The sequence below is a fragment of the Armatimonadota bacterium genome (genome assembly GCA_020354555.1).
GTDB lineage: Bacteria > Armatimonadota > Hebobacteria.
Window position 1 is genome coordinate 706096 of sequence record CP070648.1, and the last position, 57671, is coordinate 763766.

The 57671-nt window shown below is 67.3% G+C and carries 50 protein-coding genes and 1 pseudogene (1 of these 51 running past the window's edge); 31 read left to right on the forward strand and 20 right to left on the reverse strand.

Going from position 1 to position 57671, the window contains the following annotated elements; genetic code table 11:
* The 7 genes from JSV65_02870 to JSV65_02900 all read right to left on the reverse strand — a co-directional run.
* Positions 1–1094 (reverse strand): ABC transporter permease (locus JSV65_02870; protein UCH35311.1); only part of this gene is annotated, 1094 nt, incomplete at its 3' end.
* Positions 1091–2545, reverse strand: a complete 1455-nt coding sequence (locus tag JSV65_02875; protein UCH35312.1) for an efflux RND transporter periplasmic adaptor subunit — start codon at positions 2543–2545, stop codon at positions 1091–1093. The genes JSV65_02870 and JSV65_02875, both read right to left, overlap by 4 nt.
* Positions 2545–4041, reverse strand: a complete 1497-nt coding sequence (locus JSV65_02880) for a hypothetical protein (protein ID UCH35313.1) — start codon at positions 4039–4041, stop codon at positions 2545–2547. Before JSV65_02880 ends, JSV65_02875 begins: the two co-directional genes overlap by 1 nt.
* Entirely contained in the window at positions 4038–4775 is a 738-nt protein-coding gene (locus JSV65_02885; GenBank protein UCH35314.1) for an ABC transporter ATP-binding protein, read from the reverse strand. Before JSV65_02885 ends, JSV65_02880 begins: the two co-directional genes overlap by 4 nt.
* The gene (locus JSV65_02890; protein UCH35315.1) at positions 4772–6199 is read right to left on the reverse strand and encodes an efflux RND transporter periplasmic adaptor subunit; all 1428 of its coding nucleotides are present in this window, start codon (positions 6197–6199) and stop codon (positions 4772–4774) included. The genes JSV65_02885 and JSV65_02890 overlap by 4 nt, the downstream gene beginning before the upstream one ends.
* A 109-nt stretch (positions 6200–6308) precedes the next feature.
* On the reverse strand, positions 6309–7817 hold the full coding sequence (locus JSV65_02895; protein ID UCH35316.1) for a TolC family protein: 1509 nt from the start codon (positions 7815–7817) through the stop codon (positions 6309–6311).
* A gap of 129 nt (positions 7818–7946) precedes the next feature.
* Positions 7947–8396: a MarR family transcriptional regulator gene (locus JSV65_02900; protein ID UCH35317.1), complete on the reverse strand. Its 450-nt coding sequence runs from the start codon at positions 8394–8396 to the stop codon at positions 7947–7949.
* Positions 8397–8848: 452 nt separating this feature from the next.
* Here JSV65_02900 and JSV65_02905 point away from each other — a divergent pair, with 452 nt between their 5' ends.
* From JSV65_02905 to JSV65_02925, 5 genes are all read left to right on the forward strand, one after another.
* Complete coding sequence (locus JSV65_02905; protein UCH36682.1) at positions 8849–9331, forward strand: fasciclin domain-containing protein; 483 nt, start codon at positions 8849–8851, stop codon at positions 9329–9331.
* A gap of 89 nt (positions 9332–9420) precedes the next feature.
* Positions 9421–9828, forward strand: coding sequence for a fasciclin domain-containing protein (locus JSV65_02910; protein UCH35318.1), 408 nt, complete (start codon positions 9421–9423; stop codon positions 9826–9828).
* A gap of 100 nt (positions 9829–9928) precedes the next feature.
* Positions 9929–11593 carry a cryptochrome/photolyase family protein gene (locus JSV65_02915; protein UCH35319.1) on the forward strand — a complete coding sequence of 555 codons (1665 nt, stop codon included), beginning with the start codon at positions 9929–9931 and terminating at the stop codon, positions 11591–11593.
* A gap of 149 nt (positions 11594–11742) precedes the next feature.
* Positions 11743–12210 (forward strand): thioredoxin-dependent thiol peroxidase, encoded by a 468-nt coding sequence (gene bcp / locus JSV65_02920; GenBank protein UCH35320.1) that lies wholly within the window; start codon positions 11743–11745, stop codon positions 12208–12210.
* Positions 12211–12364: 154 nt separating this feature from the next.
* Positions 12365–12814, forward strand: coding sequence for a pyridoxamine 5'-phosphate oxidase family protein (locus JSV65_02925; protein UCH35321.1), 450 nt, complete (start codon positions 12365–12367; stop codon positions 12812–12814).
* 36 nt (positions 12815–12850) lie between these two features.
* On the opposite strand, the gene JSV65_02930 is transcribed toward JSV65_02925, so the two are convergent.
* From JSV65_02930 to JSV65_02940, 3 genes are read right to left on the reverse strand one after another with little or no spacing between them, the layout of a single operon-like run.
* Positions 12851–13606 carry an ABC transporter ATP-binding protein gene (locus tag JSV65_02930; protein UCH36683.1) on the reverse strand — a complete coding sequence of 252 codons (756 nt, stop codon included), beginning with the start codon at positions 13604–13606 and terminating at the stop codon, positions 12851–12853.
* Positions 13607–13616: 10 nt separating this feature from the next.
* Entirely contained in the window at positions 13617–14870 is a 1254-nt protein-coding gene (locus tag JSV65_02935) for an ABC transporter permease (protein UCH35322.1), read from the reverse strand.
* On the reverse strand, positions 14867–16321 hold the full coding sequence (locus JSV65_02940) for an efflux RND transporter periplasmic adaptor subunit (GenBank protein UCH35323.1): 1455 nt from the start codon (positions 16319–16321) through the stop codon (positions 14867–14869). The genes JSV65_02935 and JSV65_02940 overlap by 4 nt, the downstream gene beginning before the upstream one ends.
* A gap of 436 nt (positions 16322–16757) precedes the next feature.
* Here JSV65_02940 and JSV65_02945 point away from each other — a divergent pair.
* A pseudogene (locus tag JSV65_02945) lies at positions 16758–16952 on the forward strand (prepilin-type N-terminal cleavage/methylation domain-containing protein).
* An 843-nt stretch (positions 16953–17795) separates the two neighbouring features.
* On the opposite strand, the gene JSV65_02950 reads toward JSV65_02945, so the two are convergent.
* Positions 17796–19412 (reverse strand): cellulase family glycosylhydrolase, encoded by a 1617-nt coding sequence (locus JSV65_02950; GenBank protein ID UCH35324.1) that lies wholly within the window; start codon positions 19410–19412, stop codon positions 17796–17798.
* Between the two features lie 226 nt (positions 19413–19638).
* On the opposite strand from JSV65_02950, the gene JSV65_02955 reads away from it, so the two are divergent.
* Complete coding sequence (locus JSV65_02955) at positions 19639–20718, forward strand: metallophosphoesterase (protein ID UCH35325.1); 1080 nt, start codon at positions 19639–19641, stop codon at positions 20716–20718.
* Between the two features lie 161 nt (positions 20719–20879).
* On the opposite strand, the gene JSV65_02960 is transcribed toward JSV65_02955, so the two are convergent.
* Positions 20880–22076, reverse strand: a complete 1197-nt coding sequence (locus JSV65_02960; GenBank protein UCH35326.1) for an MFS transporter — start codon at positions 22074–22076, stop codon at positions 20880–20882.
* 84 nt (positions 22077–22160) lie between these two features.
* Positions 22161–23138 carry an exo-alpha-sialidase gene (locus JSV65_02965; protein UCH35327.1) on the reverse strand — a complete coding sequence of 326 codons (978 nt, stop codon included), beginning with the start codon at positions 23136–23138 and terminating at the stop codon, positions 22161–22163.
* A gap of 670 nt (positions 23139–23808) precedes the next feature.
* Between JSV65_02965 and JSV65_02970 the strand changes: the two genes are divergently transcribed.
* The 4 genes from JSV65_02970 (at position 23809) to JSV65_02985 (ending at position 28533) form a co-directional block, all read left to right on the forward strand.
* Positions 23809–24375: a hypothetical protein gene (locus JSV65_02970; protein UCH35328.1), complete on the forward strand. Its 567-nt coding sequence runs from the start codon at positions 23809–23811 to the stop codon at positions 24373–24375.
* Positions 24376–24402: 27 nt separating this feature from the next.
* Positions 24403–25380 (forward strand): hypothetical protein, encoded by a 978-nt coding sequence (locus JSV65_02975; protein ID UCH35329.1) that lies wholly within the window; start codon positions 24403–24405, stop codon positions 25378–25380.
* A 585-nt stretch (positions 25381–25965) separates the two neighbouring features.
* Positions 25966–27342, forward strand: a complete 1377-nt coding sequence (locus JSV65_02980) for a S41 family peptidase (GenBank protein ID UCH35330.1) — start codon at positions 25966–25968, stop codon at positions 27340–27342.
* Between the two features lie 255 nt (positions 27343–27597).
* Positions 27598–28533, forward strand: a complete 936-nt coding sequence (locus tag JSV65_02985; GenBank protein ID UCH35331.1) for a divergent polysaccharide deacetylase family protein — start codon at positions 27598–27600, stop codon at positions 28531–28533.
* Here the strand turns inward: JSV65_02985 and JSV65_02990 are convergent.
* Positions 28509–29735: a hypothetical protein gene (locus JSV65_02990; GenBank protein UCH35332.1), complete on the reverse strand. Its 1227-nt coding sequence runs from the start codon at positions 29733–29735 to the stop codon at positions 28509–28511. The genes JSV65_02985 and JSV65_02990 overlap by 25 nt on opposite strands.
* A 250-nt stretch (positions 29736–29985) precedes the next feature.
* Here JSV65_02990 and kdsB point away from each other — a divergent pair, with 250 nt between their 5' ends.
* From kdsB to JSV65_03005, 3 genes are all read left to right on the forward strand, one after another.
* Entirely contained in the window at positions 29986–30723 is a 738-nt protein-coding gene (kdsB, locus tag JSV65_02995; GenBank protein ID UCH35333.1) for a 3-deoxy-manno-octulosonate cytidylyltransferase, read from the forward strand.
* A gap of 433 nt (positions 30724–31156) precedes the next feature.
* Complete coding sequence (locus tag JSV65_03000; GenBank protein ID UCH35334.1) at positions 31157–32830, forward strand: hypothetical protein; 1674 nt, start codon at positions 31157–31159, stop codon at positions 32828–32830.
* Between the two features lie 281 nt (positions 32831–33111).
* Complete coding sequence (locus JSV65_03005; GenBank protein UCH35335.1) at positions 33112–34740, forward strand: hypothetical protein; 1629 nt, start codon at positions 33112–33114, stop codon at positions 34738–34740.
* A 27-nt stretch (positions 34741–34767) separates the two neighbouring features.
* Here JSV65_03005 and JSV65_03010 read toward each other — a convergent pair whose 3' ends face one another.
* From JSV65_03010 to JSV65_03025, 4 genes are all read right to left on the reverse strand, one after another.
* On the reverse strand, positions 34768–35385 hold the full coding sequence (locus JSV65_03010; GenBank protein ID UCH35336.1) for a histidine phosphatase family protein: 618 nt from the start codon (positions 35383–35385) through the stop codon (positions 34768–34770).
* 125 nt (positions 35386–35510) lie between these two features.
* Positions 35511–37109, reverse strand: a complete 1599-nt coding sequence (locus JSV65_03015) for a radical SAM protein (GenBank protein UCH35337.1) — start codon at positions 37107–37109, stop codon at positions 35511–35513.
* Positions 37110–37279: 170 nt separating this feature from the next.
* Positions 37280–38671, reverse strand: coding sequence for an FAD-dependent oxidoreductase (locus tag JSV65_03020; protein ID UCH35338.1), 1392 nt, complete (start codon positions 38669–38671; stop codon positions 37280–37282).
* Between the two features lie 133 nt (positions 38672–38804).
* Positions 38805–39791 carry an alpha-L-fucosidase gene (locus tag JSV65_03025; GenBank protein ID UCH35339.1) on the reverse strand — a complete coding sequence of 329 codons (987 nt, stop codon included), beginning with the start codon at positions 39789–39791 and terminating at the stop codon, positions 38805–38807.
* Positions 39792–40081: 290 nt separating this feature from the next.
* Here JSV65_03025 and JSV65_03030 point away from each other — a divergent pair, with 290 nt between their 5' ends.
* From JSV65_03030 to JSV65_03055, 6 genes are all read left to right on the forward strand, one after another.
* Entirely contained in the window at positions 40082–41329 is a 1248-nt protein-coding gene (locus JSV65_03030; protein ID UCH35340.1) for an MFS transporter, read from the forward strand.
* Between the two features lie 214 nt (positions 41330–41543).
* Positions 41544–42815, forward strand: a complete 1272-nt coding sequence (locus JSV65_03035) for a TIGR00375 family protein (GenBank protein UCH35341.1) — start codon at positions 41544–41546, stop codon at positions 42813–42815.
* Between the two features lie 27 nt (positions 42816–42842).
* Positions 42843–43466 carry a dTMP kinase gene (locus tag JSV65_03040; protein UCH36684.1) on the forward strand — a complete coding sequence of 208 codons (624 nt, stop codon included), beginning with the start codon at positions 42843–42845 and terminating at the stop codon, positions 43464–43466.
* Between the two features lie 71 nt (positions 43467–43537).
* Positions 43538–43867, forward strand: coding sequence for a cyclic-di-AMP receptor (locus JSV65_03045; protein UCH35342.1), 330 nt, complete (start codon positions 43538–43540; stop codon positions 43865–43867).
* A 96-nt stretch (positions 43868–43963) separates the two neighbouring features.
* Positions 43964–45214: a hypothetical protein gene (locus JSV65_03050; protein UCH35343.1), complete on the forward strand. Its 1251-nt coding sequence runs from the start codon at positions 43964–43966 to the stop codon at positions 45212–45214.
* 531 nt (positions 45215–45745) lie between these two features.
* A complete protein-coding gene (locus tag JSV65_03055) occupies positions 45746–46618 on the forward strand; it encodes a DUF348 domain-containing protein (protein UCH35344.1) in 873 nt (290 codons plus the stop codon).
* A 65-nt stretch (positions 46619–46683) separates the two neighbouring features.
* On the opposite strand, the gene JSV65_03060 is transcribed toward JSV65_03055, so the two are convergent.
* Together JSV65_03060 and mutM are read right to left on the reverse strand one after the other, a co-directional pair.
* On the reverse strand, positions 46684–47466 hold the full coding sequence (locus JSV65_03060; protein UCH35345.1) for a DUF72 domain-containing protein: 783 nt from the start codon (positions 47464–47466) through the stop codon (positions 46684–46686).
* Positions 47467–47533: 67 nt separating this feature from the next.
* Positions 47534–48394: a bifunctional DNA-formamidopyrimidine glycosylase/DNA-(apurinic or apyrimidinic site) lyase gene (mutM, locus tag JSV65_03065; protein ID UCH35346.1), complete on the reverse strand. Its 861-nt coding sequence runs from the start codon at positions 48392–48394 to the stop codon at positions 47534–47536.
* Between the two features lie 333 nt (positions 48395–48727).
* Here mutM and JSV65_03070 point away from each other — a divergent pair, with 333 nt between their 5' ends.
* The 11 genes from JSV65_03070 to ileS all read left to right on the forward strand — a co-directional run.
* Positions 48728–49438 carry a YggS family pyridoxal phosphate-dependent enzyme gene (locus tag JSV65_03070; protein UCH36685.1) on the forward strand — a complete coding sequence of 237 codons (711 nt, stop codon included), beginning with the start codon at positions 48728–48730 and terminating at the stop codon, positions 49436–49438.
* Between the two features lie 202 nt (positions 49439–49640).
* On the forward strand, positions 49641–50042 hold the full coding sequence (locus tag JSV65_03075) for a cell division protein SepF (protein UCH35347.1): 402 nt from the start codon (positions 49641–49643) through the stop codon (positions 50040–50042).
* 134 nt (positions 50043–50176) lie between these two features.
* Positions 50177–50998, forward strand: a complete 822-nt coding sequence (gene proC / locus JSV65_03080; protein UCH35348.1) for a pyrroline-5-carboxylate reductase — start codon at positions 50177–50179, stop codon at positions 50996–50998.
* A complete protein-coding gene (locus JSV65_03085; protein ID UCH35349.1) occupies positions 50995–51279 on the forward strand; it encodes a YggT family protein in 285 nt (94 codons plus the stop codon). Before proC ends, JSV65_03085 begins: the two co-directional genes overlap by 4 nt.
* Entirely contained in the window at positions 51279–51755 is a 477-nt protein-coding gene (locus JSV65_03090) for a DivIVA domain-containing protein (protein UCH35350.1), read from the forward strand. Before JSV65_03085 ends, JSV65_03090 begins: the two co-directional genes overlap by 1 nt.
* A gap of 108 nt (positions 51756–51863) precedes the next feature.
* On the forward strand, positions 51864–53282 hold the full coding sequence (locus JSV65_03095) for a CPBP family intramembrane metalloprotease (GenBank protein ID UCH35351.1): 1419 nt from the start codon (positions 51864–51866) through the stop codon (positions 53280–53282).
* Between the two features lie 197 nt (positions 53283–53479).
* The gene (locus JSV65_03100; protein ID UCH35352.1) at positions 53480–53776 is read left to right on the forward strand and encodes a DUF167 domain-containing protein; all 297 of its coding nucleotides are present in this window, start codon (positions 53480–53482) and stop codon (positions 53774–53776) included.
* Positions 53777–53896: 120 nt separating this feature from the next.
* Complete coding sequence (locus JSV65_03105) at positions 53897–54991, forward strand: glucose-1-phosphate thymidylyltransferase (protein ID UCH35353.1); 1095 nt, start codon at positions 53897–53899, stop codon at positions 54989–54991.
* Positions 54992–55012: 21 nt separating this feature from the next.
* Positions 55013–55867, forward strand: coding sequence for a glycosyltransferase family 2 protein (locus tag JSV65_03110; GenBank protein UCH35354.1), 855 nt, complete (start codon positions 55013–55015; stop codon positions 55865–55867).
* 4 nt (positions 55868–55871) lie between these two features.
* A complete protein-coding gene (gene rfbD / locus JSV65_03115) occupies positions 55872–56762 on the forward strand; it encodes a dTDP-4-dehydrorhamnose reductase (protein ID UCH35355.1) in 891 nt (296 codons plus the stop codon).
* A 151-nt stretch (positions 56763–56913) separates the two neighbouring features.
* Positions 56914–57671, forward strand: the 5' portion of a protein-coding gene (ileS, locus tag JSV65_03120) for an isoleucine--tRNA ligase (GenBank protein ID UCH35356.1). The gene runs 2044 nt beyond the window's last position; the window shows 758 of its 2802 coding nt (coding positions 1–758); the start codon lies at positions 56914–56916; its stop codon lies off the right edge, out of view.

Genomic DNA, 57671 nt, shown 5'->3' on the forward strand with positions numbered 1-57671 from the left:
AGGAACTGGCGCACGATGTCGCCGCGGGTGGCACCGATGCAGCGGCGGACGCCGATCTCCCGGGCGCGCTGGGTGACGGTGGCGAGCATGATATTCATGATGCCGATGCCGCCGACGAGCAGCGAGATGCCGGCGATGGCGCCCATGACGACGTTGAAGATGCGTTGAGTCTGCTGGCGCTGGCGGAGCAGTTCGAGCGGGATGATAATCTCGAAGTCGGGCATGTTCTGGTGGCGGCGGCTGATGATCTGCTTCACCACCTGCGCGGCGGGCACCGTCTTGTCCGAATCCTTGACCTCCACGGCGATCTCGCTGATCGGCCGGCGGTTGAGCGGCGGCCGCTCCATCATCTCCCACATCAACCCCATCAACGCCTCGGGATTGACCGGGATGGCCTTCTCAACATAGATCTGGAAATCCTCCATCGCGACCGTGATCGGGACGTAGATGTCCTGGTTCAAGTCGCGCAGGGCGAAGGTCGTCTCCGAGGTCTCGAGCACGCGCTCCTGCATGACACCGATGACGCGGAAGTTGCTCATGCCGATCTTGATGAACTTGCCGACCGGATTCTCGAACGCGAAGGCGTCGCGCTTGACCTCGGCGCCCAGGACGCAGACGTGAGAGCGCCGCTTGATATCCTCATCGTCAATGAACCGGCCGTAGGTCGTGTCCAGATGCGCGGTGTACACGTACCCGGGAGCGGTGCCGAACACCCGTGCCTCGACGGCTTTGCCGCCGACCGTCACCTCGCCGAAAACGCGGCACGACGGTACCACGCGCTTGGCGAAATCGGACAGGTCGCGCAGCGCCAACGCATCGCCGTAGTTCAGGCCGAAGGGCGATTTCTTGGCCGCTTCGTCCTGCAGCTCGCCGGCAAGCGCGACCCGCCGCACGTGGAGCACATCTATGCCGAGCAGGCGGATTTGCTCCAGGGACTCCTGGCGCGCGCCCTCGCCGATGGAGACCATGGCGATGACGGCGGCGACGCCGAAGATGATGCCAAGCATGGTGAGCAGCGAGCGCAACTTGTGGCTCCACAGCTCACGGAAGCCGGTCTTGACGGGGGCGGTGAAGGGAGCGAGATTCAGCCTCATCGCGGCCGATCCTGCGCGGGAGCGGAGGCCACAGCCGATGTCCCGAGGTCGTTGAGGGCGACGCCGTCGCCCTCCTTGAGGCCCTGAACGATCGCGGTGTAGTCGCCGCTTGATTCACCGATCTTGACGGTCACCTCGCGATATCGTCCGTCGCGTTCGACGTAGACGACGAATCGCCCGTCGCGCTCGAACACGCATTCCGTCGGAATCGTGATCACATCCTCGATGCGCTTCATGACGATCCGAACGTTGGCGCGCATCCCCGGGCGCATCTTGGTCTCCTCGACCCGAGGCAGCTCGATCGTCACCGGGAAGGTCTGTTCCGACGACATCCCCCACCAGCCCTCGAGCGGCGGGCGCCGCGCGGTCTGGCCGATCTCGACCACCTTGCCTCCGAAGCTCTCCCCGGGCAGTGCATCAATCTCGACGATCGCCTCCTGCCCCACTTTGACGCCGCTGATGCGCGCCTGATCCAACTCCAGCTTGACTTGCATGTGCTTCGTGTCCACGATCTGTGCCAACTGGCGCCCCGCCCATATGCGGTCCCCCGCCCGCGGCACGTCGCCGCCGCCGTGCCGCCGATGCTGCGGATTCAACACCACCAGGCCGCTCGTCGGCGCGGTGATGGCGGTCTTGCGCAGTTCCTCTTTCTCTCGATCCAGCCTGAGCTTGAGGTTCTCCACCTGATTCTGCGCCATGCGGACGTCGCGCTCAGCCCTGCGCCGGGCAACGCCAAGGTCGTGCTCGATATCATCAGCGCGCTTGCGCCGGTCAAAGATATCCGACTCCGCCTGCGATTTCTTCAGTTCGTAGTCGGTGCGGTCGCGCTGGAGCCCGAACTCGGCGGCCCTGAGCCCAGCCTCTTCCCGTTCGACTTCGGTGCCCGCGATGAGGCCAGCGCCCGCGAGCCGCCGCTTGACGTCGAGCTGCTCGCGCCGGCGCTCGATCTCATTTTCCTGGAAGGTAATGTTGTCGCGCAGATCGCGCAGTATGGCCTGCTGCTGGCGCTCGAACACAGCCGCCTCGTCGCGAGCGCGTTGCACCTTGATTCCCATCTCGGCCAAGTTGGATTCGCCCCGCTTCTTCGCTTGCTCGAGCTTGCGGAGCGTTTCGGCGTATTCGCGCGTCAACTGCTTGACCTGCTCCTCGCCCTCGGTCGGATCCAGCATCGCGATGAGGTCGCCCGCGGAGGCCATCACGCCGTTTTCGGTCACCGACACCAGCCGCCCCGACACTTCGGGCATGACGGGCATGGAGTCGAGCGCGCTGAGGGAGCCGGTCTGATCCACGGTGATGAGCAGATCCTGCCGGTTCGCGACCGCGCGCACCACCATTTCCACGCTGTCGGCGGCAGGCGCGGCGCCCCTGGGAATGACACGCCACGCGCCCCACGCGGCCGCACCGAGCAGCACCACGACCACCACGCCTGCAATTGCCCTGCGCGCGCGCATCAGCTTGCCTCCCCACGGGCGACGATCTGTCCCGCCGGCGGGCGCACCAGCGCCACGCGGTCGCCCGGCCGCACGCCGCTGCGGACTTGAATCAGCAGGTCGCCGCGCGTTCCCGTGGTCACGTGCACGGCCTCGAAGCCGTCGCCGCGCCGGCGATACACGAAGCTGCGGCCTTTCTCATCGAACACGGCGCGGATGGGCACGGTCACGACATCCCTAAGATCCTGCAAGATGATTTCCAGGTCGACAGTCATGCCGGGGCGAAGATGAACGGGGTCGCTCTCGGTCAGGCGCACCAGGGCGCCAAAGACCCGCTTGCCGGGCGTCCCGCCTTCCCAGATATTCGCATCACGCGCCAGTTCCTCCACCGCCACGACCTCGCCGGGGTAGCGCTCACCGGGCGCGCCGCCAGCGGCCCAAGCCCCGACTTCCGGCTCGACCGCGATGACCTCCGCCGCGTAGCGCCGTCCCGGCTCGACCGGCGATAGCACAAAGGCCTTCTGGCCGTTGCGCACGCGCGAGATGTCCATCTCCCCGATCTGGCATCGCACCTGCATCTTCTCAACGTTGTATATGGTTACCGGCGCGTGGCGCTGTCCGACCTCATCGCCGATCCGGTAGGGGCGGCGTTCGGGCCAGTTTTCGGTATTCATATCTATGACGGCCAGGCCCGATGTCGGCGCCACCACCCGGGATTGCTCGATCTTTTGCTCGACCTCAGCGAGCTTCGCCTGGGTATCCGCGACGGCGATGGAGGCGTCGTCAACGGACAACTCGCGGTCCTCCTCGGCGGTGGCAAAATTGTGGCGGGCGAGTTCCAGCGCGCTCTCTGCCTGCCTGATGTCCTCAGCGGTTTGTCTCGTGATGTCCGCCTGTTCCAGACGGCGCTGTTGCAGCGCGAATTCGGTCCGGCGATAGGCTTTTTCGGTCTCTTGCAGCTTGGTGCCGGCTATGTATTTCATCTCCTCGAGGCGCCGGTCACGAGCGAGTTCGCGCTCCGCGCGGGTCAGTTCCCCCTCGGCAAACGCGACCTGGGCGGCAATCTTCTCGCGCTGGGCCACAGCCTTGGCTTTCGCCAGGTCGAGTGCCTCGCGCGATTTCGCCACCTCGCCCTCGGCCTGGCTCACCGCCACCTCGCCGTCAGCTTCGGCTTTGTTGAGCGCTTCCCCGGTGTCCGCCAGCTTCTGGTTCAGCTCATCGCGTTGGTCTATGAGGTACTTGGTGTCGAGCGCGACCATCAGGTCGCCCGGTTCAACCGGCGCGTTGTTCTCGCAGAGCTCGATGATCGTCCCCCCGACCTCGGCGAAAACCGGGGTCTCCTCCGACGATTCGAGAATGCCGTTGACCGGCAAGGTCACCCTGAGTGGCCCGACCTCTACCTCGGCGGTCGGAGCGATTGCCTTGACTGATTTGAGGCCGGCGAGACGACCGTGCGTCCACCAAGCGCCCAGCGCCACTGCCGCAATCACCAGAGCTAGGTACAGCACGCGCTTCATGACGTAGGCTCAGCCTCCAGGGGCATCTGCGCCAGCACCGCACGGGCATCCAGCGGCTGCGGTACCGGCATATCACTCTCGATCCGCCCATCGCGCAGCCTGACGATGCGCCGGGCATGTTCTGCGATCTGCTCTTCGTGAGTCACGAGCAGGATAGTGATCCCATCGCGGTTCAGATCCTGAAACAAGCCGAGCACCTCCTCACCGATGCGAGTATCGAGGTTGCCGGTGGGCTCGTCGGCGAGGATGAGCGACGGGCCGTTGATGAGCGAGCGGGCGATGGCGACGCGCTGCTGCTCGCCGCCGGAGAGCTGCGCTGGCCGGTGGTGCTCCCGTCCCGCGAGGCCGACGCGCACGAGTACCTCCCGCGCGGCCTCGGCCGCCCGCGGCCGGCCGCTATAGATCGTGGGCAGCATGACATTATCCAGCGCCGACATACCGGGCAGCAGGTTGTAGGTCTGGAACACGAACCCAATGCGTCTCAGTCGCAGCGCCGAGAGCTGGCCATCGTTGAGCCGGCGCACATCCTCGCCCGCAAGCAGATAGCGGCCATGGGTCGGCCGGTCCACGCATCCCAGGACGTTGAGCATCGTCGTCTTGCCCGAGCCCGACCGCCCCATGATGGCGACGAACTCGCCCGGCTCGACGTTGAGGTCGACCCCGCGCAGGGCCGGCACATCCACGCTTCCCGCGCGGTAGATCTTGGTTACGTCCTGCAGATCCACGAGGCTCACGCCTCCTCCTCCGTCTCTTCCGACTGCCGCGTCGGGTCCTCCATCGCCACGATCTCGTTGTCGCGCAGGCCGGAGCGGATCACCACGGCGACGTCGTTACGGTCGCCCACGGTCACCTCGCGCGCGGCGAATTGCCCGTCGCGCTTGACATAGACCAGGCTCTTGCCCTTGCGCTCGAACACCGCCTCCAGCGGAACGTAAAGCGCGTCCGGGATGCGCTTGACGATGAACTGCACGCTGGCGTTGAGGCCGGGCTTCAGGCGGCTCGGCTGGTCCTGATTCACTTTCACCCAGGTATCGAACACGCGCTCGTTGGGATCGGCCTTGGGGTCTTCCGACAGCGATACTTCGCGCGCCACTGCGGCGACGCTGGTGACGGTGCCGCTGAAGACGCGGCCAGCCAGGGCCTCAAAGTCGATCTCGGCCTGCTGCCCTTTCCACACCGACCCGATGTTCGTCTCCTTGATGCGGCACCACACCGACATGTTCTCGCTGCCGGAGATCGTGCCCAAGAGCATGCCCGGCGATACCTGATCGCCGGCCCTCGATGCGCGTCGCTCTCCGCCCACGTAACGGGAGAACAGGGCGAGGACGCCCGCGCGCGGGGCGAACACCGTCGTTTCCGCCAGGGACTCGCGGATCTTGTCGAGTTCCTTGCGCGTCATCTCCGCGCGGTCCTTGGCGTGCTCGACCTGCTCGTCGATGCGCGTGCGGGTGACTTCGGCTTTGTACTCGGCTGCCTCGACCGCGGTCTTCTTCTGGCGCAGCTCGGATTCGATCTCCCGCCGCCTCAACTCGAGATCCTTGACGCTTTGCTCGACCTTGAACTCCTGCGCCTCGTAGGCGGCCTTGGCGACCTGCGCTTCGGCGCCCGCGATGTAGCCTTTGTCCGCCATGCGCTGCTGCCGCTCGTACTCGATCCGCAGGCGCTCCTGCTCGGCGCGATCGAACTCCAGTTGGTCTTCAGCCTGCTTGATACGCACGCGGTTGGAGTCCTCCCACAATTGCAGATCCTGGCGCGCTTGCTCGGCCGCCCGCTTGGCGTTATCGTAGCCCTCGCGCGCGCTCTCCTCGGTCTTCTCGATCTCCTCCTGCGCCTGCTTGAAGCGCAGCTCGGTTTGCGTTTCTCGCTGCTCCATCTCGCGCGATTCGACGCGGCAGAACACCTCGCCGGCCTGTACGATGGCGCCGTCAGGCACGATCATCGTCAGCTTACCGCCGGCCTTGCCGTTGCGCACCGTCACCGCGTCGTCGCTTTGCAGGCTACCGTCCACCTGCAGCGCGACCACGAATTCGCCCCGGGTTGGGGTGGCGGTGGGGGGACCTGAGTCCACACTGCGCGCCGCAAACGTTCGCCACGCCCAGGCACCGCTGGCAATCACCGCCAGGGCCGCCAGGCCGCCTATGACACGTTTCGCCCTCACCGAATCACCTTGTCTATGCCATCCATCACGCTGCCGGATTCGATCGCCCGGCTCATCCTCTCGGGCTGTACGCCCATCGCGCTTTCGTCCAGCGCGCGGGAGCCGCGCGCTAGCCGGGCAGGCCTGCTGTGATGTCCTCGCCCAACGCCCGCCGTATCCGTATCGTCGTCAGGAAATAGTCGACCTTCTCCTGCAGCAACGACCGCTCAGCCTCGACCAGCCCGCGATCGGCGTCGAGCACGCGCAGATAGTCGCTCAGCCCCTCATCATACATACCCTGGGCCTGCTCGCGGTTCTTGCGCGCCAGGGCGACAGCGTCCTCGCCGATGGCGATGCGGGCCCGCGTCGCTTCCGCAGCCCGCACCAGGGCTTGCATCTCCTGTGTGACCTGCTCGCGCGTCGCGACGATCTGCTGATCGAGCACGTCAAGGTTACGATCGGCGCGGTCTCTGTTCTCGAACCGCGCCCGCTCGCGCAACGGCACTTGGACACGCAGCCCCGCAAACCAGCCGGCGCTGAGGCTCTGCCCGCCGATCGTCTGGCCCGCGTCCGTGAACCCAGCCGATGCGGTCAGATCCGGCTTGTACTCGCTGTAGACAATCCTGCGCGCCGCTGCGGCGTCCTCCCGGCTCAGGTTGAGCCGCGCGAGTTCGGTGCTGTTGGTGAGCGCGGTTTGACTCAACCCCGCCTCATCGTAATCCTGTGGCTCGTACGCTATGGCCGTCATCAGGTCGGGCGTGGCGCCCGCGACAAACCCCATCTCGAGCAGCAGCGCATCCACCGCGTCTTGAAACCCTTGCTGACGGCTGATCAGGGACTGCTTGGAGCGCTCCCAGCTCAAACGCGCCTGGTCCACGTCAATCTCGGCAACCTGCGTCACCCACTCCTCGCCGGGCTTCTTCAACTCTTCCCCGGTAAACTTCACGTAGTTCAGGTCGTAGAAGCGCTTGGCCCGGTCCACGGCGCGCTCAGCAATCTCGATCTCCCCCTGCGCCAGCAGCGCTCGGAAGTATGCCTGGATGATGCTCAGCGCAAGAGATTGACGAGATTCGTAGAATAAGAGTTCCTCGTTCGCCAGGCCGACGCGCGCGCTGCGCACGCGCTCCCAGGTGGACGACGCCAACCCGGCCCCGCGCAGGATGGGCCGGTCGTAGGTAGCGCTGATCGCGGGGCGCTGGGTGAGCACATCGCCGAACGAACTCTGCGAGCCGGTGCCGACCTCGAGTTCCAGGGCGTCGCCCGCGAGCCCCTCCCAGCGCGCCACAGCGGAAGCCGATTCCCGGTCCTCCGACTCCCCGCCCACCGGCCGTTCCCGTTCCGCGCGGGCGGTGGCGGCGTAGAACAGGCGTTGATCGGCCACCCACAGCCCTTGCCTGGAGTTGACCAGGTTCGCCTGGTCGCGGCGGAAGCGCGCGTTATGGCGAAACGCCAGGTCAAGGCATTCCGTAAGGCTCAGCGCGGGCGGCGCCTGCGGGGAGGGCGTCGGCGACAGGTCAACCGACTCCGGCTCGGCCGCCCGGATGCGCTCCCACATCACGGGCGGCAGCCCCGCAGTCTCGGCGGCCAGCCCGGGTGCGGTCACGACCAGCAGGATCAACAACGCAATACCGCTTCTCATGGTTCTCCACTCACCTGAACCCGCGCGAGCGGGCAGCGAATAGCGCTCATCGGGCTGCACAGCGGCAGCACGGAAAGCTCAGCACATGCCGGTGGTCAGAGGAAAGACGAGGTGCGGTTCCACCCGCAGCTACTGATCCATCTCTCCCGCATGATCGGCGAGCCGGCCGAGCAGGTCCGCCAACAGCGCCTGCTCCGATGTCGTCAGGGCCGACATCAAGCCCTTGATCCGAGCGACGTGAGCCGGGTAGATCTGTTCGAAGAGTTCCCGCCCGGCGGGCGTCAGAACCGCAAGCGTGCTGCGCCGGTCCTCCGGATGCGACACGCGCGCGAGATGGCCGGCTTCCTCGAGCCGGTCGATCAGCCCCGTGACGTTCCCGGAGGTGACGTAGAGCCGCTGCGAAATCTCATTGAGTTTGACGCCCTCGCTGCCCGAATCGGCCAGCACTCGCAGGATGCCGAGCTGCGCTCCGGTCAGCCCGCGCTCGCGCAGTTCTCGATGGATGGCGCGGCCGACTTCTGCCTTCGCTCGCACGAAGCCGCGCCACGCACGCATCGCTGGCTGCTCGGCTGCTGACATAGGCTGCCTCCGGAATAGTTTAGACCAAAGCTATTCATCTGTCAAATGTTTTCTGTGGACACGGGGTATGAGCGCGCAGAGCGGGGATGGGGCGCCCTACGCGGGGGGCGACTTCGTCGCGCCCATTCTCAAGCGCGGCCTGCCCGCCGCAGCCGGGCCTCACTCGGCACGCTCAGGACGAGCGACCGGGCCCCTCCGGGCGCAGCACCGAATGATTTCGACAGATGGTGACGCTGCGTGTTGTGTGACGGAGCGAACAAGCCGGTCGATTGTGCGAGCAATCACGTTGACAAGCCGCGACCATAGCGGTTCACTCAGGGGCAAAGGACCCAAACGATTGCGCGAGTCGAGCGCACGACTTCAGCCCAGAGCAAGGGAGGTGAGTGAGCGTGAGAGGACTGAGAGTCATGGGTGTGGTCGCCGTCGTCCCGTTGGTGGTGATCGCGGTGGTGATGGGCTGCGGGCCGAAGCCTGCGCCGTCGCCGCCAGCCGCGCCGATCGCCCCCGAGCGTGAAGCCGCCAAGGATATCGTTGAAGTGGCCATGGAAGCGGGCCAGTTCGAGAATCTGGTCGCCGCCGTTGAGGCCGCGGGGCTCGTCGAAACACTCAAGGGGCCCGGGCCATTCACGGTTTTTGCGCCCAACGACGACGCCTTCGCCAAGCTGCCGGAGGGCGCAGTGGACAACCTGCTCAAGCCCGAGAACAAGGAGCAGTTGACCAAGATCCTGACCTACCACGTCGTCCCCGAGAAGCTCATGGCGGCGGATGTCACGACCATGACGTCCGCCACGACCGTGAACGGGCAGGACCTGACGTTTAAGGTCGAGGGTGACACCGTCATGGTGGACGGCGCGAAGGTGATCGGGGCCGACATCATGGCATCGAACGGCGTCATCCACGTGATAGACTCCGTCGTCATGCCCAAGGAAGAGTAAGGTGTTCAGAGGAGTCTGAGCGCGCATCGCTGTCGGAGCCGACGTCCCGCAGAGCCGAACGCGATTGTGCGCATGAAGGGAGAAAGGACATGGCAAATATCGTGGAGACCGCGATCGGGGCGGGCACGTTCAACGCCCTGGTGAAAGCGGTGCAAGCGGCCGGACTGGCGGACACGTTGTCGGGCCCCGGACCGTTCACCGTCTTTGCGCCAACCGACGACGCGTTCGCCAAAGTGCCAGCGAGCACGCTCGAGGACCTGCTCAAGCCCGAGAACAAGACGAAGCTCCAGGGTATATTGACCTACCATGTGGTCGCGGGCAAGATGATGGCGGCCGATGTCAGCCAGCGCACGTCACTCAAGACGGTCCAGGGCCAAGATCTGATGATAGACACGGCGGACGGCGTTAAGGTTGACGGCGCGAAGGTCATCCAGGCCGACATCGCCGCCGACAACGGCGTCATCCACGTGATTGACAGCGTGGTTATGCCGAAGTAACGCCGCACCGCCTTCCGATCCAGCGGTTAGGCGCCGGATTCGCAGCGACGCCGCATCGCCTGTGGAGTTGCGCGGCCGTAATCCGGCGCGGGCTCCGGTCATGAGTGCATTCCGCTGCTTGCTTGCCGAGCGCCAGCTCGACTCCCGCGGACGGCGCTGGCTGTTCGTGCCATACGATCAGCTCTCCGACCGCATCGGCCCCCTTGCCCGCGAAGACCCCCGCCGCCTCGGCGTCGTGCTCGTCGAGAATCCGTGGAAGGCCTCCCGCCGCCCGTATCACAAGCAGAAGCTTGCGCTGATCGTGGCGAACCTGCGCCACTTCGCTCTCGAGCAGGCTGCGCGCGGGGTGGCGGTGCGCCACGTCGTCACGCGCTCTCTTTACCGCGATGCCCTACGGCCGCTGATTGTCGAACTCGGACCAGTGCGGGCGATGACCCCGGCGGAACGGGAGCTGCGCGTCGACCTTCAGCCGCTGGCGGATGCGGGCGGCGTGGAGCTGATCGAGCACGAAGGCTGGCTCACTTCGTCCGATCAATTTCACACCAGTCAGCGACGCGGCCCCCCGTGGCGCATGGACGCCTTCTACAGGCATGTTCGCCGAATGACGGGCATCCTGATGAGCGGCAGCAAACCGGAGGGCGGCAAGCTCAGCTTCGACGCCGAAAACCGGCTCCCGTGGAAGGGCGCGCCTCAGGCGCCGGAGCCCCCGACGTTTGCGTCAGACCCCGTAAAGCGGGAAGTGGCGGAACTCATCGAATCCGCGTTTGGCCACCACCCCGGACGGCTCGATATGGATCATCTGCCCGCGACCGCGGCGGACGCGGAGACGCTGTGGTCGTGGGCGAAGCGCGAGTGCCTGCCCACCTTCGGTCCGTACGAAGACGCGATGTCCTTCAGTTCCAGCGGCCTGTTCCACACCCGCATCTCGGCGCTGCTGAACCTGCACCGGCTTCTCCCGGCGGAAGTGGTCGCCGACGTCCTGGGACTCGACGTTCCCCTGGCGAGCAAGGAGGGCTTCGTCCGGCAGGTTCTGGGATGGCGCGAGTTTGTCCGTCACGTGCACCTGGCGACCGACGGCTTTCGGGATCTTCCCGAAGGCAGTCCGCCGGTCGCCTCGTCGCCGGGAGACGGCGGCTACCGGCGGTGGGCGGGCGCGCCCTGGCCCAGGACGGCTCTCCCCGGCGAGCCTGATGGCGGCGCCGTACCGTCGGCCCTCGGGGGCGACACGGCGCTCCCGCCGGCGTTTTGGGGCATCGCATCGGGCCTCGCCTGCCTCGACTGCGTCGTGTCAGATGTGTGGCGCGAGGGCTGGAGCCATCACATCACGCGGCTCACGGTGCTGTCGAATCTCGCGGCGCTGCTCGACATCTCCCCGCGCGAGATCACGGACTGGTTCTGGGCCGCGTACACGGACGCGTACGATTGGGTGGTCGAGCCGAACGTGCTCGGCATGGGCACGTACGCCGTCGGCGACGTGATCACGACTAAGCCGTACGTCACCGGCGCAGCATACATTAACAGAATGAGCGACTACTGCAAGCGCTGCGGGTTTGATCCCAAAGGCGACTGCCCGTTCACGGACCTCTACTGGGCGTTCCTGGCGCGACACGACGAGGCGCTGCGGCGCAACCCGCGCATGCGCATGCCGCTGGCGGCGATGCGCAAGCGCTCGCAGTCACAGCACCGACGTGATGCGCGGGTGTTTGAGTCCTTGCGGGACGCACTGCTCGGCGGCGCCCACTTGAGCCCGTCCGAGATGCCGTGACGACTGCCGCTCAGCGCGACTCCGATTGCTCCACAACCGCGACAGGAGTTCCCACCCGCTCATGAAAGTAGGGAGAAGCGTCCTAGGCGCGAGGCCGTGGAATAGGCAGCCGCCGCGGTCGCGCAGGCGCCAGCGAGAGGAGATGAGAAATGCCCAAGCTCAAACCCGGCGATGCGGCGCCGAAGTTCGCCTTGACCGATCAGAACGGGAAGACCGTCAAGCTCGCCGACTTCAAGGGCACCAAGCTGTTGGTCTATTTCTACCCCAGAGCGGGCACGACTGGCTGCACCAAGCAGTCGCAGAACGTCCGCGACCACCGCGCCGCGTTGCGCAAGCTCGGCGTGGAGGTCGCGGGCATCAGCCCGGATACGCCGGAGCAGCAGAAGCGGTTCGACGACAAGCACAAGTTCGGCTTCCCCCTGCTGTCGGACGCCGACCATGCGGTTGCGCAGGCGTGGGGAGCGTGGGGCGAGAAGTCCATGTACGGCAGGAAGTTCCAGGGCGTGATTCGCTCGTCATTCCTGGTTGACGAGAAGGGCAAGATCGCCCACGCCTGGTACAAGGTCAAGCCGGAGCAGACCGCGCCCGAGGTGGAGAAGGCGCTGAGAGCGAAGTAGCGGCCTCGCAGGTGTCATTCCGAGCGTAGCGCCGAGCGTCAGCCGGGCGCGGAGCGTAGAATCTCGCCGTCGTCGGACGCACGCAGGCCGGAGCTGTCAGACTCCGTCCACGGCCCCCCGACGACATCGGGTCTACCCAAAGGCAGGAGCCACAATGGAAGAACCGAGACTGCGCGATCACCTGAGCGACCTGCTCTCCTCGCAGAGACTCGCCGTGCTCGCCACCCACGCCGACGGCCAGCCGTACACGAGCCTGGTGGCGTTCGCGGCAACCGATGATCTGAGGTGCCTCGTATTCGCCACGGAGCGTGGCACGCGCAAGCATGCCAACCTGGCGGCGGACTCCAGGGCAGCGCTGCTGGTGGATAACCGGTCGAATGACGAAGCTGATTTCGCGCGGGCGATCGCCGTGACCGCCATCGGACAAGCCGAGGAAGCCGGCGGCGTGGAGAAAGAGAGGCTGCTCGCGCTGTATCTCGCCAAGCACCCGGAGCTGAAGGTATTCGCGGCATCGCCCGCAAGCGCTCTGATCCGCGTGGCGATCCGCACCTACTACGTGGTCAGCGAATTCCAGCGGGTCGAGGAACTGCGGGTGGCTGAGTGAACCGCGTTGCGGCGCGGGGGCGGCGCGCCCAACGCATCACGACTTCGCCGACTCCGGCATGACCTGGAACGGGCACTGCCCGGCGGGCGCCTGGCATTCGAAATTCGGCAGCTCGCTCGTCGGCACGTCCTGCACGATGCCGCCGTCCTGAATGCGCACCAACCGGTCCGCCTGACACGCCAGCCGGTCGTCGTGCGTGACGAGAACGAAGGCGCTGCCCAGGTCGCGGTTCAGCTCGCGCATGAGCTGAAAAACCTCGCGACCGTTATCCGTGTCCAGGTTGCCGGTGGGCTCGTCCGCCAGGATCAGCGACGGCTTGTTGACGAGCGCCCGCACTACGGCCACGCGCTGTGCCTCGCCGCCCGAGAGCTGGGTGGCGGGCTTGTGCAGCAACGGCGTCATCCCGACCCGGTCGAGCAGGGACCGCACGTAGTCCTGGCCCTCGCGCAGCGCCGTGCCTCTGCCGACGATCAGGGGCATCAACGCATTCTCCAGCACCGTGAATTCGTTGAGCAGATAATGGAACTGAAACACGAAGCCGATGCGCCGGCGGCGCAGCTCGGCCAGTTCGTCGTCGCTCAGGCGATTATAGTCGCGGCCTTCAAGGCTGATGCTGCCGCCGGTGGGGCGGTCGAGGGCGCCGAGCAGGTTGAGCAGCGTGGTCTTGCCGGAGCCCGATTGCCCGACGAGGGCGACGAAATCCCGGCGGCGGATGGTCAGGTTGACGCCGCGCAGGGCGACCGTCTCCGCCCCGTTGCGATAGATCTTATGCACGTCGGATGCGACGAGCAGGGCTTCCGCTTCAGGCACTGCGTATCACCTCCACGGGGTCCAGCGCCGCGGCGCGCCGGGCGGGGAGCACGCTGGCGACCACGCCGACGACGATCGCCGCGACGATGGCTGCGATGAGTATGCTCGGTTCCCACTGCATCGGCACGACGGTCGCGGGCTTGCCGCCGAAGGTCCCGCCTCCCGGCCGAGGTGTATTCTGGATGAGCAGCGCCCCTGCGGTCCCCAGTGTGCCGCCGAGAGCGCCGCCGGCCAGCCCGAAGCCCAATCCCTCGAGCAGGAAGATGCGTGAGATCTGCCGACGGGTTGCACCTATCGTCTTGAGGATGCCGATGTCGCGCGACTTCTGCACCACGAACACGAGCATGACGCCCGCGACGGCGAAGAGCGACGCCAGAACGCTGATGCCGACGATGGTGTTGGAGCTGCGGCTCTGCCCTTGCAGCCCGTCCAGGAACGCGCGGTTTTCGATGGTCCAGCTCTTCACGTCGAGCCGTGTGTATTTTCGAATCTCATTGGCGGCGGCGTCTGCGCGATAGATGTCGTCGGTGCGCAGGTTGATCGCGGTGACATCTGTGCCCAGTTCCAGCAGCCCCTGCGCCGGGCGCAGCCGCATGAAGACCCAGCGCTCGTTGGCGTCCGGCAGCCCGAGATCGAAAACGCCGCGCACGAAGAACGTTCCCGTCTGCCCTTCGTTGGAGGTGACGCGGATGCGATCACCAATCTGCACCCGCAGCTCGTCCGCCATCTTGACGCCGATGAGCACACCTTCGCGGTCGAGTCGGGTGAATTCACCGTGCGCCATCCGCCTGCCGATGTTGATCACCTTGATCTCGCGCTCCGGCTGGACGCCGATGATGGCCGCGCTGATGGTGCGCGCGCCGCGAGCCACAACGCCGCCGCCGGTCGCGCGAGCGGCGACGCCCGTGACGTGCGGGGTGTGCTCGATGACGTCCATCAACTCCCGCCACTGCTCGATGGTAGAGCGCTGCTGGTACGCCGAATCCACTTTGGCCACGACCGGCGTGTCGGCGTCAATCCCCGCCTCCCACAAAGGCCGCGGTTCGCGCTCCGGCGGGGTCACCGTCACCAGCGGCGAGCCGCCGAGGATATCCTCGATCAACCCGACTTGCAGCCCGTTGATGAGCGACGAGATGAAGATGATAAGCAGCACGGCAACCGCCACCGCAGCAACGGTCAGCACAGTCTGGCCGCCGCCCGTGATGAAGTGCCGCCAGGCCACGCTGCGCTCGAAGCGCCACATCATTCCGTCCTCGCTCTCACCCGCGCCCCGGGGCGGACGCTCGCGTCCGCGATCACCGCTTCGCCATCGGAGATGCCGCCGAGCACGACGAGGCCCTGCGGCCCACTCTCGCCCAGTTCCACGTTGCGCGCCACCGCGCGCCCGTCTTTCGCGATCATCACCGTCGCTCTCCTGCCGGTGATGTTGACCGCCGACGCCGGCAGCAGGAGCCGGGGGCTCTCCCCCAGCAACACGTTCACGTCCACCGTCAGATCGCTGCGCAGCCAGTCCGGGGATTCCACGGGACGCAGTCTAATGAGCAGCGTCCCGCGCTCGGGATTGGAGCGTGCGCCGAGGTCCTTGAGTGCGGCCTTGAAGCTGCGCCCGGGATATGCCTCCGACGTGACGACCGCCTCCTGCCCCAGCCGCAGGAGCGCCAGGTTTTGCTCGTCGGTCTCAACTTCGATCTCCGGATCCTGCAGTTCGACCAGGCGTATGGCGGTCTGGCCCGGCGACACCGCGTCGCCGTCCTCGACGGGGACATCGGTGGCGACGCCGGCAAAGGGAGCGACGAGGGCCGCTTTTCGCTTCTGCTGCTCGGCTCTATCGAGCGCAGCCCGCGCTTGCACGACGCGAGCGCGCGCGGCGGCGATCACCTCGGGACGGGGCGTGGCGAGCAAGGTCGCGAGCGCCTGCCTCGCCGCCTCGCGGTTGCCCTCGGCTTCGGCCTGTGCGGCCCGGAGCGCAGCGCGTCCTTGAATGACCTCTTCCTCTCTCGTGCCCGCGCGCAGGAGGTCGAGGCGAGACCGGGCGGCGGCCGTCGCTTGCTCCGCCGTGCGCAGCGCCGCGCGCGCCCGATCGAGGTCTGCGGCTGAGATGGCCCCATGGCTGTGCAACCGTTCGGCTCTCGCGAAGTCGGCGCGGGCGAGGTCGGCGGCGGCCATCGCGCGGCTCAGCTCCGCCTCCGCCTCCTGGATTTCCTCGCGCCGGTAACCCGCCTCGAGTTGCCTCACCCTCTCCTGCGCCTGGTACACCCTTGCCTCGCCGACGCGTTCGGCTTGCTCCAACTGCGCCTCCAGCCGCCGGCGCTCCGATGGCAGCGGCGCAGCAGCCGCTTGCCGCAGGTCCGCCTCGGCGGCGGCGAGCTGTGTGCGCGCCTGCTCTAACGCGGCATCCAGCTCGCCGGTGCGCAGCATCATCAGGGTCGCGCCGGCGTCGACGCGGTCGCCTTCCTCAACCATCACCGCCGCGACCACGCCGCCGATGTCGAAGCCCAGACTCGCCTCGCGCACCCCGCGAACTCGACCCGTGGTCGCCAGTGTCTCCACCACCGGCTGCTCAGCCGCACGGATGATTGCCACCTCGTGAGGAGCAACCCGACCGCGTACCAGCCAAGCCGTAAGCACACTCACGATCAGCAGCAGGACAACCCAGCGCCAGGGGATGCGGCGCCTACCGGCCTGTGTTTCGCTCATGCCATCCGTCTTCTCTCATGCGGCCCGACATCCTTGCCCTGAGTCGCGACAACCTCTCCCTTGCGCGCCATGCGGTTGGGGTCGCCGACGACTGCCGCGCGGGCGGCCCGGCGGTTCGCCACGGCGTGTGCCCGGTTGCGCCCGCGTTTCGGGTCCCGCGCAGCTCGGGCTCAACTCCCACAGTGTGGAGATGACGAATGGCACGAGAATCGACAATGATCGGGAGGATTCGACCGCAGGGCGGATGAACATGGCCGATGGTTCGGAGATGGCTGCTGGCAAACTCGCTGAGCGGCTTGAGTGGTCGAGCGATTCGCGCGCTCGAGGATGTCAGTCCGAAGCGGAGATGAACAACCGGAGCCAGCGGCGGCGTAGCAGCCGGTAGCACGACTTCTTAAGCATATGGCTTCGGGGTCAGAAAGGAGGTGGACGCGAGATGCGAAGAACTAGGGGTTTCACGCTCATCGAGTTGCTCGTGGTGATCGCGATCATCGCTATTCTGGCCGCCATCCTCTTCCCCGTGTTCGCACGGGCGCGGGAGGCGGCGAGGAAGGCGACGTGCCTGTCCAATCTCAAGCAGATCGCCCTCGCGGCGCTCATGTACGCTCAGGACTATGATGAGGTGCTGCCGGCAGCCAGTTCCACCGGCTGGATGGCGAGCGCCCATCCGATGGATCCCGGCAACCAGTATGCCACCGACCCGATGGCCGGCCTTGGGTCGGCGGATTTCTGGCAGTTGGCCGATCTTCTGGTGCCGTACGTGAAAAGCCTGGACCTCTTCAACTGTCCGACCAATGTCCGGCGATTTCCCTACTTTACGCTGCACACGGTCGTCCTCACGTCCGGGCCGGCGGTCGGCGTGCGCAAGGTCGGACGCTTGGCCAGCGACACCTACGACAGATTCAACGGCAGTGGCACCTACTGGTGGGCCTGCGCCCATTTCGATCCTGCGGCGGGGACGTGCAGAAGTCAGAACGGAACTGTGGGCACCATCTGGGATGTCTGTCTGATGTTGGATTACATCAACAATGACGAGTACCAGAACCCGCAGGACTTCTTCTGCTGCGGAAATGCCGTGGGCATCATGGACGACCCAGTGTGGAAGGGCATGGGCGGCTGTGACGACTACGGAGCGCACGAGGGATACTCACACGATTACACCTACACCCACGTCGTGCCGGTCGAGCTCGGCGGCGCCGCACCGACCATACCGATCTGCATGCCGACCATGTTCGTTGATGGTCACGTCAAGTACTTGCGGCTGAGCTTCTACCAGATTCTCGCATTGGTCTGCCAGCCGAACAGCATCCAGTAGGCCTCGACCTGCAACCGGCGCAGCGTCTCGTGCTCGTGCGAGGCGCGCCACGAACTAAGCGGCCCGCCCCGGTGAGCATCAGGGCGGGCCGCTCTCTTCTCGGCTCGTATGCGCCGTCGACGGTCGCCGAGACACGGGGCCAATGCATTCTACGAACGCTCAGCGCGCCGACGACCACCCCTTGCCCGATAACGAAATGGTCACTGTGCACGCGTCGGCGCCAGGGGAGCACGTCACGCGCACGGCGCCGCTGTCGTCGCGGCTGGTCTGAGCCGTGCCTTTACCCGCAAACGCAACCTCAACTTCGGCTTCGGTGCTCGGCGGCACCCAGATGACCGTCTCGCCGCCGTTTTCCAGAGGCGCGAAATCGAGTTCGAACCGCTCGTCCGTACTGTGCATCCGGCTCGGCACGCCGGCGATCGCCTCCGCATACGGCCGCGTGATCAGCGGCATCACGGCGAGGTCCTGGAACTCCTTGCCGTACTGCCAGTACGCCCAACCGCACAGGAGTTCGTCGAACGCATCCATGTGGTGCCGGACGAGCAGTCCGCCGTCCGGCCGCTCCACTTGAGGACTCCACGTTCCCCACTCGCCGAACCATGTGGGCATGCCCATGCTGTCGCCGCGCTGCTGGGCGCGAGCGAGGAACTCCTTGAGATACGCCGACGTGCCGGTGTACGGGAAGTCGAAATTGGTGGAGAAGTCATAGAAGTGAAGAGAGAAGACGAGATTCGGGAACGGTCGGCCGGCGGCGTCCTGCGGCGCCTCCAGGCCGGAGCGCAGCAGGGCTCCGGACATATCACCCGGCGGCGGGTCGAGAAAAATGACGTGGTGCGGATCCGCCTCGCGGATCGCGGCGACGACGCGGTTGTAGAACGGCTGCAAGACCGCCCGCTCGAACTCCTGCGCCGGGGCGCTCGCCGCGTCCAGAGCCGGGAACAGCGCATCCCTCTCAAGTAACGCCTTCACGATCCCGGCGATCGCGTCGCCGCTGCTCGCCGGGTCTCCACCCTGGCCGGCAAGAGCCGCCCCGGCCTCGGGCCCGAGCTGCTGCATTGCCCCCATTGCCATCGCGCCGATGATGGTGCCGAAGGCACTTCCATACGACGGCTCATTGATGACGTTGTAACCGATGACGTTCGTGTCGTCGCGGAATCGCTTCGCCACGTGCTGCCACATCGCGATGAAGCGGTCCTGGATGCCGACCCCGCCCGGCCCCGGCTTGTTGGCGTAGAAGTTGTCGAACGCCCGCATCACCGCCGGGGACATGTACGCCATGAACCAGCCGCCGCCGGGGTGGCTGTACTCGAGCCCGTCGTCCACACACGCCCACTCCGGCGCGCCGTCGCCCCCGTACTTGCGCGAGTACAGATCCTGGTGCATGTCGAGGACGACCTTGAGCCCGGCCTCGCGGCACCACTCCAGGCGCTCCGCGACCTGATCGAGATACGAGTCGTCGTACTGCCCGGGCTGCGGCTCTACCGCCTCCCAAACGGTGAGATAGCGCACACTATCGAATCCGGCCTTCCTCAGCCACGCGATCTCGTCCTTGCTCTGCCACGGCAGGAACGGCGGCGCCTTGCAGGAATTGGCGACGTTGACGCCGTGGAGTATGAGCACTCGCCCCTGGCCATCCACAATCCAACGGCCTTCCGTGCGCGCGTAGCTGTCACCGGGTGCGCTCTGGCCCATCGCGAAGCCGTTCAGCGCCACCAGCATCAGCACGGACGCGAGAACCTGACCCACTGCGCTCGGCCACATGGCGTTCCTCGCCATCGGATTCCTCCCACCGAGCCGCTGATTCGCTCCGAAGGGCAAAAGCTCCTCGCCGTCGGCGGGTCGAGGCAGCCCGGACGGCACGTGCGCTCACCGATACCCGCCGAGGCGGCATTCCCGAACGCCGTCCTCCGGCATCGCGGGTTGACGCGACGCATGCCCCCGCGTAGTATTGGCAGGACCAGTCGGGATGCTGCGTCCCGAAGTGAGGAGGTGGCTCTCAGCCATGCACCTGCATTTCTCCCGTCGTCTCGTCTTTGTCTCGCTGCTGTTGGCCGCGCTGACGTCGCTCGGCGCGTCCGCCCGCAACCTGGACGGCACGCTCGCCATGATCGTCAGGCCGATCTCGACGCTCCCGACCATCGTGCAGGCCGGCGATGCGTTCGAGGTGACCATCGTCGCCGGACAGCCGGTCGAGGAAATGCGGGTGGCGCTCTACCGGGGCCCCGACGATACCATCGTCTTCACGCATTCCCGGCAGGAGCCGCCGCTCCAGCCGCAGGACGGCTCGATTACCGTTGAGGCAGTCGTGCCGCAAGACATGGCGCCCGGGCTCTACGACATGCTCGTTACCACCAGGCCCGATCGCCGGCGCGATACGGCCGAGCGCGCGGTGAAGGTCGTGGCGCAATGGCCGCAGTCCTACGTCTTCGCCCACGTCACCGACGTGCACATCGGCCGCGAGGATCCCCCACTGCGCGACCAGGTCTTCAAGCGAACCATCGCCGAGATCAATCCGATGGGAGTGGACTTCGTGCTCATCAGCGGAGACGATACCGATCGCGCGACGCCGGAGCAGTACCGTGACTTGCTGCAGCCGCTCGACGGCTGTGAAGTGCCGACGTTTCTGTCGCCGGGCAACCACGACCGCGCTGAAGGAGAGCAACCGGGCGCCGCCGGCAACATCTACGAGCGTTACTGCGGGCCGGGCAATTACGCGTTCGATTTCGGCTCCCATCGCTACCTCTGCCTCGATACGAGTTGGGGGTGGGAATACCTCAACCTCCCTGCCAATCGCACGTGGCTGGAGCAGCAGCTCGAGCGGCCGAAGCCTTCGATGGGTGTCGCGTTCTCCCACCGCTTCAGTGACAAGGAGTTCCCGTACTTCCAGGAGCAATTGCCCGCCAACAACTACCGGCTGTGTGTGTACGGCCACACCCACGACGACGGCATGCAATGGATCGGCCCCAAGCGGCTGATGCTGCTCAACACGAGCGAGGAACTGATGGGGACGTACAATATCGTCACCATCTCCGGCGATCAAGTCTTTGCGATTGACCACGTCCAGCGCAAGTGCGCGGACTGAGCACGGGCTGTCGGCGCGAGCAAAGCGGGCTGCCCCGGCCAGACCAGAAGAGACATCCCCGTCGCCGCGGGCGCGACGACGTACGTGAACTTCTTCCTGCAACCGGGGTGAGGAGTCTGGAGCCAGCGCGTTCGCGGCCGCGCGGCGACGGTCCCAGGCGATCAGGTGCCAAACGATCCCGCGCGCTTTGAGCGCAGGTGGGCGGCGACGGCGAACAGGCTCAACGCGAAGAACATCGCGGGCGGGATGAGCATGCCGGTGGCGACGCCTGCGCGCTCACTGACATACCCCATGATGATGCTCACCGCCAGTGTGCCCGGCCCGGATACCGCGTTTACCGCACCCAGCACCGTGCCCGTCTGGGTGGGGAAGCGCTCGCCGGCGTAGCCCAGGGTCGAAGGCCAGTTGAGCGACGTGCACAGCCCCGCCATGCCGTACAGGACGACGACCGCGGGGAACGCCGGCGCACGCACCGCGAGCAGCAGAATCCCCGCGCCGATCAGCGACCCCAGCGCGATGTTCGGCAGCGGCCCCAGGGGCCAACGCAGAGTGCCGCGCAGGAGCCGTCCTATGACGTAGGCGGTGCCGTGCGCCGCAACCAGATACCTGGTCATCTCCGGGCCTGCATTGAAGCGCTCTTTCGCCATGAGGATGAGCCAGAAGTAGGCGCTGTTATCGGCGGAGGTGTGCAGCACGCCCAGAATGAGCACGACGAGGAAGAAAGGGCTGCGCGCCAGCGCGGCGACGCTTTCCCAGCGCACCGGTTCGACGCCGGTTCGCCGGCCCAGCGACCGCGCCGGCACCACTGCGAGCAGCAGCAGGAACAGCGGCGCGCTCGCCAGCAGCAGCACGCGCCACCCGCGCGGCTCGCCGTAGCGGGCGGCTGCCGAAGCCAGCAGCGCGCCGATCACCAGCGGTATGAGCACGCTCGCCAGCGAGACCCACAACTGCCAGCGCGCCATCGCGCGCGTGCGATCCTCGGGGTGGAGGTCCGAGAAGTACACCATCGGCACGACGTTGAGCGCCCCCGACGCTTGGCCGAAGACGACCATGGTCACGGCGAGGAGCACCCAGTACGGCGCCAGGCCACCGGCGATGCACGCCCCCGCCGCGATCAACAGGACGACGCGAGCCAGCGCCGCGACTGCAACGCTATCGAGCAATATGCCCGCGATGAGCGCCGCAATGCCGTAGCCGAAAACGCTCGCCGGCCCGAGCAGCCCCATGCGCTCGTAGCTCAGGCGGAACGTGCTCTGGAATGCCGGCTGCGCGAGCGCGTAGAGGCTCATGACGATCTGGGGCGAGATGCCCACTACCCCGATCCAGACGGTGGCGATCCATCGCGCTCGCGTTGTCATGTCATGGTTCCGAGTCGAGACATGAGGTGGGCAGCAATCATGACGCGAAGGCCGGCTGGCGCGTGCCGTCGCGCCAGCGCGCCGTCAACCGTCTTGCCCATACACCCAATCCGGCGCCAAGCAGACGTGTTTGATGCGCGTCCGCATGTGCGTGTAGGTGACGTGAACCAGGCCGCCGCGATCCTGGATGATGGCGGGGTACGAGAACTCGCCCTCGTCCTCGCGCTCCAGGTCGCGCACGACGGGGAACGTCTCCCCGTCGTCTTCCGACACCGCGAGCGAGAGCGCGCTGCGCCCGCGTTCCAGCGGATTGAACGCGAGGACGACCCTGCCGTCGGCGAGCTTGACCATGTCTACCGCGGCGCCGGGGTTGGGCATGTCGGTGTTGACGGCGGGCTCCCACGTTCTGCCGTTGTCATGAGAGACGCTGCGCGCGATGCGATGCTGTCCGCAGGGACGCAGCAGCGCGAGAATCGAGCCGTCGGACCGCTGGATCATGGTCGGGTGTTGGTTGGGCACACCGGGCAACTCGCCGGTGTACCACCACGTGTCCCCGTCGTCCTCCGAGATGAGGAACAGACTGTGTTCGCTCGAATGCTCGACGCCGATAATCGTGTCGCCGTTCGCGAGGTCGAGGGGCTTGGTGCGAAAAACACACCCCCATTCCGCGCGCAGCATGATGTCCTCACTCCACGTATGTCCGAGGTCATCGCTGAGCTTCATCTTCTGATCCACCGTATCCCAGCGCACGCCCGGACCCGGCGGGCCGTCGAGCTTGCCGTGCATGGTTCCGTAGAGCAACTGAAGCCGGCCTCTGCGATTGACCCATAATATCGCATTGCCCTCGGGCTTGCCGGGGGTGTCCGCCACGATCAGCGGAGGGCGACTCCATGCGCCCCCGGGCGCCTTGCGGGCGATCACCACGGCGGCGTCGGGCCGCGCCTCGTCTTCGCCGGCGTACCACGCGGAAAGCAACTCGCGGTTCGGCAGTTCGACGATGACCGCACAATGACACCGCGGAAGCCGCTCCGTCGGCTCATGCACCCAATCCCATTCGAACATCCCGCCCTCCCTGTCAGATTTCGTTCTGGATACCGCGCTCGGGGTGTCATCACCTCTTCAACGGCCGCGGCGCAGTGCGCGCCGACCGCGGTCATCGCGTCCGTTCGCGCGCGAGCGGCGTGAATGCCCCCGGGCGCGCCGCTCCGGAGCTCTGCGGCGGCGATCCAGGTCGGCCTCAGGCGGGAACTCGGCGGGGCTCGCCAACGTCAGAAGGATTGACAGTGCCCAGGGGGTATGATACATTTACGGATGCGCGAGAGGGGGCATCGCAAGCAGGAGGCGTGATATGGTCAGGCGGCTCGCGGTACTGGTGCTTGTAGCCGCGGCATTCGTGCTGATGCCGCAAGCCGATGCGGTTGAGCTCGGGCTTGCCGACATTGCCCTGGGCCAATCGGCGGTGGACCTCTTCAATCAGGAGCCGTACGGCCCACCCGATTTCCGTGGCCCGGCGGGGGCCGTGACAACCTGGGGAATAACACTGACCGAGACCCCGACACCCGCCGGTGCTCGTCCCGCGGCGGCGCGGGGCGCAGTACCTGCCCGCGGAGGAGTTGGCGCGCCGGCTCCGGCCGCCCGTCCAACAGGGGGATTGCAGCTTCGGCTCGGCGGCGGACGCGGTGAGGACCGGCCATCAACGCCCGCAGCCCCGACTGTGGGCGCTCGCCCTCCGATGCTCCGACTCGGCGGCGGGCGTACCACGCCTGGCGCGGCCGGCCGTGGCGTCGCGCGGCCGCAGGCCGCCGCGACGCCAGCAGCGAGCGGCGGGCAGACCTACTGGCTCTACAATCAGCCTGGCGGCGTCCAGATCGTCGCCGGTATCGAAGCCGACGGCAAGGTCAATTCCGTCATCCTCTCGGGGCAGTCGTATCCAGCCAAGACCGAGGGCGGCGTAGCCCTGGGGGACAGTTACAAGTCGGTGCTCGACAAGTACGGCTACCCCGATACCACTCGCAATGCAGGCGACGCGCTCATCCTCAGCTATCGCAACGCCGGCTTGACTCTGACGCTGCAAAACCTGCGGGTGCAGACGATCGCCTTGGCCAAGCCGGCGCCGCTGGGCGCCGCAATTGCACCTGGCGGCCCTGCCGCGCCGACGGCTCCCGCACGGACCGGTGTGCGGCCGCTGGGCCCGACGCGGCCCGGCGTGGCGAGACCGCGGACGGCGCCCGGGACGCCCGGGACGCCGGGTCAGAGGCCGAGGTTGAGGCTTCGCCTCGGCGGCGGCAGAGAAGACTAGGTCGGCATACGAGCGCGGAGAGAGATCATGGCTTACGCGACAACTCGCATCCTCATCTCCCTGGCGCTGGCGGCGGCACTGGCGGCGTTAGCCGCCCCCGCTCTGGGCCAGGAAATGCAGTTGGTGGGCATGTCCCTCGGCGACACGCCGGAGGAACTCCTGGCGCACGAGGACTACGGTCCGCCCGATGCCATGTTCACCCCCGGTAACGTGTTCAACTCCGTCAAGACCACGCCCGGCGAAGTGCCCCCGTGGGCGATCGCCGTTCGCATGGCGCAGGTCGGCCCGGACCAGGTGCAGTGGGTGTACAACCGCGATCCGGTGGCCATCGGGCTTCTGATCACCGGCGAGGGGATAAACGCCCACGTCACCAACATCGTCGTGAGTATGTGGCGGGATTTCAAGCCGTCCAAGATCGCAGAAACGGAAAAGGGCATTCGCCTCGGCAGTTCCTTCGCCGAAGTGTTCGAGCGCTACGGCTGGCCCAACCGCATGCAGATCATCGCCGAAGCTGGCACCACTGAGCCGCAGCAAGCCGGCACGGCGCGCGCCGCCCGCCCGGCGGCCCCGGGAGCGGGGCGCCCGGGCGCCCTGGGAGGCCTGCAATTGCGGCTCGGCGGCGGTCGCGACGGCGGTGGATCTGCCGCGCCCGCCGCGGCGCGCCCTCGCCCAACAATCGGCTCGTCGGGCGTTGGGCCCCGGCTGCCTGCCCCACGCGCTGCGGCCCGACCCCGGGCCGCCAGCGGAGGCCTGAGCCTGAGACTCGGCGGAGGCAGGGGCGAGGATCGAGGCACCGGTCCCGGCCCGCTGCCCAGAGTCGGGCGCGCGCCAACCACTGCGCCCGCGCGCGTGGCCGTACCGACGGGGCCAACCACCAGCACGGCGGCCGCCGTTGGGCAGGTGCCGAACGTGACCTTCACCAAGAGCTGCATCCTGAGCTATCCCACGGTGGATTTCGTCGTCTACCGCATGACGGTCTTCCGCATCCACATCTACGGGCGCTGAGGCAGGCCGCGCCCAGGCTCGCAGATGCGTGCGCGACGCGTGTCGTTCTGTCGCAACCGAGCGGCCGCTCGCCGGACACAAGCTTGTCAGCGACGCTTCATGGAATAATACAGGCGACACCGCATCATGCGCCGCGCAGGCCGCGTCCGGCATTCGCGACACCGCCAGGGCCCAATCAACTTCCGACGTCCCGTGTCGTAGACTATCGCATGCGGAGCGCCCGCATGATGACACGTGATGACCGGCTGCGGCCGCCGCGCGTACGTACCGCAGCACGGCGCAGGTCGGCACGGCAGCGCATGTGAGTATGTCGGTCCACGGGTATATCTATAGAGTCTCGGGTATTACCGGAGCACCGGTAATGCCCGCAGACTGTTGCGGACGAGGTTCGATCGGGAGGAGCGCTGGCATCCCTTGCGTCCTCCCCTAATGCACGAACCTCGGTAATGGGGTTCGTGTATTAGCGCAGAGCTTCAGGCATGATGCGGCTCCGCCGCGTTCCGGAGACGCCATAACTCACCGCGCGCATGCCGGCAAGCGCACACATCAGCGCCGCCGTGCGTTCCGCGCACATATGACGCAGAGATGAGACCGAAAGGCAGCAATCCCATGCATCGCAAGCATCGCACAGCGCTCGTCGCGCTGCTGGTCGCCCTGATGGCGTGCTCGTTCACGGCCGGCCGGCAGTTCCAGAGCCTTTACGACAGCGCCGCCGGGCGCATTGACATAGCCGACGCCCTGCGCGCGACTCAGCTCGCCAGCGCGGTCGGCGTGACGCCGGCGGACGTCACGGACGACGTCGACCTCAGGCCCCTGGAGACGTTCGGCCAGGTGCTCAAGAACATAGATAACCTGTACGTCGCGCCCGTCGAGGATCGATCCAAGCTGACCTACGGGGCGATCCGCGGCATGCTCGCGGCACTCGAAGATCCGTACACGAGGTTCATGGAGCCGGAGGAGTATCGAGCGTTTCAGCAGGAGAACCAGGGCCACTTCGAGGGCATCGGCGCAACCATCGGCCTCACCGAGATAAAAGGGAACGAGGACGCGGCGAAGGTCACGCCCGGCTTGCGCTGCCCCGCGTGCGGCTCGGAGATTCACCCGCGGCGCTTCCGCGTCACGATCATAGCGCCGCTGCCCGGCAGCCCGGCGACCGAGGCGGGCGTGCAGGCCGGCGATCTGATTCTCGGGATTGACGACGTGTCCACCGAGGGCATGACCCTCGGCGATGCCGTCAAGCGCATCCGCGGCGAGCGGGGCACCACGGTCAAGCTGCTGCTCGGACGCGAGGGGGCGAGCCAGCCCGTGCTCAAGGAGATCGTGCGTGGGCCGATTCAGGTGCCCACGGTTGAGACGAAGATGCTCGAGGACGGCATCGGCTACATGCGTTTGAACTACTTCTACGAGGATACCGGGCGGTCGGTCGAGCAGGGATTGGAGAAACTCCGCTCGCAGAACATGCGCGCGCTGTTGCTCGACGTGCGCAACAACCCCGGCGGGCTGCTCAACCGGTGCATAGACGTCGTGCGCCACTTCGTTGATGAAGAGCCGGTGGTGTACGTTCAGGAGCGCGGCCAGCCGATGCATCCTTTCTACGGCGGGGAGCGCGGCAAGGGGCACCGGTTCGAGTACCCGCTGGTGGTACTCATCAACAAGGGCAGCGCGAGCGCCTCCGAGATCCTCGCCGGCGGCATCCAGGACGCGAAGGTCGGCGTGCTCGTCGGCACCACGACGCACGGCAAAGGCTCGGTGCAGACGGTGCTGCCGCTGAAGGACGGTTCCGCCCTGGCGCTCACGACCTCCAAGTGGTACACGCTGGGGCGCCGCGGCATTGATCACGAGGGGGTGAAGCCGGACGTCGTGGTCGAGGTGCCTCCGGAAGCCAGGCTCGCGAGCGCGGAAGACACCCAATACCAGAAGGCGCTCGAGATGCTGCGGCAGCAGGTAGCGGCCCGCCCGTAGGCGAGCGGCTGCGACACCGGGCGGATTGCCTGCCCGCCCGGCTGGATGACGCGCCGCGCTCCGAATGCCTCAGCGCCATAACCCGCCATGACACCGTCACCACGCCGCACAAGGAAATCGACATCGCCGTGGACGCTCATTGCGCTGCTCGCGCTCGTTATCGTAGCCCTGTGGTGGATGTCGAGAGAGCCGCGCGGCTCTGGGCCGTCCCCGACGGGTGGCCCATCCGGCGACCGTCCCTCCCATCCCGGCGCCGTGCAACCGCCTGGGCACGGTCGCTCCCACGGATCTCCGGACGCATCGGGGTCCGCGACCTCCGCCTCGGAATCTCGCAGGGATCTGCCAGATTCATCACTAGCAGGCCGCGGCCCGCTGCCGGACACCCAGTGGCAACCGCAGCGACCGCTCCTTCCTGCCGCGCCCGGCCGCGTCGCGATCATCGTTGACGACGTCGGCTACAACGACGGCGCGCTCGACGGCTTTGCGGAGGTGGATTTCCCGTTGACCTTCTCCGTGCTTCCCCAACTCGACGACTCGCGGCGACTGGCGCGCGCCTGCGCGGCCGCCGGGTTCGAAGTCATGCTCCACCTGCCGATGCAGCCGAGGAACTCGGATCTCGATCCCGGACCCGGCTGCGTCATGGTCGAGATGACCGACGACGAGATTGCCGAGCTAGTGGAGCGGAACCTGACCAGCGTCCCGGGCGCGGTGGGCGCCAACAACCACATGGGGTCGCTGGCAACCGCCGACGAACGGGTAATAACCGCCGCGCTGTCCGTGCTGCGCCGACACGGTCTGTTTTTCGTGGATAGTCTCACGACCGGCGGCAGCGTGGCGGAGGAAGCGGCCGCCGAGGTCGGCATTCCCTACGCCGAGCGGAGCGTCTTCCTCGACACGAATTTCACGCCCGAGCCGACGACCACGGAGGAGTTCTGCGAGGCGGCGCAGGAGCGCGTGCAGCAGTTGGGGCGCATCGCGCAGCGCCGCGGTTCAGCGATCGGCATTTGCCACTACCGGCCGCAGACGGCGCAGATGCTCGGCCTCATCCTGCCCGCGCTCGAGGAATCCGGCGTCGCAGTGGTAAGCGTATCGAACGTGATGTCGGGGGCGAGCCGAAGCGTGTCACCGACGCGCCCCGGCGCCGCGCCGAGAGCAGAGCCGGGAACTCACGAGCCCGCGCGCGACCGCTGAAGCCGACGTTTCTGGACCGCTTCGTGCATCGCCGCCCGATGCACCGGGTGCACGTTCTCCACGATCCACTCGCGCATTTCGCGCCCGGCTTCGGTCTGCTGCGGGTACGACATGAATCCCAACTCGACGCCCAACGCCTGAGCCGCATCGTAGGCCACAAGCGGCCAGATGACGCCGATATCGCCGATGACGGGCAGGCTCGTCGGCAGGCGCGCGAACCCCGACATTTCCATGCGGAAGGGCACGCCCGTGACCTTGGTCTTCGGCAGGCCCTTGGCGACCGCCGCGGCGACGGTGCCAGAGTCGCGCTCCATCTGCCACGCGCGCTCCAGGTTCGGGTCGAGGTCAATGCGGATGAGCTGCTTGCCCGCCAGCGAGTAGGTCGCGAAGCCGTCCCAGTCGGCCCAGATACCGTGCCCGGTGTGCGTCTCGAACGGACCGTCGTGAATCTCCTGGGTCAGGGCCACTGCCGACTCGATGATGACGTCGGCTTCGCCGAGCAGTGCGGCGACGCGGGCGGCGCGCGCGGTGATTGAAATGCTGTCGCCGACCGCGAGGCCCACCGCGCCCCCGCCCACCAACTGCGGGATACTCACCAGCACCGGCGCACCCCGCGCGTATCCCGCGCCGATCATGGTGTGTGAATCAGCGCCGGCGCCGGCTATTGCCTCCAGAGGATCACCGACGGATTTCGCAAGCGCCTCCGCCTCACGCGCGAGGCGCTCGGTGCGCAGTCCCAGCGGGTATGCCAGGTTCCCCGCCGCCTTGATGATGTTCGCGCCCTCCGTCGCCAGCGCGCGATCCATGAGGTCGCGCTCCACCGGCATTTCCGCTTCGATCGTTTCGAGCCAGCCGTCGGGCAGCAGCGAGATCTCGAACATGCCGTCCATCGGCAGTGCTGCGGCGTCGAGGCCGAGCGGCTCGCCGCGCACACGATGCACGCGCTCCAGCGTTCCCGCCATCTCGTGGGCGATCGCGGCGGACGACGTCGTCACGCCGTCCACGATGCCGGTACGAATCAGCTCCGCCAGCAGCGTCGTCACGCCCTCATGCAGATTCGGCCCGCTGCCGGTGACGACGACGACCTTGCCGCCCTTCTGCTTGGCGGCGACGATGGCGGCGACGGCCTTGCCGATGCGCTCGCGCACATCCGCATCCAGCTCCGCGCGCAACGCCTCGATTACACCTTTGTCAACTGACACGGTCTGACTCCTCGCAGCGGATTGGCGACGGGATCATTATAGCAATGTGTCGCGCCGCGGCCAAGCGCAGCAAACGTGTGCGGCAAACGAGACGCTCGCTCTGCGATGGTGGCGCAACCATCTCGGTTGCCACTGTCTGGCAAGGCAAGCTTACGCCACCGACTTGGCGCCAGGGCAACGCGGCTTGACCCGCTCCGTCGCCCGCGGCTATAATCCCGGGACAGCCACGCGCTCCCACGGAGGGTTTCCCATGGCACAAGTCATCGGCATCATTCCCGCCCGCTACGGGTCAACGCGCTTCCCCGGCAAGCCGCTGGCCGACCTCTTGGGCAAGCCGATGATTCAGCACGTCTACGAGCGCTCGAGCAAGGCGCGCTGCCTGGAACGACTGCTGGTGGCCACCGACGACCAGCGCATCCTCGACGCCGTGGCCGCGTTCGGCGGCGAGGCCGTCATGACCAGCCCCGATCACCCGACCGGGACGGATCGCTTAGCCGAAGCAGCCGCCGAACTGGCCGTCGAGATCGTCGTCAACATCCAGGGCGACGAGCCGCTCATCGAGCCTTCCGTTATTGACGCCCTTGCCGCGCCTCTCATCGAGGACTCGTCCATTCCCATGGGCACGCTCATGTCGCGCATCACCGAGCCCGCGGACCTGCACGACCCCAACGTGGTCAAGGTCGTGGTTGACCGGAACAGCTTCGCCCTCTACTTCTCGCGCACGCTCATCCCCTATGCGCGAGAGGTGAAGACCGAAGACGTGATGTACTACTACCATCCCGGACTATACGTGTACCGCAAGGACTTCCTGCTCACCTATGCCTCTCTGCCGCCGACGCCGCTGGAGAAGACCGAGAAGCTGGAGCAGCTGCGGGCGATGGAGCACGGTTACCGTATCAAGGTCGTCGAGACCGCGCACCGCCCGGTGAGCGTGGACACGCCCCACGACCTCGAGCACGTCAAACACCTCATGCAGCGCGGGCGGTGAAGGCTCAGGCGGCGCTCGCAGAGCAGTCGCCGTCTGCCCGCGCGGCTTCGGCGGAGTGGCCCCGGCTGTGTGCTCCCGATAGATGCTGACGTCTGAGGCGCTCCGCCGCGCCGTGTCGTCACGAAGTCCAGTAACCCCGCGTCCTTGCCCCTGCGTATAGCCAGTGATGAAACAGTGGCACTCCCGAGACAACGCGATCCAGTTGCCGAAGGCCGCGCGGGCGTCGCTGACGGTAGTGACGGTGAGCGCCGTGCTGGCAGTCGGGTGCGGCGGGACGTGCGGCGGGTCGCGACCGGCGCCGCTCACCGCGCCTGCGCCCGTCGCCGCGCCGGAGCCAGCCCGTGAGCAACCGCCCCAGCCAGGTGGGGTCTCCTTATCCGATCTCCCGGCCCTGCCGACCGGCGAGGACTTGAAATCCGCTCTCGAGCTTCCCATGCGTTCGCGGGTCGCGCCCCTGACCATGCAGTACTGGGGCGAGCAGGCATCGGGCGAGGTCCTCCTCGATTCGCTCGCTGAGGAGCCGTTGTTCCCGCAGTTTGACCGGGTGACATGGCACCGCTGGCTGAGCGACGGATCTCTCGTGCTCCTAAACGGCGACCGGCTGTACCGCGTTCATCCATCTGGCGACTCGCGGTTGCTCGCGGCGGTCGGCGAGCCGGATCTGCCGCCCAGGCTGTCGCCGGACGGGCGATGGGTCGCGGTAGCGCTGGGACGCAGCATCACCTTCGTTCCGACCGACGGCGGCCCGGTAAGGCGCCTGCCGCAGCCGGGCTGGGTGCACAGCATCGGCTGGCACCCCGACAGCACGCGCCTTGCGTTCAATGCCAGCAACCGCATCTGTGTGGCAACGACCGCGGGGGACGTGAGAGTGCTGGAAACGGAGGCGCCAACAGTCCAGGCCTGGTGGGGCGCGCCCGTCACCCTTGCGAACGTCCCTCAGATCGAGTGGTCTGCCGATGGGACGCGTCTGGCATACCGCCTGGTGTACCGTGCCGAGAGCGCACCGCGCGACTGCGCTGACTACCAATATGACTCTCGCGTAGTGGCGTTGCACGGCGAGCAGCGAGAGATGGTCATGACGGGTGGTTACTCGCCCGAGGATGGTCTCTTTTCCTGGGCCACAGCCGGATACGTAGTAGCGTACACGGGCAACTTCGGCGAACCGGATACGTGGTGCAACCTGTGGACGCCGCATGGGCGGGGGTCGGTCGCGATCTCGGGCACCGTGCTGAGCTACCGCCGTACCGCCTGGCATCCACGTGACGGGGTGCTCGCCGTCGAGGAACACTGGTTTGGGCCTGAAGCTGCGCGCCAATTCGGTCCCGTCGCGCCGACGACTCAGTTGGCGTTCTTTACCATTCCTCAAGCCAGTGGCCGAAGTGTGCGCGAAGACGACTGGCCCGACTTCGAATGGGCACCAACGGGCCGCGCATTCGTGATGCGGCGCAAATGCGCTTACGTCGCACAGGGCCGCAAGACCGCCCACCAGGTCACCGGCAACGACATCGGCGATTTCGCAATCACGGGGAGTGCAATGAGCGGCGAGTTTGCGCAGATGGCGCCACTCGACGTCACGATCACTGGCGTACAGTGGACACCACTGCGGAGCGCCGTCAGTTTCGAGCGGAAATCGGCGCCAGACAGGTCCGTCCTTTGCGTGGCACCCGTCACGAGGAATCGGAGCGGCGCGACCCACGCTCGCCGGTGGCTGGCCGCGGGCAAAGAACTTCGACGCTCCGGGAATATCGAAGAGGCTACGATCTGCTTCCGCAACGCTGTCCGATGCGAGCCGGATTGGGCGGAACCGCGCGTCCGCCTAGCCCAGTGCTATCTCGACCTCAGCGCGCGAGAGACGAATCCCGCGTGCATGGCGTGGCTGCTCGACGGCGCAGAGTTCGAGACGCAACGCGCGGCGAAGCTGACCACGCTGTCAGACGACAGCTTGCACCTTCGCACGGTCATCGCCAGGCGCCGCGAGCATGCTAGTGCCGCGCTAAGCATCTCCGCCGGGCGCTGGTGGGGCAGGAGCATCGCTCCTGGTGCTCCGCTGTACGCCGACGATCCGGAGACATTCGGCCGACCGTTCGGTGGGCCTGGGAACAAATGAGAGGACCCCAACTGCGATTGGACGACGGCGAAGGGCGTCGGGCGTGGCTCCGTAGACTGCTCCACCTGTGCGTCCTACTGGCCGTATGCTCAGTGGCAGTCGGGTGCGGCGGGTCGCGACCGGCGCCGCTGACCGCGCCTGCACCCGTCGCCGCGCCGGAGCCAGCCCGTGAGCAACCGCCCCAGCCAGGTGGGGTCTCCTTATCTGATCTCCCGGCCCTGCCGACCGGCGAGGATTTGAAATCCGCTCTCGAGCTTCCCATGCGCTCGCGGGTGGCGCCGTTGACCATGCATTACTGGGGCGTAATCACGAACGGTCGCGTGTCGCTTGACTCGCTGGCGGAGGAGCGCCTGTGTCCTCAGTTCGACCGCGTGCGCTGGCACCGCTGGCTGCCGGATGGATCGCTGGTGATTCTGAATGGCGACCGGTTGTATCGCGTTCATCCATCTGGCGACTCGCGGTTGCTCGCGGCGGTCGGCGAGCCGGAGGTGCAGCCCAGGCTGTCGCCGGACGGGCGATGGGTCGCGGTAGCGCTGGGACGCAGCGTTACCTTCGTTCCGACCGCCGGCGGCCCGGTAAGGCGCCTGCCCCAGCCCGGATGGGTGCACAGCATCGGCTGGCACCCCGACAGCACGCGCCTTGCGTTCAATGCCAGCAACCGCATCTGTGTGGCCGAGACTGGCGGAGCCGTTGAGACGCTTCGCGTAGAGCCCGTTAGGCGGCCAGCGGAATGGGAGGGCGATGCGGCGCTCTGGAAAGTGCCCCAGGTCGAATGGTCGGCCGATGGCCGCCTGCTTGCCTACCGCCTGATACTCAAGAGCAAGAACGTACACGGCGAGATTGACTACGAGACTCGGCTTTCTGTCCTCGGGCCGCGCGGCAAGACCTGGGAGCACATCTCCTCCAGCTTCGGGCAAGAGGACGGTCTGTTCTCGTGGGCGCTTGGAGGAGACGTGTTAGCGTGGACCGGCACTGGCGGCGACGTCCACTCGGCCGGCTTTCTGTGGACGCCTCGCGGGAGTTCGGAAGTGGTGGAGACAGGGACAGAGCCGACCTTCTATCACACCGCGTGGCAGCCCCACGGGGAACTGCTTGCGGTGGAGGCGATGTACAGCGCCGGGGAATCGGAAATGTTCGGAGCCGCCAGCACGTTCCACGACGTGGATCTGGTCGCAATCGCGGGAATCCCTCGCGGCGCCGCGCGCGAGGATGGATGGACAGAGTTCGAATGGGCCGGCTCGGGAAGCGCGTTCGCCGCCGCAGTGAGGGCTCGCGCGCGCGTGCCCGATCCGAAGACTCGCTACTATCGCCTTCAGGCCGTTGGTGATTTCCCGATGGCCGGGAATCCGAAGGCAAACGCAGTGGTGCAAATAGCGCAGCTCGGGGGCGACGTCACCGACATGCAGTGGCAACCCGGTGAACGCGCGGTGACCTATGTCCGACAACTCGGCGGGCGCCAGTCGAGGCTGTTCTCCGCCGCGATCACGCACAGCGCTGCCGGGCGTGAAGAGGTCCGCCGCCGACTCGCCGAAGGAGATGCGTCGTACCGCCAGGGCCGCTTCGAGGATGCCGCCATCCACTTCCGCAACGCGGTTCGCTGCGCGCCCGACTGGTCGGAACCGCGCGTCCGCTTAGCCCAGTGTTACCTCGACCTCAGCGAGCGCGAGACGAATCCCGCGTGCATGGCGTGGTTGCTCGACGGAGCAGGATTCGAGCTCCGCCGCGCCGGGTCACTCGCGCACGTCTCCGAGGTGGATGAGCGCATAGACATCATTATCGCGGCGCGCCGCGCCCACCTCAATGAGGCCCTGGGCGTCCGTACCGGCGAGCGCTGGTCGTGGGATTACAACCTGAGCCCGCGCACGCCGAGCTGGCGACCGCAGCCCGTCGAACTGTCCCCCGGTGAATAGCGAGGCCGCCCAGGTCAATTCCTGCCGTCACGTGATCAGGTTCGCCGGCAGGTGCGCGGTGCGGTTCTGGAAGACCATCTTCGCGCGGCCGGGGAGCACCTCGATGACGCTGATACAGCAGTTGGACTGGCTGAACCGCGTGGAGCCGCACGGCGGCGCGCCGAGGAACCGGCTCATCAGGATCGCACCGAACGTGCCGTGGCCGACCAAGGCCACCCGCGCCTCCGTCGCCTCGAACCTCCTGCGCATCGCCTCTTCGACGCGCGCGGCGCGGACATATGCAGCCGGTTCATCCTCGGGCAGCTTCTCCGGCCACCACCGCTCCGGCATGTCAGCGGGCAGGATCACCTCCGGCCACCGGCGCACGATATCGCTGCGAGTGACTACGTCACAGCGGGAGCCCCACTTCTCCGCGAGGTCCGGCCACGCGCTGATCGACAGCCCCAGCGTCGCAGAGATCTCGGACGCGGTCTCCAGCGCCCGCGTCAGCGGGCTCGCGCGCAGCGCCTCGATGCCCTCGTCCGCCAGCGCCTGCGCCACCAGCTTCGCCTGCCGCCAGCCGCGCTCGGTCAGTGCTGGATCGTCGGAGTGGTCGGTGCCGGCGTTGCCGCCGGATTCACCGTGTCGGATGAGATACAGACGCATTGGGTGCTCACAACATCGCCACCAGCGGCACAGCATGTGGCTAGGCTGAGCCGCCACCCCGGCCCGAAGGGCTTAAGGGCCTGTGCCCCTACGTGCCGGCCTGTGTAGGGTACCCGGACAGCCGCCTACCCGATGTGCGCCCACGGCAGCGGCTCGTCGGGGCCGCGCGCTCGCGACGCGAAGTGCTCCGGATCGAGCCCCTCCGCCGCGAACGCCTCGCGCCACGCCGCCAGCGATCCTCCGCCCTCGCACGCGCGCGCAATGACCGCGCCGAGGCGCCGGTCGCCGCGGGCCAGCGCCGCCTGGATAAACGACCAGTTCGGGCTTTCCGCGGTCATGTTCACGCCTGGCTCCGTGTGCAGCAGCGAGCGCACCGTCTTCAACTGCTGCTGGAGGTAGCGCACCGGCGCCATCGCCTCGCGCTCGAACGCGGTTTGGGGCTTGGGGACGAAGGCGTTGATACTCGCGGTGACCTGAGCCATGTCAGAGTCTCGGCGCAGACGGTGCACCAGTCGGGGAATGGCCTCGACGTCGGCCTCCGTCTCGCCGGGCAGGCCGAGCATGAAGTACAGCCGCAGGCGGCGGATGCCGTTCGCCGCTGCCAGGCGCGCGGCCGCCAGATACTGCTGCTCGGTGATGGACTTGCGCAGGCGGCGGCGCAGCTTGTCCGTGCCCGCCTCGGGGGCGAAGGTGATTGAGCGCGCGCCGCTTTCGCCAAGCGCCTCGACGACCGCAGTACTGGCGCCATCAGCCCGCATGGACGACAGCGAGATCCGCGCCTTCATCTCCCGCAGCCCGCGCACGATCCGCTTGAGCTGCGGATGGTCGGTCACCGCCGCCGCGACCAAGCCGACGGTGCGCCGGTGATCCAGCCCCGGCGCCGCGATGTCGAGCACGTGCTGCGCCGAGCGCTGGCGGTACGGCTGATGGCACGGCGCGGTGACGCAAAACTTGCAGGCGTGCGCGCAGCCGCGGCTGATCTCGATGAGGAACATGTTGCCGAACTCGGTGTCGGTGCTGAGAACGCGGCTGTGCGTCGGCCAGCGGTCAACATCCTTCACCAGCAGGCGACGAATCGCCTTCGGCGCGCCCTTGGCGGGTGTGAGCCGCACGAAATCCCCCTGCGGCGAGTACTCGGGCTCGTACAGCGACGGCACGTACACGCCGCGAATGGCCTGCAAGCGCTGCAACGCATCCGTGCGATCCTGCGCTTCGATGAGCGCGTCCGCGACGCGGTCGAGCGCCGGCTCCGCCTCGCCGACGACGAAGGCATCAACCACCTCTGCCAGCGGCTCCGGGTTGAACGCCGCACACGGGCCGCCCGCGATGATGACGGGATGTCGCTGGTCGCGATCCCGCGCGAACACCGGCACCCGCGCGCGCTGCAGCGCGTCCACCACGTTGATGTAGTCAAGCTCGAACGAGAGGCTGAAGCCGATGACGTCGAAGCGATCGAGGGGTGACTGCGATTCGATCGCCGCCAGCGGCAGGCGCCGATCCGCAGAGTCGTAACCGCGGTCGGGCATGAAGGCGCGCTCGCAGATCACATCGGGCCTGGCGTTGAGGAGCTGGTACACCGCGTGCACGCCGAGATTCGACATCCCGACGTAATACGTGTTCGGATACACGAGCGCGAAGCGAAGTCCCTGCCCGTGATCCTTTATGACAGCGCCGGCCTCCCGCGACAGATGCCAGCGCGCGCGCTCAGCCAGAGGGTTACTCATCAGCGGCACACAGAGTCGGCACGACCCAAGCGCATCAGAGTTTAGGCGAACAGCGGCAATGTCCCTGCTGCCGCGGAAAAAGACAGCGCCGACTCACCCCGGCACGGTCGGCAACGGCGATGCGCGAGTCGCCGCACGCCGCCGCCGGGCATCCTCCGCGCCATCAAGAGCTACGGCGCCTGCTCGCCCTCCCGCGGCATGATCTCGCGCGCCGCGATCATGCCGCTCGCCGACGCCTGCACCAAGCCGCGCGTGACGCCGGCCCCGTCGCCGATGGCGAACAGGTTATTCACCTGCGTCTCCAACGCCGGGGTCAGCCGCACCCGCGCGGAGTAGAACTTCACCTCCACCCCGTACAGCAGCGTATGCCGGGACGCCACACCAGGGGTCATGTGATCCAGCGCTTCGATCATCTCCAGGATGCTCGCGAGGTACCGATACGGCAGCGCGAAGCTGAGGTCGCCGGGGGTCGCCTCCGCGAGCGTCGGCCGCACCATGCCGCGCGCGATGCGCTCCTGGGTCGAGCGCCGCCCGGATGTCAAATCCCCCAGCCGCTGCACGATGATCCCCCCGCTGAGCAGGTTCGCCAGCCGCGCGACGTACCTACCGTACGCGATCGGCTCGCGGAACGGCTCCGTGAACCTGGTCGTCACCAGCAGCGCGAAGTTCGTGTTCTCGGTGCGCTTGCCCGCGTAGCTGTGGCCGTTGACGGTGATCGTCGCATCGGAGTGCTCGATAACGACCTCGCCGTAAGGGCACACGCAGAACGTGCGCACGCGGTCGTCGAACTCCTTGGAGTTGAACAGCAGCTTCGGCTCGTACACCACCGAGGTCAGCGGTTCCATCACCGCCGCCGGCAGCTCAACGCGCACGCCGATGTCAACCGGGTTGTCGGCGCGCTCCAACTGCAGTTGATCCGCCTGATGCTGGAACCATTCCGCGCCCTCGCGCCCGGGCGCGACGACGACGTACTTGCCCTGGATGATCTGACCGTCCGCCAGGCGCACTCCGCACGCGATGCCTTCGTAGGTCAAGATCTCCGTCACTTCCGCGCACGTGCGCACCTCGGCGCTCTGCTCGACGTGCGTGCGCATGTGCTGCAACACCTCGAGGCAGCGGTCGGTGCCCATGTGCCGCACGCGCGTCGGCACGAACTCGAGATCCGCCAGAGTGGCCTTGCGCGCGATGTCCCCGAGCGCGTCGTCGTCCGCGCCATACACGCGTTCCGGCGCGCCGAAGTGGACGTAGGTCTGCTCGACCTCGTCGAGCAGCGACGTCAGGTGATCCGGCGACACGAAATTGGCGAGCTGCCCGCCGACCAGCGGCGACATCGTGAGCTTGCCGTCGCTGAACGCGCCCGCGCCGCCCCAGCCGGTGGTGATGGAGCACGCCTCACCGTGTTCGCGGGAATGGCTGTTGCGCCGCGCGATGCGCGTGTCCAGGTCCTCCCCCTTCTCCAGCATCAGCACCCGCACGTCCGACTTCTTCGCCAGTTCAAGGGCGCAGAAAACCCCCGCCGGCCCCGCGCCGACGATGATAACGTCCCAGTCGTGCTCGCTCATCGACTTGCCTCACCAGCTTGTCGTTCGCGTTCTCTCCCCGGCTCGGCAGCGCTCCCCGCCTCAGGCGCCCCCAACAGCTAATCTACCACATTCCGGGCTGCTCAGACGCCCGCCAGGCGGCGCAAGCACGCCCCTACCGCAGCCCCTCGCGCAGCGCCTTGAGTTGATCCACGAACTCCTGCGGGATGTGCCCGTCGGCTTCGATCGGCACGTCCCACGTCACCACACCCTCTTTCTCGATGATCGCGCGCGTCCACCCGACGATCTGCTCGGTCGTGAACCGCGGCGGCCCCGCCGCCCACCACGGGCCGAGATAGCTCAGCATGTGGAACTGCGCCTCGTCCACCCATCGCCCCGGGCACATCACCTCACCCGGCTCGTTGATCTCACCCGCCGTGTAATCCTCATATTCGCTCACCGATATGATCGGGTTCAGCACGCCCGGGTTGAAGGCGACGATGCTGTCCGGGTTCCCCGCGCGGGCGGCGGCGGCGAAGCTCGCGAAGTTCGGCGGCTCGGGAAAGCGGTACATCTCGTTCGGCCAGTAGCAGCCGTCGAACCACCACCCGCAGACCTTGTCGCCCCAGCGCAGCGACCACTCGCGGATCACGTATTCCCACCGCGCCTGGAACGCCCAGTTGCGATGCGGGCCGTTCTGCCATTCGAGGCGCTCGACCGCAATCGGATCCTGGTTCGGCGCGCCGGCGGGAAGATAGACCAGCAGCTTGATGCCTTTCGGCTGCACGGCGTCGTAGATGTCGGCCACCAGGTCGCGCTGCGAGCACTTGCTGGGCTGTATGCCGACGTAGGCGTCATAGGTCGCGTTGGGCGAGCAGTAATGCCCCGAGTTCTGCCCGAGCGTGATGAAGTAGTACTTCGTCCCGATCTCCTCGAGCTGCGCCGCGAGTGCTGTGACATCGACCGCGTTGACCCGCGCGTTCCACTCCTGCGATGACATCTCCGGCCCGGTGAGGTAATGCGTGAACACGCCCCAGCGGGCGTCCCTGAACCAATCGGTGCGATGCTTCGTCCCCAATCCGGCCTCCTGTGCGAGAGCGATTCCACCGTGCAACGCGAGCACAATGCCCGCGCCGATCAGCCATGTCCGCGGATTAGCCATCCTCGCGACTCCTCCTTCGCCGTCATTATAGCCGTAGTGGTGGTGGGGTTCAACCGGGGCGGTTCGATGCAGCGGGTCGCCTGCCAACGGTCGCGGCGCGATGCGGCCGTGCGCGTGGCGGGCATTGCGGTTTCCCCGGCCGGCTGCCCGCAGGTGCGCGGCGGACCAGCGGCGAATAGCAGAGGCCGCTGGAGCACCCACCATCACCGTGACCGAATTCCGCGCGATGACGGCGTTCGCTGAACGCCTGACGCTGCCGGCCGTGCCCGATACATCTCAGAGGGGCGCCTGTGTTCGAACGCCTTGAACGCGCTTACATCGCGCTGTTTCGCGAGTATCCGCCGCTCATCCGTCTTGCCGTGGTAACGGGGGCCGGCCAACTCGCCTTCGCTCTCCTCAATAACTACGCGCTCCCCATTTACCTGCTCCAGGACCTCCGCCTGTCGGGAAAGGCCCTGGGGGCGATTAGCGCCACGTTTCTGCTGTGCGAGACGCTGCTCAAGTTCCCGATGGGACGGCTCTCCGACCGCTTCGGGCGCAGGCCGTTTGTCGCGCTCGGCCCGCTGCTGATCTGCCTCAACCCGATCATCATCGTGCGCCTGCCGGTCAGCCTGTGGGCGCTGGTGTTCCCGGTCCGCGCCGCCGACGGTGCGGGCGCCGCGGCGCTGTGGCCGCCGCTCTATGCCACGGTCGGAGATCTGGTTAAAAAGGAGTCGCGCGCGGCGGCCATGAGCGTCATGAATACCGTCTATGTGCTCGCCATGGGCGGGGCCGTGGTCGTCGGCTCCTTCGCCGCGTACCTCTTGGCCAGCAACCGCGCTCCGTTCTACATCGCGAGTGCGCTGCTCTTCATCAGCGGCGCCGTCGCAGTTATCGCTCTCCCGCGCGCCGACCGCCGCGTCGCCGCACAGTCATCGGACGCCGCCGCGCTGATGCCCATGGTGCCCGCGTCGGCGCAGCCGCCGCTGCCAGCGCCCGACCGCGCGTATCCGCTGCCGCTCGTCATGCTCATCAGCCTCCTTATGACCCTGGGCGTGCTCATGCTGGCGAATTTCGCCATCCCCTACTTGAAGCTCGAACTGGAGCTGTCGCCGCTTCACATCGGCACCCTCGTTATCACACTCGGCATCCCGGTGGGGCTGCTGGGGCTGCCGCTCGGCCACGCCGCCGACCGCTGGGGCAAGACCTTGGCGGTGCGCGTGTCGCTCGTCGCCTCGGCCGCGCTGATGTGGCTGATCCCGTCCTGCCGCACCATGCCCGCGTTTGCCGCGGTTGGCACGCTGCTCGTCCTCAGCCACGTCCTGGGCACGCCAGCCTGGCTCGCGATCGTCTCCGAGTTGGCGCCGACGAGCCGCCGCGGCGGCGTCATGGGCATCGTGGCGACGGCCCAAGGGGTCGGCGCAGCGGTGGCGCCCCTGATCGCGGGGTCGCTGTGGGACATCGGGCCCCCGTACGTCTTCTACGGCAGCGCGGTGATGCTGACCCTGGGCGCGCTCGTCGCCGGTCTCACTCTGCGCGCGCGGACGGGCGACGCGTAGCACCGCGGAGACCGCCGCACGACAACCGCAGGTGGCAGCGCTCGGATCGAAGCACGCCGTGCATGATCCCCCGCAAACGCGGTGCCGGATCCCTGGATTCGCCCGCCCGTCGCGCCCCGTCGCAGGTTCGCTCTCCTCGCGCGGCGAATAGAAAAATGAGTTGAGTTGGCGTCGCCGGCTTCGGTGACGGCGTCCGGGGGTAACGCGGGGTCTCATGCGCACCGTTTTCGCCGACCTGCACATCCACATCGGACGGACCTTCGGCGGGGAGATGCCGCGCGCGCCCGAGGACGTCGGCACCGGCGAGCCGGCGAAGGGCGGCCAGCCCGTCAAAATCACTGCCGCGCGCGACCTGACCTTCGCCAACATCGCACGTGAGTGCGCCCACCGCAAAGGCATCCAAATGGCGGGCGTGGTGGACTGCGCGTCGCCCGCCGTGCAGCGCGAAATCCAGGCTCTCATCGCCAGCGGCGAAATGATCGAGCTGGCCGGCGGCGGCCTGCGCTTCGGCGACAAGACGACCGTCATCCTTGCCTGCGAACTGGAAACGGCCGAGGCCGACGGTTCCTGCGCGCATCACATCTCCTACTTCCCGTCCCTCGCCGAGCTGCGCGACTTCAGCCGCATCATGGGCGCCCTGGTCACCAACCTCGACCTCAGCTCCCAGCGCTGCCGCCTGCCGGCGCAACAGCTGTGGGAGATCACCCATTCCTGCGGCGGCGTCTTCATCCCGGCGCACGCCTTCACCCCGCACAAGAGCATCTACGGCAACTGCGCGCGGCGGCTCAGCGACGTGTTCGATGACGACGCGCTGACCGCCATCCCCGCGCTCGAACTCGGCCTCTCCGCCGATTCGTTCATGGCCGATCGCCTGGCGGAGCTGGCCGACAAGACGCTGCTGTCCAATTCCGACGCGCACTCCCTGCCCAAGATCGCGCGCGAGTACAACGCGCTCGAAATCGAGGAGCCGACCTACGAGGAGTTCCTGCGCGCCTTGCGCCGCGAGGACGGCCGCAAGGTCACCGCCAACTTCGGCCTCGACCCGCGGTTGGGCAAGTACCACCGCACCTTCTGCCCGAAGTGCGAGCGCATCGAAACGCAGCCGCCGCCGGTGCTGGCGTGTCCCGCGTGCGGCGCAGAAGGCGTCGTACGCGGCGTCCTCGATCGTGTCTCTGATATCGCCGATTATCCCGGACCGCGGCCACCGGCGCACCGACCGCCGTATCGCTACCAGGTGCCGCTCCAGTTCCTGCCGAAGCTGGGGCCGGTGGCGCTGGGCAAGCTGCTCAACCGCTTCGGCACCGAGATGGCGGTGCTGCATCACGTCGAGGCATCGGAGCTGACACAGGTCGTCGGGGGCAAGCTGGCGCACCTCATCATCGCGGCCCGGGACGGCGCGCTGCCCCTCAAGGCCGGCGGCGGCGGGCATTATGGCCGGCCGCTGGAAAAGCCCGCCGAGGCGCAGTTGGATCTGACCATCACGTAGCGCGAGGCGAGATGCGTGCGACGGGGAATCTTAATCACGGTCGAAGGCATAGACGGCGCGGGCAAGACCACGCACGCGCGCATGCTCGCCGACTGGCTGCGCCAACGGGGACACGACGTCGTGCTCACCCGCGAGCCGGGCGGGTCGAAGCTCGGCGAGAGGCTGCGGCCGCTGATCCTCGACGGCGGCGCGACCGAGGTCACCGCCGCCGCCGAGCTGTTCCTCTACGCCGCGGACCGGGCGCAGCACGTCGAGGAGGTAATCCGCCCCGCCCTCGGCGAAGGACAAACCGTGGTCTGCGAGCGCTACGCCGATTCTACGACGGCGTATCAGGGCTATGGCCGCGAGCTCGATCTGGAATTCGTGCGCCGTCTCAACGAGGTCGCGACCGGCGGCGTGGAGCCGGATCTGACCATACTGCTGGATTTGGCGCCCGACGCGGCGCGCCAGCGCATGGCGCACACGCCCGATCGGCTGGAGCGCGAGGAGCCGGCGTTTCATCATCGGATCGTCGAGGGTTACCGCGAGTTGGCGCGGGCGCACGGCGAGCGGATCAAGGTGGTTGACGCGGCCCCGCCCCGAGATGAGGTGTTCCAGGGCGTGGCGCAGGTCGTCGAGGCGTTCCTCAGCGAGCGCCGACCCGACCCTTGAGCTGCCCAGCGGAACGCCGGCGACGCCCACCGCGCGCGAGATGCCGCGCGGCGGCAAAGGAGGCTTAAACGGTGAAGCTCATCGTAGCCGTGGTGCAGGATAAGGACCGGCGCAAGGTCACGGACGCTCTGCTCGAGGCTGGCTACAAGTTCACCAACATCGCCAGCACCGGCGGATTCCTGCGCGAGGGGAACGTGACCTATCTCATCGGCGTGCCTCCGGATCAGGTGGACGCCGTGCTCGAACTCATCGGCAAGCATTCGAAGACCCGCGAGCAGTTCGTCAACGTCTTCCCGCCGACGATCGAGCCCATCGGCACCTGCATGCCGAGTCCGGTCAAGGTGACCGTCGGCGGCGCCGTGATCTTCGTCGTGGACGTCGAGCAGTCCAAGACACTGTAGGCCGGTCGGCACGGCGTGGGGGCGGCCCGCGAGCCGCCCCTGTGGTCAACTCGGCGCCGTGCGGCGCCATCCCTGGGAGCCAGCGATCGCATCTCGATGACCGATAGCCCCGCGAACTTGAGCGACCTCATCGGCCAGGATGCCGCCGTCACTATCCTGCGCTCGGCGCTGCGCCAGCGCCGGGTCGGGCACGCGTACCTCTTCGTCGGCCCGGAAGCGGTGGGCAAGCTGACCGCGGCCATGCTGTTCGCCAAGACGCTCAACTGCGAGGACGAGTCCGCGCCCGACGAGGCGTGCGGCGCGTGCAAGTCGTGCGTGCGCTTCGAGCACGGCAATCATCCCCAGATCTGGCGCATCGCGCCGATGTACCGCCGCCAGCCGATCACCGATCCCAGGTTGCTCGAGCTGATCGAGGATCAGGCGTGGATCACCATCGCGCAGACCCGCGGCGATGACCGCGACAGTCCGCCTCATCCGCCCGTGCTGCGCGAGGCGATGCGCAAGCCGATCTTCTCCCCCTACAAAGTTTTCATCTTCGAGCCCGCGGATCGCATGACCGAGGAGGCCGCCGATTCGCTGCTCTACACCCTCGAGGAACCGCCGCAGGGCACCGTCTTCATCCTCGTCACCAGCCGCCCCGCCGCACTGCGCGAGACCGTCGTCTCGCGCTGCGAGCAGGTGCGGTTCCACATGGTCGCGCCGCAGCACATCGAGGACTTGCTCCAGGCCCGCGGAGTCGAGAGTGACCGCGCGCAGCTCATCGCGGGACTCGCCGACGGCCGCCCGGGCCGCGCGATAACCACCGCCGAGCGGCCGTACGTCATGGAGGTGCGCGCCGAGGCAATAGAGCTTGCCCAGAGCCTGTTCTCCTCGCCGCTGCAAGCAGCGCTCGCGCTGTCATCGCGAACCAAAGAACTCGCCGCGCGCCTGTGGGAGAAGGAGTTCGAAGCGATCGTCGAGGAAGAGCGCGAGGAGGAAGAAGAACAGCTCGGCGAGTCCGAAGGCGCGGTGGAGGCCGAGAAGTTCAGGATCAGCTACACGCGCGCCATGCGCCGCGCCGTGCCGGAAGTGCTCAACATGATGGCCGCGTGGCTGCGCGACGTCATGGTTGCCAAGAGCGGCCGGCCCGAACTCGTGATCAACCGCGATTTCCTCGAGCAAGCTCAACTGCTCGCCGGGCAGGCGCCGTACGACGTCCTGCGCCGGGCGATTGACTGCATCGTGCGCACCGGCGGCTACATTCGCAGCTACGTCAATCTCGACCCCGCGCTGGAGGGGGCGTACGTCGAATTGCTCGAACGTTCCGGCGCGCCGGAACGTATCGCCGCAGGGGAACGGTCAGGCTAAGGCAGGCTCTTCTCCGGCGCCGGCCATCGCCCGCAAGGTCGGCATGTCCTCGACGACCGCGGCCCGGAGGTGCTGGTCCTCGCGACCGCGCTCCGGCAGCACACGCCGCGCTCGGAGCGGCCGCCCGCGCAGATCCCTTTCCGGCGATGCAACCTACCCGGCCCGCTGCGCGTCTAAGATTGGTGTGAATCTGTGGAACATAGCCGCGTGCGCGGACGAACAGCGCCAGTGGGCCCCTGGGTAGAAGCGTCCATGGGAACAAAGGTGTGCATTGACACGTCGAGCGCGGTGTGTTACATTCACGCGTCGCGGTCCCTGGGGAGCCGCTGACAGTTCCGGACATACTGCGTCGCATTCCCATCAGGGCTTATAGCCACCGTCACTGCCTCACATCGCAGCACCGGCCCCACCAGAGCCCCACCATTAGCTACGCGAGACTTGCCGCGCGTCGGGTTCGCCCGGAGCGCGAGTGTGGCGGCGCCGTACCGTGGCACCGCTGCCGAGCGAACAATTCCGACGGAGGATTGCGCCATGCCGCCTAGTGGCCGCGTCCGGGGGACATGCCGCGAGCAGCCGGTGCTTGCTGCCGCAGTTCGAGTATCTGCCATAATTGCGATCGCCATCGCGTGCAGCATCGTCATCTTGCCGTCCGTTGACACCGGTGTGAGTCAGGTCCTCGCGGCCAGCGACGCGGCGGAGCAAGTGACCGTCACCCTCATCGCGGACGGTCGGGAACGCTCGGTTACGACAGAGCCGGTCACCGTCGCCGAGCTGGTCGCCGGCGCGCGCATCGCCCTCAGCGAATTGGACCGCGTCGAACCCGGGCTCGACGAACTGGTGTCGCAGGGCCTGGTCGTGCGCGTGGTGCGCGTGACCCACCAGCAAGTGACACGCGAGATCGAGATCCCGGTCACCGCCCGCGTGCGCTACGACGCGCGCGTCCACAAGCCCATCGTCCTTCACGATGGCTCGCCGGGCCGAGCGGTCGCGGTACTCGACATCTGGACCAAGGACGGCGACGAAACCGAACGCGCAGTGGTATCGCAGCGCGTGATCGAGCCGATGAAACCGCGCCTCGTGGTGCGCGGCACGAGGTCGCTGCCCTCGCGCGGCGGGGAAGTGCTGCACATGGAGGCGACGGGCTATGATCCCGGGCCCCGCAGCTGCGGGCGATACGCCAGCGGCCGCACGGCCATCGGGCTCAAGGCGGGCAAGGGCGTGGTCGCGGTGGACCCGCGCGTCATCCCGCTCGGCACCAAGCTCTACGTTGACGGCTACGGCGAGTGCGTCGCCGGTGACGTCGGGCGCGCGATCAAAGGCCGCCGCATAGACCTCGGCTTCGACACCTACCGCGAGGCGCTCTCCTGGGGCCGCCGCATGGTCAAGGTGCGCATCCTCGAATAGGCCCGCCCGCGGCTGGCCCCGACACCCGTACGACTCGGCGCGAGCGGCGGAACGATTCCCCGTCTCTATGCCGGCAACTCCTGCTGCAGCAGCTCCTTCATCTGCGCGGCATTGGTCGCCGCCTTGCCGCCGAAGCAGTTGTTCATGAACACGTAGACCTTCTCCGTCTCTTGCTGGAGCTGATCGATCTTCGGCACCCACTCGCGCAGCTCATCCTCGCTGTAGAGGTAGTCGTAGCGCGTCTTGTTGTCGCCCTTCCACCACTTCTCGTAGTTGCGACCGTGGAACCGCACATAGCCGACCGGCGACGTCGCCACCGCGACCGGCGGCATCAGGCTCTTGAACTGCGGCTCGTCCACCGCGCAGTAGCCCACCCCGTGCTCGCGCAGGAAATCGAACACCGGCTGCTCCGCCCACTCGCGGCTGCGAAACTCCACCACCAACGGCAGCCCCGTGAACCGCTCCCCGAACTCGGCGAGATACGCGCGGTTCTCCTGCGTGTTGTGAAAGCGATGCGGAAACTGCGCCAGCACGCAGCCGAACTTGTCGGCCTCGATCAAGGGCTGCAGCGAACCGATGAACGACTCGAAATCCGCGTCGCGCGACTCGCTCGGCTCGTGCGTCAGCCCGCCGTACGCCTTCACCGTGAACTGGAAGCCCGCCGGAACCTTGTTCGCCATGTGGAAGAACGTGCGCGGATGCACCAGGCGGTAGTACGTCGAGTTGACCTCCACGCAGTCGAACCGCTCGCCGTAGTACGTGAGCCAGTCCCGGTCCGACAGGCCCTCCGGATAGAAGCTGCCCTTCCAATCCGCGAATTTGAATCCCGAAGTACCGATGTAGATCATGACCTCGCCTCGCACGCGCTGCTCCGCGGCCGTCGAGCAGCTATGCCGCCGTCGTCCGCCGTCCCTTTCATCGCCGGCGCGCCTTGCGCCTGCGCAGCTTCTGGCACGTCGGGCAGAAATGAGCCGAGCGCCCGTGGAGCACGATGCGCCTGATCGGGGTGCCGCAGCGCCGGCACGGCTCGCCCGCGCGCTGATACACGGCGAGGCATCGCTGGAACGACCCGCGCCGGCCGTTGGCGTCCACGTATGCGGCATCGTTCGCCGAGGTGCCGCAGCAGCGAATCGCGTGACGCAGCACCCCTCCGATCGCTCGGCACAGGCGCGCGATCTCATCGTCCGTCAGCGTGTTTGCCGGCTGCGCGGGATGCAGCCCGACGCGGAACAGCGTCTCGTCGGCGTAGATGTTGCCGAGGCCGGCGACGAAGCCCTGATCCATGAGCACCTGCTTGATGCCCCCAGACCGGCGCGGCAGGCACGCGCGGAAATGGTCGCGCAGCCCGCGATCGAACGGCTCCGGCCCCAGTTCGCTCAGGCCTCGGATGTTCGCCGCGTCCGTGCCGCGGGCGACCCAGACCTCGCCGAAGCGGCGCGGATCAACGTAGCGCAAGTCCCGCCCGCCGCTGAGGCCGAGAATGACGTGAGTGTGCGGCGCCGCAGGCTCGTCGGCGCGCACCACGATCAGCCGCCCGCTCATGCCCAGGCGCACCACCAGCGTGTCCGCGCCGTCCAGCGCCAGCAGCAGCGCCTTGCCGCGCCGCGCGATGCCGGTGATGCGCCTGCTTGCCGCAAGCTCGCCAAACCGCCGCGCGGCTTGCCGGCGGCGGCCGAGTATGTCGCGCTTGCCGACCCACACCGACTCGACGCGTCGCCCTACGACTTGCGGCGTCAGTTGGCGTCGTATCGTCTCTGCTTCGGGAAGCTCTGGCATTCGTGTGCTCGTGTCAACGCAATCCGGCCGCGACGCCGATCGCTCATTCGCTCCGAGGGCATCGTGACCGGCCACGGCGATCGGTGCGACTGCGCCGTGGGCTGGTTGTCATTATAGCAAAACGCGCCGCAGAATTCTCTGCCGCGAGGAGGGCATCGCGCATCTCCGGCGAAATCCCAGTGCGACGCGCGCGCCTGCAACCGCGCAGAAACCAAGCCGGCGATTCATACTATACGTGAGGCGCGTTGATCGGATGCGCCGCGCGTGCGCGCATGAGTAATGCGCGCGAAGCAGCTAAAAAAGCGTTTGCTGCGCGCAGGGGTGTGTGGTATAATGTGCGCGCTTTCGGGACCGATCCTTGATATCGCAGGCAACGTCGCGCGTGTGCGCGAGCGTATTGCCGCCGCTGCAGCACGCGCCGGACGCCGCGCCGAGGACATCATTCTCGTCGCCGCAAGCAAAACGGTGGAAGCCGAGCGCATCGCGCTCGCCGCGCAGGCAGGGATCGCCGATTTCGGCGAGAACTACGTCCAGGAGGCGCAGCGCAAGATCGAGCGCGTCGGGCGCGGCGTGCGCTGGCACTTCGTCGGGCACCTGCAGACGAACAAGGCGAAGCAAGCGGTCGCCCTGTTCGACATCGTCCAGATCGTGGACAGCGAGCGCCTGGCGGCGGCACTCGACAAGCGCGCCCGTGCCGCCGGCCGCACGCTGCCGGTGCTGGTCGAGGTCAACACCAGCGGCGAGGCGACGAAGTTCGGCGCGGCGCCGGACGAGGCGTCGCGCGTGGCCGAGGCGGTCGCCAGCCTCGATGCGCTGGAGCTGAAGGGGCTGATGACCATGGGCCGGCTGGGCGCGACGCCGGACGACGCGCGTCCATGCTTTGCGCTCCTGCGCGAGCTGTCGCAGCGCATCTTCGCGGCGGCGCCCGGCGCCCCGGAGCGCTGGCTCTCGATGGGCATGAGCCAGGACTTCGAGGTCGCGATCGAGGAAGGGTCAAATGTGGTGCGGGTCGGGACCGCGATTTTCGGCGCGCGCCCTGAGTAGTGCTGACGATCGAGGTTCCTGTATCATCGAAATGGCTCGTGCGCTGCGGTGCGCACCTAAAGGATTTCGTCGGAAAAAGCGTCTGGCGTCAGCGGCCCTCCGCTCATGCCACGCAATCAATAAACGCGAACCCGTCTCCGGCCGTTACGCTGACGGCTCGAAGCAACATTAGCAGCACAAATCACACCACAGGGAGGCTCGCATGTCAGGGGTTCTGGAACGGGTCAAGAGCTGGTTGTTCGCGGAGGACGACGGCAATGAAGCCGTCGTGCCGGCCAATCCTGATGTCGGCTCCAAACCACGTCTGCTTCTTCACCCCCGTCAGGACGAGATCTTCGTCCGCTGGCCCAAGTCGCTTGACGACGCGCAGGTCTGCGCCGATTGCCTGAAGGCGCGCAGGCCGGTCGTGGTCAACCTCAAAGTCCTTGAGGAGCACAAAGCCCGCCGCGTCCTCGATTTCCTGGGCGGCGTCGTCTATGCGATTGACGGGCATCTGGAGCAGGCCGGCGACGGGATTTACATCCTTGCCCCGACCAGCATGCTCATTACCGCCGAGGCCGAAGACCGCTCGACCGCCGACACGGAACTCTGGGCGGAGCCGTAGGCCGCCGCATCCCACTGATTCCGTTCCGGTCGCGAACTGCTGACAGGTCGGATCGCCGGCTCCTCCGTCGCACCCGGCGCGACGGCAGCGGCCACGTCGAGCCGCGCCCGGTCAGCGAGGCGTGAGGCGTTCTCATGTCCGAACAACGCACAATTGGCGTCATCGGCGTCGGCCGTATGGGCACGGCGCTGGTGCGCGGCCTCATTTCCGCAGGGGCGTCACCCGCTTCGATCCGCGCCTTCGATGCGGCGCCGGACCGCCTGCGGGCCGCTCAGGAAATGGGCGTCACCGCGTGCGCCTCCGCTGCCGAGGTCGCCGACGGCGCGGACGTCATCGTCATCGCCGTCAAGCCGCCCGATGTCCCCACCGCGCTGCAGGAAATCGGGCCGTCGCTGACCGCGCAGCAGACCGTGCTGTCCATCGCCGCCGGCGTCACGACGCGGGCGCTGCGCGCCAGCCTGCCGCCGGACTGCCGCGCGGGAGTCGTGCGCGCCATGCCCAATACGCCGTGCGTCGTCGGCGAGGGCATGTCCGTCGTCGCGCTCGACAGCCCCGCGTCGTCGGAGGGCATCGCCGCCGCCAAGCAGGTGCTCGCCGCCGCCGGCAAGGTAGTCGAGCTGCCCGAGAAGTTGCTTGACGCGGCTACCGGCCTGTCCGGCAGCGGGCCCGCATATGCATTCGCCTTCCTTCAGGCGCTGGCTGACGGCGGCGTCGCAGCCGGGCTGCCGCGAGCCACGGCGGTCGAGTTGGCGGCGCAGACCGTGCTCGGCGCTGCGCGCATGGTTCTCGCCGGCGAGGGCCATCCGGAGCAGCTCAAGGACATGGTGATGTCCCCGGCAGGCACGACTGCAGCGGGGATGGCGGCCCTGGAAGCGCGCGCCTTCCGCGCCGCGGCGATCGAGGCGGTGGTTGCCGCGTGGCGTCGCGCCCGGGAACTGGGAGGCGATGACCCATGAGCCCTTGGTTCGGCGCCGCGTCGCTCGTCGGCATTATCCACCTCATCTTCTGGGTGCTCCAGCTTCTCGTCTTCGCGCGCGTCATCATGTCCTGGATCCGCGTCGCGCCGCATCACCCGCTGGTCCACTTCGTCCACGACACGACCGAACCCATGTTGCGCCCGTTTCGCGCCGTTCTTCGCGTCGGCCCGGGCGGGATAGACTTCTCCCCCCTGATTCTGCTGCTCGTGTTGTGGGTCGCGGAGCGACTCGTAATCTCAATCATAGTGGGAGCACCGTGATGACGAACGACATCATGCCCATAGATATAGTGAACCGGAAGTTCCGCCAGGGGCTCAAGGGGTATGCCCAGGCCGAGGTTGACGACTTCCTGGGCCAGGTGGCCGACGCCTACGGCAAGGCGCTGCAGGAAAGCGACCGCCTCAAGCAGGAACTGGAGCAGGCGGAGCGCGCGCTGCGCCAGTATCGCGATGCCGAGGAGACCATCAAGAACGCCCTGGTGCTGGCGGAGAAGACTGCGGACGAGGCGCGCAGTCGCGCCCAGGAAAACGCGAGCCTGGTGGTGCGCGAGGCGGAGCAGCAGGCGAGAGAGATGATCGCCGCCGCACGGCGCGAGAAGGAAGACATCGCCCGCGAAGCGGAGGAGCTGCGCCGCGAGCGCGAGCGCTTCGAGGCTGAGTTCCGCGCGCTGCTGGAGACCTACATGCATTTGCTCTCGCGCGCCGGGAACGCGGCACCCGAGCCCGCGCCGGACTGATTCGCAGCAGCCCCGCGGGGCGCCCTACCTACAGCCTACAAGTAGCACGGGCATCTCCGGCCCGCAGCCCAACGCGGCGGATTGGCAATGCAGCACGACGACACGCCAATGGAGGAACCCACGGCGGCCCCGCATCGCACCTCGCGGGGCCGTATCGCAGCGGCGCTCGTCCTGTTGGCGCTCGCAGCCACCGGCCTCACCCTCGAATTCGCGATCACGCTCCGCGGCAATTGGGTGCTGCGCGACGCTCAGGCCCGCATGGACATGTTCGAGGGCGAGGTCGTCATGCGACTGTCGTACTACCTCTCAGGCATCCATCGGCGGGGCGCGCCCGCCACGCTGGCGGGGGACTTCGCGCGCAAATCCGCACGCACTGGCTTCGCCGGCGCGGCAGCCTACTTCGACAAGGCCGCGGCGGGCTTCGCCGATCCGGATGACCAAACCGCAGCGGCCGCCTCCGCAGCCGCCCTCTACAGCCACGTGGGCGAGGACTTTCGAGCGCTGCGCGTCATCCAGCGCTCGCTGGCTACCGGCGACCGCGACGTGCTCTCGATGCTCGCGCGCCTCTACGCCAACCAACGCCCCGCCCCCGAATGGCTGCGCACCAGGGAGTTCGACTGGATCGTCAGCCACGTGCCCGCCGCGCTCCTCATCGAGACCCAGCTCAATGAGAAGCTGGACCGAACCGCCCGCGCCGCCGACCTCAGGCGCGAGATGTATAACGCCGGTACCGCGGCGGCATTGCGCGTCGAAGTGCTGCTGCTGCTCGCCCTCGCTCTGACACTGGGAGGCGTCATCATCCTAGCGCGGGGGCTGTTCGCCTTGGGTTTCGGCCCGTACGCAGGGCTGCCGCAGCGGCGGTGGGGAATCTGGGAGGGACTGCAGCTCGTCGGCGCATGGTTGGTGCTCATGTTGATGCTCCAGCAATTCGGCGCACTTGGGGCCATGGCGGGTAGCGGCGGCTTCGCGGCGGGCATCCTGGCCTCGTACGCGCTCGCATCGCTTCTCGCGTTGGTCTGGTTCGCGCGGTCAGTTGCGCCGGCCGGCAGCGGCCTGAGCACAGCGGGCTGGCGGCCGCTAGGCCTCGGCCGGAGCGCAGCGCTCGGCCTTGCGACCTATGCCGCCGTGGTGCCCGTCGTCTTCGCCGCTGCAATCCTCGCCATGCGCACGCTGCCCCCGCCGCCGGCGAATCCGCTCATCGCACTCATGATTGAGACCAAGAGCTGGGGCGTACGCGGACTGTTTCTGATTCTGCTCTGCGTCGTCGCGCCCGTGGCCGAGGAGACCGTGTTCCGCGGCGGCCTCTACGGCGGCATGCGCAAGCGATGGTCGCTGCCGCTGGCCGCGCTCCTCAGCTCGGCGCTGTTCGCGGCGGTGCATCTCAACTGGGCGAGCTTCGTGCCCGTGATGGCCCTCGGCGTCGCTTTCTGCGTCATCTACGAGCGCACCGGATCGCTCCTCCCCGCGATGATCGCTCACGCCTTCTTCAACCTCGGCACCGCAATCGCGATCTTCGCGTTCGCCTGACCGGCGATAATCGGCCGCGAGCCGCTCAACCCGGGTACCGCTCCCGCGACATTTGTGTTAGTCTAATGGAGTTCCGTATCGGCGGAGGGCCCTCGAACCGTGGAATCGTACCCGGGGACTTCGTTGCGGAGAAACCCCGGGAGATGCGCTCCGCCCGCGCGTATGAATCATGCGCGCGCAGAGGGAAGAAACCTGAAGTGGCAAGGAAAACGGAGAGTTCGGGAGGGCCGGTGACCCTTCGCGTGCGCGTGCGCGCGCGGGCGAGCGCGGACGGGGTGCAGGCGGATTCCGCCTCGCGCGAAGTCATCGTGTCGGTCACCGCCCCGGCGGTCGAGGGCAAGGCCAACCGCGCCATGCTGGCGCAACTCGCAAAGCATCTCGGCACCTCCCGCTCGTCACTTCAGATCGTATCGGGTGAGAAATCGCGGCGCAAGGTCGTCCGCGTCCACGGCCTGGGCGAGGCCGAGGCGTGGCGGCGACTGACCGGGCAATAGTCTCGCGGTCGGCGGTCCGAACTCCGCATGGCGGCGCCGCGCCGCGTGCCTGACCGACGACGGGGATGCCGCCGCGCACCACGGAGAATAGTTGACCACGACACCACGGAGGGCGTTACCTTGAAGGGAGTAGTTCTCGCCGGCGGCAGGGCAACCAGGCTGCGGCCCCTGACCCACACCATGACCAAGCACCTCATCCCGCTCGCCAACAAGCCGATCATCTACTACTGCCTCGAATCCCTGGCCGTCGCCGGCATCACGGAGGTCGCCATCATCGTCGGCTGCCGCCACCCCGACTATCCCGGCAGCATTGACACCGGCCCCGAGATCATGGAGGCGGTCGGCGGCGGCGAGCGCTGGGGGCTCAAGGTCACGTACGTCCCCCAAGACGCCCCGCGCGGCATCGCGCACGCCGTCGGCCTCACCCGCGATTTCGTCGGCCGCGACCCGTTCGTCGTCTTTCTCGGCGACAATTTCCTGCCCTCGGGCATCGCCGATTTCACGCGCGAGTTCGAGCACGCCGCGCCCAACGCCATGATCCTGCTCTGCCGCGTGCCCAATCCCCGCGACTTCGGCGTCGCGGTCCTCGAGGGCGAGCACGTCACCCGCCTCGAGGAGAAACCGGAGCATCCGCCGAGCGATCTCGCCTTGGTCGGCGTGTACCTCTTCGACCACCATGTCTTCGACGCCATCGACGACCTCAAGCCCTCGCGCCGCGGCGAGCTGGAGATCACCCATGCCATCCAGTCTCTGATAGATGGCGGCCTCGTCGTGCGCTCGCATCAGGTCAAGGGGTGGTGGAAAGACACCGGCACCTTAAGCGACCTGCTCGAGGCCAACCGCATCGTCCTCGACACCCTCGAGGAGAGCAAACAGGGCGAGGTGGACGATCGCAGCCAGCTGCTCGGCAGCGTCGTCATCGAGGACGGCGCCGCAATTACCAACAGTATCATCCAAGGCCCGGCCATCATCGGGCGCAACGCCCGCGTCGCCGATTCCTTGCTCGGCCCGTACGTCTCCATCCATTTCGACGTCGAGATCGAGGGCAGCGAACTTGCCAACAGCATCGTCCTCGAGGAGAGCGCCATCCGCCACATTCCCGGCCGCATCCGCGACAGCCTCATCGGCAAAAACGTCGCCGTCCATGCCGCCGACCGCCGCCCGGGATGGCACCAATTCGTGCTCGGCGACTACAGCCAGGTGATTCTCACCTAACGGGGCCCTCGTGTCATCAGAATGCTCCAGGCCGGGCAGAGCGCCCTCAATAACCCTATTCCGGAAGAGCCGCGGGCGCTTTCAGAAGGCCCGCAACTCCTTGCGCCGTCCACAGGAACGAGATTGACTCCAGCACATCCAATCGCGCCGCCGGTCTATCTCTCGCTCGTCATCCCGGCGCACGACGAAGAGGAGCGCATCGGCGCCACGCTCGAACGCGTTCTCGAATACCTGTCCGGCCGAGAGTACTCCTGGGAGGTCGTCGTTGTGGATGACGTCAGCAGCGACGGCACCGCCGAAGTCGTGTCTCGATTCCAGCAGCAGGAGGCGCGGCTGCGCCTGCTCCACCGCGCCGCCGACCCCGGCAAGGGCGCGGCGGTGCAGGCCGGCATGTTCGCCGCGAAAGGCCAGCGCGTGCTGTTTTCCGACGCGGACCTGTCCACGCCCATCGAGGAATCGGAGAAACTCCTCGACGCGGTCGAGCGCGAGGGGTATGATATAGCCATCGGCTCGCGCGGGCTGCCGCAGTCGGACCTCCGCGTGCGCCAGCCGTGGTACCGCGAGACGATGGGGCGCGTGTTCAACCTGATGGTGCGCGCCGTCGCGCTGCGCGGGTTCAAGGACACGCAGTGTGGGTTCAAGCTCTTCCGCGGCGAAGTGGCCGCCGATCTGTTCGGCCGCCAGACGATCATGGGTTTCGCCTTCGACGTCGAGATACTGTACGTCGCCATCAAGCGCGGGCTGCGGGTCAAGGAAGTGCCCGTGACGTGGATCAACGCCCCGCGCAGCAAGGTGGATCCGATCCGCGATTCGCTGCGTATGGCGCGCGATATGATGGGCATCCGATTCAAGAGCCTGCTCGGGCTCTACAGGTGAAGCGATGCGCGTAATGGTCACCGGCGCCGAGGGCATGCTCGGCAGAGCCGTCGTCGCGAGGCTTGCGCCCAAACATGACGTCGTCGGCGTTGATATCGGCGATTTCGACATCACCGATCACGCCGCCGCCGAAGCGGCGATCGCCGCCGCGCGGCCGGACCTCGTGTGCCACTGCGCCGCCTATACCGACGTTGACGGCTGCGAGCGCGAGCCCGATCGGGCGTTCCGCGTCAACGCCCTCGGAACGTGGAATACCGCCTCCGCGTGCAGCGCGGCGGGCGCGAACATGATATACATCAGTACCGACTTCGTCTTCGACGGCGACAAGGGCGAACCGTACAGCGAATACGACGCGCCGCGGCCGCTCGGCGCGTACGGCGCCAGCAAGCTGGCCGGCGAGAGGCACGTCAGGGAACTGGTCCAGCGCCACTTCATCGTGCGCACCGCCTGGCTCTTCGCCGAGCACGGGCACAATTTCGTGCTCTCCATCCTGCGCAAGGCGCAAGAGCTGGCCGCCGCTGCGGTGGCGTCAGGCGGCGCGCCCGTGCTGCGCGTGGTGGCGGATCAGATTGGCTCCCCGACCTACGCGCGCGATTTGGCCGACGCCATCGCGCGCCACATAGTTGATTCGCATCTCTACGGGACGTATCATATAACCAACGCTGGCTCCTGCTCGTGGGCCGAGTTCGCCGCCGAGGCGCTGCGCTACGCCGGCAGCCCGGCCCAGGTGGAGCCGATATCGTGGAAGGATTGGCCGAGCCCGACCCGGCGCCCGGCCTATGCGGTTCTGCGTCACTTGAGCCTCGAACTCCAGGGCCGCGACGATATCCGCCCGTGGCAAGAGGCCCTGGCCGAGACCGTGGCGCGGACCCAACTGGGAGGTGACGCCGGGTAGCCTGCAGGCCTGTACACTCCACAGGCGATGGCTCTGCGTGTGAATGCGGATTAACGCGGGTTCGGGCGCGCGGTCTCCAGACCGCGCGTGCGCGTGTTATTCGACTGGGCGCCCACGGACCGTCCCGCGGCTGGAGCAAGAACGGGAACCCATGAAACGCGAAACTGCAAACGACTACCGGCAGACTCTGAATCTGCCGCATACCGATTTCCCGATGAAGGCCAACCTGCCGCAGCGCGAGCCGGAAACCCTGTGCTTCTGGGAGGACCTCGACATCTACGCGCGGATTCAGCAGCAAACCGCCGGCCGCGAGCAGTACATCCTCCACGACGGCCCGCCCTATACCAGCGGCGACATCCATCTCGGCCAAGCGCTCAACAAGATCCTCAAGGACATCGTGGTCAAGTTCAAGTCAATGCAGGGCTTCGACGCGCCCTACGTGCCGGGATGGGATATGCACGGCCTGCCGACGGAGATGCGCGCCCTGCGCACGTTCGATCTTGACCGCCGCGAGATCGACCCGATGGAGCTGCGCCGCCGCGCGCACGAAACCGCCCTCCACTTCATGGAGGTGCAGCGGCGCCAGTTCAAGCGCCTCGGCGTGCGCGGCGAATGGGAGCATCCCTATCTCACGGTTGACCCCGCGTTCGAGGCCGCCGTGCTCGGCATATTCCGCGATCTCGTCGCGCACGACGCCGTCTATCGCGGCCTCAAGCCCGTGTACTGGTGCGCCACCTGCGAAACCGCCCTCGCCGAGGCCGAGATCGAATACGCGCCCGCCACCTCGCCCTCGATCTACGTCAAGTTCCCGGTCGTCGGCGACCTGCGCGAGCGCTTCCCCTCGGCGCCGCCCGATCTGCCTGCGTTCTTCGTGATCTGGACGACGACGCCGTGGACCCTGCCCGCCAA

Bases quoted from the DNA above. Each gene is read 5' to 3' on its own strand.
- JSV65_02875 (UCH35312.1), bottom strand. From the start codon at position 2,545: ATGCGCGCGCGCAGGGCAATTGCAGGCGTGGTGGTCGTGGTGCTGCTC.
- JSV65_02880 (UCH35313.1), bottom strand. From the start codon at position 4,041: ATGAAGCGCGTGCTGTACCTAGCTCTGGTGATTGCGGCAGTGGCGCTG.
- JSV65_02895 (UCH35316.1), bottom strand. From the start codon at position 7,817: ATGAGAAGCGGTATTGCGTTGTTGATCCTGCTGGTCGTGACCGCACCC.
- JSV65_02900 (UCH35317.1), bottom strand. From the start codon at position 8,396: ATGTCAGCAGCCGAGCAGCCAGCGATGCGTGCGTGGCGCGGCTTCGTG.
- JSV65_02905 (UCH36682.1), top strand. From the start codon at position 8,849: ATGGGCTGCGGGCCGAAGCCTGCGCCGTCGCCGCCAGCCGCGCCGATC.
- JSV65_02910 (UCH35318.1), top strand. From the start codon at position 9,421: ATGGCAAATATCGTGGAGACCGCGATCGGGGCGGGCACGTTCAACGCC.
- JSV65_02915 (UCH35319.1), top strand. From the start codon at position 9,929: ATGAGTGCATTCCGCTGCTTGCTTGCCGAGCGCCAGCTCGACTCCCGC.
- bcp (UCH35320.1), top strand. From the start codon at position 11,743: ATGCCCAAGCTCAAACCCGGCGATGCGGCGCCGAAGTTCGCCTTGACC.
- JSV65_02925 (UCH35321.1), top strand. From the start codon at position 12,365: ATGGAAGAACCGAGACTGCGCGATCACCTGAGCGACCTGCTCTCCTCG.
- JSV65_02935 (UCH35322.1), bottom strand. From the start codon at position 14,870: ATGATGTGGCGCTTCGAGCGCAGCGTGGCCTGGCGGCACTTCATCACG.
- JSV65_02940 (UCH35323.1), bottom strand. From the start codon at position 16,321: ATGAGCGAAACACAGGCCGGTAGGCGCCGCATCCCCTGGCGCTGGGTT.
- JSV65_02950 (UCH35324.1), bottom strand. From the start codon at position 19,412: ATGGCGAGGAACGCCATGTGGCCGAGCGCAGTGGGTCAGGTTCTCGCG.
- JSV65_02955 (UCH35325.1), top strand. From the start codon at position 19,639: ATGCACCTGCATTTCTCCCGTCGTCTCGTCTTTGTCTCGCTGCTGTTG.
- JSV65_02960 (UCH35326.1), bottom strand. From the start codon at position 22,076: ATGACAACGCGAGCGCGATGGATCGCCACCGTCTGGATCGGGGTAGTG.
- JSV65_02965 (UCH35327.1), bottom strand. From the start codon at position 23,138: ATGTTCGAATGGGATTGGGTGCATGAGCCGACGGAGCGGCTTCCGCGG.
- JSV65_02970 (UCH35328.1), top strand. From the start codon at position 23,809: ATGCTCCGACTCGGCGGCGGGCGTACCACGCCTGGCGCGGCCGGCCGT.
- JSV65_02975 (UCH35329.1), top strand. From the start codon at position 24,403: ATGGCTTACGCGACAACTCGCATCCTCATCTCCCTGGCGCTGGCGGCG.
- JSV65_02980 (UCH35330.1), top strand. From the start codon at position 25,966: ATGAGACCGAAAGGCAGCAATCCCATGCATCGCAAGCATCGCACAGCG.
- kdsB (UCH35333.1), top strand. From the start codon at position 29,986: ATGGCACAAGTCATCGGCATCATTCCCGCCCGCTACGGGTCAACGCGC.
- JSV65_03000 (UCH35334.1), top strand. From the start codon at position 31,157: ATGCGTTCGCGGGTCGCGCCCCTGACCATGCAGTACTGGGGCGAGCAG.
- JSV65_03010 (UCH35336.1), bottom strand. From the start codon at position 35,385: ATGCGTCTGTATCTCATCCGACACGGTGAATCCGGCGGCAACGCCGGC.
- JSV65_03015 (UCH35337.1), bottom strand. From the start codon at position 37,109: ATGAGTAACCCTCTGGCTGAGCGCGCGCGCTGGCATCTGTCGCGGGAG.
- JSV65_03020 (UCH35338.1), bottom strand. From the start codon at position 38,671: ATGAGCGAGCACGACTGGGACGTTATCATCGTCGGCGCGGGGCCGGCG.
- JSV65_03025 (UCH35339.1), bottom strand. From the start codon at position 39,791: ATGGCTAATCCGCGGACATGGCTGATCGGCGCGGGCATTGTGCTCGCG.
- JSV65_03035 (UCH35341.1), top strand. From the start codon at position 41,544: ATGCGCACCGTTTTCGCCGACCTGCACATCCACATCGGACGGACCTTC.
- JSV65_03050 (UCH35343.1), top strand. From the start codon at position 43,964: ATGACCGATAGCCCCGCGAACTTGAGCGACCTCATCGGCCAGGATGCC.
- JSV65_03055 (UCH35344.1), top strand. From the start codon at position 45,746: ATGCCGCCTAGTGGCCGCGTCCGGGGGACATGCCGCGAGCAGCCGGTG.
- JSV65_03060 (UCH35345.1), bottom strand. From the start codon at position 47,466: ATGATCTACATCGGTACTTCGGGATTCAAATTCGCGGATTGGAAGGGC.
- mutM (UCH35346.1), bottom strand. From the start codon at position 48,394: ATGCCAGAGCTTCCCGAAGCAGAGACGATACGACGCCAACTGACGCCG.
- JSV65_03070 (UCH36685.1), top strand. From the start codon at position 48,728: ATGTGCGCGCTTTCGGGACCGATCCTTGATATCGCAGGCAACGTCGCG.
- JSV65_03075 (UCH35347.1), top strand. From the start codon at position 49,641: ATGTCAGGGGTTCTGGAACGGGTCAAGAGCTGGTTGTTCGCGGAGGAC.
- proC (UCH35348.1), top strand. From the start codon at position 50,177: ATGTCCGAACAACGCACAATTGGCGTCATCGGCGTCGGCCGTATGGGC.
- JSV65_03085 (UCH35349.1), top strand. From the start codon at position 50,995: ATGAGCCCTTGGTTCGGCGCCGCGTCGCTCGTCGGCATTATCCACCTC.
- JSV65_03090 (UCH35350.1), top strand. From the start codon at position 51,279: ATGACGAACGACATCATGCCCATAGATATAGTGAACCGGAAGTTCCGC.
- JSV65_03095 (UCH35351.1), top strand. From the start codon at position 51,864: ATGGAGGAACCCACGGCGGCCCCGCATCGCACCTCGCGGGGCCGTATC.
- JSV65_03110 (UCH35354.1), top strand. From the start codon at position 55,013: ATGCTCCAGGCCGGGCAGAGCGCCCTCAATAACCCTATTCCGGAAGAG.
- rfbD (UCH35355.1), top strand. From the start codon at position 55,872: ATGCGCGTAATGGTCACCGGCGCCGAGGGCATGCTCGGCAGAGCCGTC.